At 68.1% G+C, this 57349-nt stretch carries 52 protein-coding genes and 1 pseudogene (1 of these 53 cut by a window edge); 20 read left to right on the forward strand and 33 right to left on the reverse strand.

Translation table 11 applies throughout. The annotated features are described in order from the left end of the window. Window positions 1–236: 236 nt before the first annotated feature. Together tyrS and ABQE89_RS10010 are read right to left on the reverse strand one after the other, a co-directional pair. A complete protein-coding gene (gene tyrS, locus ABQE89_RS10005) occupies window positions 237–1520 on the reverse strand; it encodes a tyrosine--tRNA ligase (protein WP_448416175.1) in 1284 nt (427 codons plus the stop codon). Between the two features lie 18 nt (window positions 1521–1538). Beyond that, entirely contained in the window at window positions 1539–2150 is a 612-nt protein-coding gene (locus ABQE89_RS10010) for a DNA-3-methyladenine glycosylase (protein WP_448416176.1), read from the reverse strand. 57 nt (window positions 2151–2207) lie between these two features. On the opposite strand from ABQE89_RS10010, the gene ABQE89_RS10015 reads away from it, so the two are divergent. From ABQE89_RS10015 to ABQE89_RS10025, 3 genes are read left to right on the forward strand one after another with little or no spacing between them, the layout of a single operon-like run. Then, the gene (locus ABQE89_RS10015; protein WP_448416177.1) at window positions 2208–2972 is read left to right on the forward strand and encodes an ABC transporter ATP-binding protein; all 765 of its coding nucleotides are present in this window, start codon (window positions 2208–2210) and stop codon (window positions 2970–2972) included. A gap of 2 nt (window positions 2973–2974) precedes the next feature. Further along, complete coding sequence (locus ABQE89_RS10020) at window positions 2975–3724, forward strand: ABC transporter permease (protein WP_448416374.1); 750 nt, start codon at window positions 2975–2977, stop codon at window positions 3722–3724. A 4-nt stretch (window positions 3725–3728) separates the two neighbouring features. Beyond that, window positions 3729–4343 (forward strand): TetR/AcrR family transcriptional regulator, encoded by a 615-nt coding sequence (locus tag ABQE89_RS10025; RefSeq protein ID WP_448416178.1) that lies wholly within the window; start codon window positions 3729–3731, stop codon window positions 4341–4343. Here ABQE89_RS10025 and ABQE89_RS10030 read toward each other — a convergent pair. The 3 genes from ABQE89_RS10030 to ABQE89_RS10040 form a co-directional block, all read right to left on the reverse strand. After that, window positions 4326–4541 (reverse strand): Trm112 family protein, encoded by a 216-nt coding sequence (locus ABQE89_RS10030; RefSeq protein ID WP_448416179.1) that lies wholly within the window; start codon window positions 4539–4541, stop codon window positions 4326–4328. The genes ABQE89_RS10025 and ABQE89_RS10030 overlap by 18 nt on opposite strands. A gap of 10 nt (window positions 4542–4551) precedes the next feature. Continuing rightward, complete coding sequence (locus ABQE89_RS10035; RefSeq protein ID WP_448416180.1) at window positions 4552–5124, reverse strand: hypothetical protein; 573 nt, start codon at window positions 5122–5124, stop codon at window positions 4552–4554. 74 nt (window positions 5125–5198) lie between these two features. Further along, a complete protein-coding gene (locus ABQE89_RS10040; RefSeq protein ID WP_448416181.1) occupies window positions 5199–8165 on the reverse strand; it encodes an acyl-CoA synthetase in 2967 nt (988 codons plus the stop codon). Window positions 8166–8263: 98 nt separating this feature from the next. Between ABQE89_RS10040 and ABQE89_RS10045 the strand changes: the two genes are divergently transcribed. Together ABQE89_RS10045 and ABQE89_RS10050 are read left to right on the forward strand one after the other, a co-directional pair. After that, on the forward strand, window positions 8264–10018 hold the full coding sequence (locus ABQE89_RS10045; RefSeq protein ID WP_448416375.1) for an ABC-F family ATP-binding cassette domain-containing protein: 1755 nt from the start codon (window positions 8264–8266) through the stop codon (window positions 10016–10018). A 21-nt stretch (window positions 10019–10039) separates the two neighbouring features. Beyond that, window positions 10040–10489, forward strand: coding sequence for a hypothetical protein (locus ABQE89_RS10050; RefSeq protein ID WP_448416182.1), 450 nt, complete (start codon window positions 10040–10042; stop codon window positions 10487–10489). 6 nt (window positions 10490–10495) lie between these two features. Here ABQE89_RS10050 and ABQE89_RS10055 read toward each other — a convergent pair whose 3' ends face one another. From ABQE89_RS10055 to ABQE89_RS10110, 12 genes are all read right to left on the reverse strand, one after another. Next, on the reverse strand, window positions 10496–11374 hold the full coding sequence (locus ABQE89_RS10055; RefSeq protein WP_448416183.1) for an alpha/beta hydrolase: 879 nt from the start codon (window positions 11372–11374) through the stop codon (window positions 10496–10498). Further along, entirely contained in the window at window positions 11371–12783 is a 1413-nt protein-coding gene (argH, locus tag ABQE89_RS10060) for an argininosuccinate lyase (protein ID WP_448416184.1), read from the reverse strand. The genes ABQE89_RS10055 and argH overlap by 4 nt, the downstream gene beginning before the upstream one ends. 88 nt (window positions 12784–12871) lie before the next feature. Next, on the reverse strand, window positions 12872–14071 hold the full coding sequence (locus ABQE89_RS10065; RefSeq protein WP_448416185.1) for an argininosuccinate synthase: 1200 nt from the start codon (window positions 14069–14071) through the stop codon (window positions 12872–12874). Continuing rightward, window positions 14071–14562 carry an arginine repressor gene (locus ABQE89_RS10070; RefSeq protein WP_448416186.1) on the reverse strand — a complete coding sequence of 164 codons (492 nt, stop codon included), beginning with the start codon at window positions 14560–14562 and terminating at the stop codon, window positions 14071–14073. The genes ABQE89_RS10065 and ABQE89_RS10070 overlap by 1 nt, the downstream gene beginning before the upstream one ends. Further along, a complete protein-coding gene (argF, locus tag ABQE89_RS10075; RefSeq protein ID WP_448416187.1) occupies window positions 14559–15497 on the reverse strand; it encodes an ornithine carbamoyltransferase in 939 nt (312 codons plus the stop codon). Before argF ends, ABQE89_RS10070 begins: the two co-directional genes overlap by 4 nt. Further along, window positions 15494–16672, reverse strand: coding sequence for an acetylornithine transaminase (locus ABQE89_RS10080; protein ID WP_448416188.1), 1179 nt, complete (start codon window positions 16670–16672; stop codon window positions 15494–15496). Before ABQE89_RS10080 ends, argF begins: the two co-directional genes overlap by 4 nt. Beyond that, window positions 16669–17541: an acetylglutamate kinase gene (gene argB / locus ABQE89_RS10085; RefSeq protein WP_448416189.1), complete on the reverse strand. Its 873-nt coding sequence runs from the start codon at window positions 17539–17541 to the stop codon at window positions 16669–16671. Before argB ends, ABQE89_RS10080 begins: the two co-directional genes overlap by 4 nt. After that, window positions 17538–18749 (reverse strand): bifunctional glutamate N-acetyltransferase/amino-acid acetyltransferase ArgJ, encoded by a 1212-nt coding sequence (gene argJ / locus ABQE89_RS10090; protein ID WP_448416190.1) that lies wholly within the window; start codon window positions 18747–18749, stop codon window positions 17538–17540. The genes argB and argJ overlap by 4 nt, the downstream gene beginning before the upstream one ends. Continuing rightward, a complete protein-coding gene (gene argC, locus ABQE89_RS10095) occupies window positions 18746–19780 on the reverse strand; it encodes an N-acetyl-gamma-glutamyl-phosphate reductase (RefSeq protein ID WP_448416191.1) in 1035 nt (344 codons plus the stop codon). The genes argJ and argC overlap by 4 nt, the downstream gene beginning before the upstream one ends. Before the next feature lie 156 nt (window positions 19781–19936). Then, the gene (gene pheT, locus ABQE89_RS10100; protein WP_448416192.1) at window positions 19937–22423 is read right to left on the reverse strand and encodes a phenylalanine--tRNA ligase subunit beta; all 2487 of its coding nucleotides are present in this window, start codon (window positions 22421–22423) and stop codon (window positions 19937–19939) included. Further along, the gene (gene pheS, locus ABQE89_RS10105) at window positions 22423–23466 is read right to left on the reverse strand and encodes a phenylalanine--tRNA ligase subunit alpha (protein WP_448416193.1); all 1044 of its coding nucleotides are present in this window, start codon (window positions 23464–23466) and stop codon (window positions 22423–22425) included. Before pheS ends, pheT begins: the two co-directional genes overlap by 1 nt. Before the next feature lie 29 nt (window positions 23467–23495). Continuing rightward, window positions 23496–24371, reverse strand: coding sequence for an adenylate/guanylate cyclase domain-containing protein (locus ABQE89_RS10110; RefSeq protein ID WP_448416194.1), 876 nt, complete (start codon window positions 24369–24371; stop codon window positions 23496–23498). A 187-nt stretch (window positions 24372–24558) separates the two neighbouring features. On the opposite strand from ABQE89_RS10110, the gene ABQE89_RS10115 reads away from it, so the two are divergent. Together ABQE89_RS10115 and ABQE89_RS10120 are read left to right on the forward strand one after the other, a co-directional pair. Beyond that, a complete protein-coding gene (locus ABQE89_RS10115; protein WP_448416195.1) occupies window positions 24559–25578 on the forward strand; it encodes an oxygenase MpaB family protein in 1020 nt (339 codons plus the stop codon). A 4-nt stretch (window positions 25579–25582) separates the two neighbouring features. Beyond that, window positions 25583–26818 carry an acyl-CoA dehydrogenase family protein gene (locus ABQE89_RS10120; RefSeq protein WP_448416196.1) on the forward strand — a complete coding sequence of 412 codons (1236 nt, stop codon included), beginning with the start codon at window positions 25583–25585 and terminating at the stop codon, window positions 26816–26818. Here ABQE89_RS10120 and ABQE89_RS10125 read toward each other — a convergent pair. The 4 genes from ABQE89_RS10125 to infC are packed head-to-tail and all read right to left on the reverse strand — an operon-like array spanning window position 26815 to window position 28883. Beyond that, complete coding sequence (locus ABQE89_RS10125) at window positions 26815–27597, reverse strand: TrmH family RNA methyltransferase (RefSeq protein ID WP_448416376.1); 783 nt, start codon at window positions 27595–27597, stop codon at window positions 26815–26817. The two genes, ABQE89_RS10120 and ABQE89_RS10125, sit on opposite strands and share 4 nt — an antisense overlap. Then, window positions 27594–27983, reverse strand: coding sequence for a 50S ribosomal protein L20 (rplT, locus tag ABQE89_RS10130; RefSeq protein WP_448416197.1), 390 nt, complete (start codon window positions 27981–27983; stop codon window positions 27594–27596). The genes ABQE89_RS10125 and rplT overlap by 4 nt, the downstream gene beginning before the upstream one ends. Before the next feature lie 45 nt (window positions 27984–28028). Further along, entirely contained in the window at window positions 28029–28223 is a 195-nt protein-coding gene (rpmI, locus tag ABQE89_RS10135) for a 50S ribosomal protein L35 (RefSeq protein ID WP_448416198.1), read from the reverse strand. A gap of 6 nt (window positions 28224–28229) precedes the next feature. After that, window positions 28230–28883, reverse strand: coding sequence for a translation initiation factor IF-3 (infC, locus tag ABQE89_RS10140; protein ID WP_448416199.1), 654 nt, complete (start codon window positions 28881–28883; stop codon window positions 28230–28232). 174 nt (window positions 28884–29057) lie between these two features. On the opposite strand from infC, the gene ABQE89_RS10145 reads away from it, so the two are divergent. From ABQE89_RS10145 to ABQE89_RS10160, 4 genes are all read left to right on the forward strand, one after another. Beyond that, window positions 29058–29420: a DUF1844 domain-containing protein gene (locus ABQE89_RS10145; protein ID WP_448416200.1), complete on the forward strand. Its 363-nt coding sequence runs from the start codon at window positions 29058–29060 to the stop codon at window positions 29418–29420. Window positions 29421–29442: 22 nt separating this feature from the next. Then, entirely contained in the window at window positions 29443–32718 is a 3276-nt protein-coding gene (gene lysX, locus ABQE89_RS10150) for a bifunctional lysylphosphatidylglycerol synthetase/lysine--tRNA ligase LysX (protein WP_448416201.1), read from the forward strand. A gap of 124 nt (window positions 32719–32842) precedes the next feature. Beyond that, the gene (locus ABQE89_RS10155; RefSeq protein ID WP_448416202.1) at window positions 32843–34042 is read left to right on the forward strand and encodes an amidohydrolase family protein; all 1200 of its coding nucleotides are present in this window, start codon (window positions 32843–32845) and stop codon (window positions 34040–34042) included. Window positions 34043–34075: 33 nt separating this feature from the next. Next, window positions 34076–36376 carry an ATP-binding protein gene (locus ABQE89_RS10160; RefSeq protein ID WP_448416203.1) on the forward strand — a complete coding sequence of 767 codons (2301 nt, stop codon included), beginning with the start codon at window positions 34076–34078 and terminating at the stop codon, window positions 36374–36376. Between the two features lie 18 nt (window positions 36377–36394). On the opposite strand, the gene ABQE89_RS10165 is transcribed toward ABQE89_RS10160, so the two are convergent. The 7 genes from ABQE89_RS10165 to ABQE89_RS10195 are packed head-to-tail and all read right to left on the reverse strand — an operon-like array spanning window position 36395 to window position 43683. Continuing rightward, entirely contained in the window at window positions 36395–37201 is an 807-nt protein-coding gene (locus tag ABQE89_RS10165; protein ID WP_448416204.1) for a sugar phosphate isomerase/epimerase family protein, read from the reverse strand. A 13-nt stretch (window positions 37202–37214) separates the two neighbouring features. Next, window positions 37215–38066, reverse strand: coding sequence for an alpha/beta fold hydrolase (locus tag ABQE89_RS10170; protein WP_448416205.1), 852 nt, complete (start codon window positions 38064–38066; stop codon window positions 37215–37217). Between the two features lie 5 nt (window positions 38067–38071). Further along, the gene (locus ABQE89_RS10175; protein WP_448416206.1) at window positions 38072–38992 is read right to left on the reverse strand and encodes an NAD-dependent epimerase/dehydratase family protein; all 921 of its coding nucleotides are present in this window, start codon (window positions 38990–38992) and stop codon (window positions 38072–38074) included. Beyond that, entirely contained in the window at window positions 38992–40146 is a 1155-nt protein-coding gene (locus ABQE89_RS10180; RefSeq protein ID WP_448416207.1) for a sulfotransferase family protein, read from the reverse strand. Before ABQE89_RS10180 ends, ABQE89_RS10175 begins: the two co-directional genes overlap by 1 nt. After that, complete coding sequence (locus ABQE89_RS10185; protein WP_448416208.1) at window positions 40143–41333, reverse strand: DUF1214 domain-containing protein; 1191 nt, start codon at window positions 41331–41333, stop codon at window positions 40143–40145. Before ABQE89_RS10185 ends, ABQE89_RS10180 begins: the two co-directional genes overlap by 4 nt. Beyond that, complete coding sequence (locus ABQE89_RS10190) at window positions 41330–42850, reverse strand: class I adenylate-forming enzyme family protein (RefSeq protein WP_448416209.1); 1521 nt, start codon at window positions 42848–42850, stop codon at window positions 41330–41332. Before ABQE89_RS10190 ends, ABQE89_RS10185 begins: the two co-directional genes overlap by 4 nt. A 2-nt stretch (window positions 42851–42852) precedes the next feature. Further along, window positions 42853–43683: an SDR family NAD(P)-dependent oxidoreductase gene (locus ABQE89_RS10195; RefSeq protein WP_448416210.1), complete on the reverse strand. Its 831-nt coding sequence runs from the start codon at window positions 43681–43683 to the stop codon at window positions 42853–42855. A 130-nt stretch (window positions 43684–43813) separates the two neighbouring features. On the opposite strand from ABQE89_RS10195, the gene ABQE89_RS10200 reads away from it, so the two are divergent. Beyond that, window positions 43814–44989, forward strand: coding sequence for a cytochrome P450 (locus ABQE89_RS10200; RefSeq protein WP_448416211.1), 1176 nt, complete (start codon window positions 43814–43816; stop codon window positions 44987–44989). 9 nt (window positions 44990–44998) lie between these two features. Here ABQE89_RS10200 and ABQE89_RS10205 read toward each other — a convergent pair whose 3' ends face one another. From ABQE89_RS10205 to ABQE89_RS10215, 3 genes are all read right to left on the reverse strand, one after another. Continuing rightward, window positions 44999–45658 (reverse strand): hypothetical protein, encoded by a 660-nt coding sequence (locus ABQE89_RS10205; protein ID WP_448416212.1) that lies wholly within the window; start codon window positions 45656–45658, stop codon window positions 44999–45001. Between the two features lie 99 nt (window positions 45659–45757). Next, window positions 45758–46555: an enoyl-CoA hydratase-related protein gene (locus ABQE89_RS10210; RefSeq protein WP_448416213.1), complete on the reverse strand. Its 798-nt coding sequence runs from the start codon at window positions 46553–46555 to the stop codon at window positions 45758–45760. Between the two features lie 17 nt (window positions 46556–46572). Continuing rightward, a complete protein-coding gene (locus ABQE89_RS10215; RefSeq protein WP_448416214.1) occupies window positions 46573–47250 on the reverse strand; it encodes a FadR/GntR family transcriptional regulator in 678 nt (225 codons plus the stop codon). 629 nt (window positions 47251–47879) lie between these two features. On the opposite strand from ABQE89_RS10215, the gene ABQE89_RS10220 reads away from it, so the two are divergent. The 5 genes from ABQE89_RS10220 to ABQE89_RS10240 are packed head-to-tail and all read left to right on the forward strand — an operon-like array spanning window position 47880 to window position 51447. Continuing rightward, window positions 47880–48191 carry an acyl-CoA synthetase gene (locus ABQE89_RS10220; protein ID WP_448416215.1) on the forward strand — a complete coding sequence of 104 codons (312 nt, stop codon included), beginning with the start codon at window positions 47880–47882 and terminating at the stop codon, window positions 48189–48191. Between the two features lie 4 nt (window positions 48192–48195). Continuing rightward, window positions 48196–49500 carry a TetR/AcrR family transcriptional regulator gene (locus ABQE89_RS10225; protein ID WP_448416216.1) on the forward strand — a complete coding sequence of 435 codons (1305 nt, stop codon included), beginning with the start codon at window positions 48196–48198 and terminating at the stop codon, window positions 49498–49500. Window positions 49501–49541: 41 nt separating this feature from the next. After that, a complete protein-coding gene (locus ABQE89_RS10230) occupies window positions 49542–49979 on the forward strand; it encodes a DUF6653 family protein (protein ID WP_448416377.1) in 438 nt (145 codons plus the stop codon). A gap of 9 nt (window positions 49980–49988) precedes the next feature. Next, entirely contained in the window at window positions 49989–50240 is a 252-nt protein-coding gene (locus ABQE89_RS10235) for a hypothetical protein (protein ID WP_448416217.1), read from the forward strand. A gap of 46 nt (window positions 50241–50286) precedes the next feature. Beyond that, window positions 50287–51447 (forward strand): winged helix DNA-binding domain-containing protein, encoded by a 1161-nt coding sequence (locus ABQE89_RS10240; RefSeq protein WP_448416218.1) that lies wholly within the window; start codon window positions 50287–50289, stop codon window positions 51445–51447. Window positions 51448–51451: 4 nt separating this feature from the next. On the opposite strand, the gene ABQE89_RS10245 is transcribed toward ABQE89_RS10240, so the two are convergent. Next, window positions 51452–52222, reverse strand: coding sequence for an SDR family oxidoreductase (locus tag ABQE89_RS10245; protein ID WP_448416219.1), 771 nt, complete (start codon window positions 52220–52222; stop codon window positions 51452–51454). A 51-nt stretch (window positions 52223–52273) separates the two neighbouring features. Next, the gene (gene uvrA, locus ABQE89_RS10250) at window positions 52274–55177 is read right to left on the reverse strand and encodes an excinuclease ABC subunit UvrA (protein ID WP_448416220.1); all 2904 of its coding nucleotides are present in this window, start codon (window positions 55175–55177) and stop codon (window positions 52274–52276) included. 76 nt (window positions 55178–55253) lie between these two features. Here uvrA and ABQE89_RS10255 point away from each other — a divergent pair, with 76 nt between their 5' ends. From ABQE89_RS10255 to lnt, 3 genes and pseudogenes are all read left to right on the forward strand, one after another. Beyond that, window positions 55254–55934 (forward strand): MBL fold metallo-hydrolase, encoded by a 681-nt coding sequence (locus ABQE89_RS10255; RefSeq protein ID WP_448416221.1) that lies wholly within the window; start codon window positions 55254–55256, stop codon window positions 55932–55934. 115 nt (window positions 55935–56049) lie between these two features. Next, complete coding sequence (locus tag ABQE89_RS10260) at window positions 56050–56934, forward strand: fructose bisphosphate aldolase (RefSeq protein ID WP_448416222.1); 885 nt, start codon at window positions 56050–56052, stop codon at window positions 56932–56934. Between the two features lie 4 nt (window positions 56935–56938). Beyond that, window positions 56939–57349 (forward strand): annotated as a pseudogene (gene lnt, locus ABQE89_RS10265) (apolipoprotein N-acyltransferase) (its annotated part continues 1050 nt past the right edge of the window); the annotation flags it as partial.

The raw sequence follows: 57349 nt of genomic DNA on the forward strand, positions 1-57349 counted from the left end.
CCAACCGCGCAACGAGTCCGCGGCACTTGGCCGCGTACCTGTCATGCGGACGGTCAGGAACCCGCCGAAGCGGGGTTTCCCTCTGGGACGCCGTCGCGCTCTGCGGTGTTATCCGCGTCGCGACGACGAATCAACAAGTTACGTGAGGGACTACCGGGAGTCAAATGGGCTGGTGGGGCGGGCGTTTCGGCTCGGCCCCCGGTGCGCACCCGTCGAGTGCGTTTTACCCCGGCGAGTCAGTCAACGCGTTCGATGCCTGCGATATTCCGCTTGCCCCGGCGCAGCACCAACCACCGCCCGTGCAGGAAGTCGGACGCCTGCGGCGCCCAGTCGTCGCTTTCGATCCGAACGTTGTTGACGTACGCCCCGCCCTCGCCGATGGTGCGGCGTGCCGCGCCCTTGCTCTGCGCGAGCCCGCTGGCCACCAACAGGTCGGCGATGGTGTCGGGGGCCCCGGGCTTCAATTCGGCCACCGAGGCCTCCCGCAACGCCGCGGCGAGCGTCGGCTCGTCGAGCTCCACCAACTCGCCGCGACCGAACAGCGCCTGGCTGGCGTGTTCGACCGATCGGGTCGCCGCCTCGCCGTGCACCAGGTCGGTGAGTTCGCGGGCCAGCCGGCGCTGCGCGGCCCGCTCATGGGGGCGTTCCTCGGTCGCCACCTGTAGCTCGGCTAGCTCATCTGCCGTCAAGAAGGTGAACCAGCGTAGGTAGCGGATCACGTCGGCGTCGGCGGTGTTGACGAAGTACTGGTACCAGGCATACGGCGTCGTCATCGCCGGGTCCAGCCACAAGCTGCCCCCGCCCGTCGACTTCCCGAACTTCTGCCCCTCGGAGTCGGTGACCAGCGGGGTGGTCAGCGCGTGCACGGTGGCGCCCGCCTTCTGACGGACCAGCCGGACCCCGGCGATGATGTTGCCCCACTGGTCAGACCCGCCGATCTGCAACGTGCAGCCGAACCGGCGGTGCAGTTCCACGTAGTCGTTGGCCTGCAGCAGCATGTAGCTGAACTCGGTGTAGGAGATGCCCTCGCCCTCCAGGCGGCGCCGCACGGTGTCGCGGTCGAGCATCACATTGACCGAGAAGTGCTTGCCGATGTCGCGGAGAAACTCGATCGCCCGCAGTTCACCGGTCCAGGTCAGGTTGTTCTCCACGATCGCACCGGTCGGCGAATCGTTGAACTCGACGAAGCGCTCGAGCTGACCGCGGATCCGGTCGGCCCACTCGGCCACGGTCGCGGCATTGTGCAGCGTGCGTTCACCGGCGTCGCGGGGATCACCGATCATGCCGGTCGCGCCGCCGGCCAGCACGATCGGGCGGTGCCCGGCCTGCTGAAACCGTCGCAGCGTCAGCAACGGGATGAGGTGGCCGGCGTGCAGGCTCGGCGCGGTCGGGTCGAAGCCCGAATAGACGGTGACAGGTCCGTCCCGCAGTTCCGCCGCCAGGGTGTCGCGGTCGGTGGACTGCGCGATCAGCCCACGCCAGTCCAACTCGTCAAGGATGGACACGCCCGTAGAAGTCACAGCGTCAATCTTCTCGTACTAGTCGCTTCCGCCGGGAGCCGGTGCGCGCGGGCTGCGCCGATACAGCGACACCTCCGGTCGCCCGGCCAACCACATCCGCCACGGCCGGTCCGCGGCCTTGCTCACGCCGACCCGCGGCCCGGTCAGCCCGGCTTTGTGCTCACCGAGTTCGAGTCGCACCGGGCTGCGCGAATCGAACAAGTCGATCCCGTTGTCGTCCATGATGATTCCCAGCGCCGAGCACAGGTTGCCGGGCCCACGCGCCAGTGCTGCGGGCCGAACCGACTCACCACGACGTATCTGCGCCACCTCCTGACCGGACTGCAGCGCCGCCGCCCGAAGCAGCACCGCGCCCGCCACCCCGTCGGTCGCGCAGACGACGTTCGCGCAGACGTGGATGCCGTGACTGCGGTAGGTGTACAACCGGCCCGCGGGCCCGAACATCACGGCGTTGCGCACCCCGGGGCCGCGATACGAGTGCGCCGCGGCGTCGGGCCACGGCCCGTCGGCGGGTCCGCCGTAGGCCTCCACCTCGACGATCATCGCGGTGACCTGCCGTCCGATCAGGGTGGCGCCCAGCAGTCGTCGCGCGGCGGTCAGCGGATCCACGGACAGCAACTCGGCGCTCACTCGAGCGATTGTGCCTGCGGTGTTGACATCGCCCGCCGCCGGGAGGATATTCAACACATGATGACTTCATCGAGTGATGAATTAGTCCGCCGGGGAGTCGGGCCCGTCGTCGACATCGACCACCTGCGCGTCGTACGTGGCAAGCGCACCGCCATCGAAGACCTGTCGGTGCGGATCGCCCCGGGCACGATCACCGGCCTGCTCGGCCCGTCCGGGTGCGGTAAGACGACGTTGATCCGCTCGATCGTGGGCAGCCAGGTCATCACCTCGGGTTCGGTCACGGTGTTCGGCCAACCCGCGGGTTCGCGGCAACTGCGCCGCCGGATCGGATACATGCCGCAGGCGCCGACCATCTACGACGACCTCCGGGTGATCGACAACGTCGGCTATTTCGCTTCGCTCTACGGTGTCGGCGCACCCGCGGCCGATGCCGCGATCGATGCCGTCGGACTGGACGATCATCGAACCGCGCTGTGCAGCAACCTATCCGGCGGCCAACGTACCCGCGCTTCGCTGGCCTGCGCCCTTGTCGCGCGTCCCGATCTGCTCGTGCTCGACGAACCCACGGTGGGCCTGGACCCCGTGCTGCGCGCTGACCTGTGGGAGCAGTTCCACGAGCTGGCCCGGCGCGGCGTGACGCTGCTGGTGTCCAGCCACGTGATGGACGAGGCCGATCGCTGCGGGGATCTGATGCTCATGCGCGACGGTCGGCTGCTCGGCCACCTCACCCCCGACGCGTTACGGAAGGAGACCGGATGTCAGTCACTGGAAGAGGCGTTTCTGTCCATCATCCGGCGCAGCACCGCGGCCCCAGCCGGCTGACACTGCGCGGGTACCCGGCGACCACGGCCCGCATCCTGCGTCAGCTGCTCGCCGATCACCGCAGCATCGCGATGATCCTCGTCGTGCCGGTGGTGGTGCTCAGCCTGATGTACTTCATGTTCGGCGACGTGCCGGCGCAGCCGGGCGCGCCGTCGGGCTTCAACACCGCCTGCCTGGTCCTTCTGGGCCTGTTCCCGATGTTCATGATGTTCGTGATCACCTCGATCACCATGCAGCGCGAACGGGCGTCGGGCACGTTGGAACGCATCCTGGCCACCCCGCTGCGGCGCATCGAACTGCTGGCGGCATACGGAACGGCGTTCTCGATCGCGGCCGCCGTCCAAGCCACCGTGGCCTGCATGACCGCGTTCTGGCTGCTCGGTTTCGACACTGCGGGCAGCCCTCTGTGGGTGGTGCTGATCGCCATCGTCAACGCGGTGCTCGGTGTCGGACTCGGCCTCGCGTGTAGCGCGTTCGCGCGCACCGAGTTTCAGGCCGTGCAGTTCATCCCGTTGGTGATGGTGCCGCAGTTGCTGCTCGCGGGGATCATCGTGCCCCGCGCCGCGATGCCGAACTGGCTGGAGTGGATCAGCAACGTCATGCCAGCCAGCTACGCACTGGAGGCGCTGCAACAGGTCGGCGCGCACCCCGGGCTCACCGACGTCGCCGTGCGCGACATCATCGTGGTGGTCGGCTGCGCGATCGCCGCCCTGTGCGTGGCCGCCACGACACTTCGACGAAGGACACCGTGAGACCTTGACCAGCCACACCGAACGCAGACGTCCCGGCCGGCCACCCGGTACCTCCGATACGCGCGAGCGAATCCTCGGCAATGCACGAGAACTGTTTGCCCGCAACGGGATCGACAAGACCTCGATCCGGGCGGTGGCCGCGGCCGCCGGCGTGGACCCGGCCCTGGTGCACCACTACTTCGGCACCAAGACGCAACTGTTCGCCGCGGCGATCCAGATCCCCGTCGACCCGATGCAGATCATCGGCCAGTTGCGGCAGGTCCCGGTCGACGAGATCGGCCACACGCTGCCATCGCTGCTGTTGCCGCTGTGGGATTCCGAGATGGGTAAGGGGTTGATCGCGACCCTGCGGTCGATACTGGCGGGCAACGAGGTCGCGCTGTTCCGCAACTTCCTGCAGGACGTCATCGTCAAGGAGGTCGGGTCACGCGTCGACGATCCGCCGGGCAGCGGGCCCGTCAGGGTGCAGTTCGTGGCCTCGCAACTGGTCGGTGTCGTGATGGCCCGCTACATCCTGGAGTTGGAACCGTTCGCATCGCTGTCGGTCGAGCAGATCGCCGACACCATCGCCCCGAACCTGCAGCGCTACCTCACCGGCGAGCTACCCGGAGTCCGCTGACGCGCGCGCGAGCAGGCGGTCATGCTCGGCGTCGTCGGTGACCGTGACGGCCTCGTCGATCAGCAACACCGGGATGCCCTCGTCGATCCGATAGGCCCGGCGAAGACGCGGGTTGTACAGGCACTCGCCATCGATCAGCAACAGTGGCCCGCGGTCCTGCGGGCAGACCAGGATGCTGCGCAGCTTGTCGTCGCGCACGCCCGTGAGGCTAACCGAGGGGGATGCTGATGCCGGCGTTCGGACCCAGGATGACGGGCACCGGACCGCCACCGCCGCCCTGCGACATCGCGGCCTGCGCCTGCTGTTTGCGCTGGTAGGCGATCGTCTCCCGGAGCGCCTGAACCAACGGAGTCTGGTGCGGTCGACGGTCGAGTGCGTCGGCGAGCGCCTCGGCGTTCTCCTGGGACGGGCGGAAACCCTGGGCGCGCAACTTCATCGCGTCGTCGATCAGTTTGGAGACCTGACCACCGCCGTCGCCCTGGCGGTACTGCTGGTAGATCTCGGCGAGCAGTTGGTCCGCTGACACCTTCTGCGGTTCGCTCTCCGCCTGCTGCTGGCCGGCCACGGGCTTCGAGCAGTCGTCACCGGTGCAGTTCTGCCCGGGTGCCCGGGTACCTGCCGGAACGCTGGGCGACTCGGTCTCGGTCGGCTGTGCCGGTTGTGCGAGCGCCGTCGAGGCGCCGAATCCGGTGGCGAGCATGGCCGCGACGGCCCCCGCGGCCAGACCACCGCCGACGGCGCGACGCCAGTCGAAGCGTTGTTCACCGGTCTGCGTTGCCATGCATTCCTCCAGCGTCGGCTGTTGTAGCACCCTGAACCTAACAGCGTGGCGACCTCGCGGCACGGTTGCGCCGGTCAGCCGCCGGCGATCTCCGCGCGGACCGCGACGGTCAACCGCTTGTACCGATTCGTATCGGGATCCAGGTACCAGGCGTTACGCGAGGGTTTGGGGATGCCCGCGTCGCGCAGCGGGGTGATCAGTGGTCGGCAGGAGGCGCTGAGCGCCATCTTCGGCACCACGTGCACGATGTCGGGCGGATTGCCGACCGGCAGGTCGGACAGCGCCTCGGACAGATCGGCCGACGGAATACTGCCTCCGGGGCGCAACTCCAGCGCGGTGATCGCGAGCTGACGATCCCCCGCCTTGACGCCGTAGGTGGCAGCCAGATCGACCGACCCCAGCCGACCGACGGCATCGTTGACTGTGGAGGCGAACACCGCCCCTCGCGCCGTGTCGATCACCTGGCCGCGGTTGTCGACCAGCCAGAAGTCCCCGTCTTCGTCGCGGCGGAAAAGGAACTCGGTGGACACCCACGTGTCGGCCGGGGCGAAAACCCCGCGTTGGACCGAGGCCCGCGGGTCGATCGGGCCGCGCGGGCGCGCCAGCAGGACCCCGACCTCGTTGGTCTCGGCCCTGCGCACAAATCCGCGGTCGTCTTCCAAGATCAGATCGTCGTCCGCGTCGTAGGCGGCCAACTCGACGTCGCCGCCGCCGGGCAACGGCCTGCCCTTGCTGCCGATCTTGGCGCCCGACACGTTCGCCAACACCGCCTGCCCGTCGGTGGTCGCGAAGAATTCGACCACGTGGGCCGGTTCGAACACGTCGAGCAGGCGCTGCCACAGCCCGGTGGGCATGCCGGAGCCGATGAACAGCCGCACCGGGTGGCTGCCGGTCAACGAGAACGCCGGATCGTCGATGACCTCCCGCAGCATCGCCCAGGTGTAGGTCACCACGGTCACGCCGTACTGGCGGATCTCCTGCACGAACCGGTCGGGCCGCAACCCACGCGACAGCGCGATGCGCGACCCGCCCACCGTCGCGCCGCCGAGCGCGACCAGCAGTCCGGACTGGTGATGCAGGGGGGTCAGGCAGTACACGGTGTCGCCGCGGCCGAGATTGGCCGCCGAGGCGGTGCCGAACGCCGACAGCGCCCATCGGTAGTTGGTGATCTGGCGCGGAACGAGCTCCCCGCCGATCGAGCTGAACGCGATGAACGCCAGGTCGCGGGCCAGCCCGGGGTTGGGCCGATACCAGCCCGGCAGGTCCACCACGTCGGGATCGATCTTCTCCATGTCCACGACGTCGTCGGTGTCGCTGGGCAGGTTGAGGTCACGCGCCTCACCGCCACCGAGCACCAGCACTCTGGTGTTCAGGCGCCGCGCCGCGTCCAGGTTGCTCGGGTCGGCGATGATCTCCGACACCGCGCCCAGCCGGGCGGCCGCCACGATGTCGGCGTCGGGCGGAATGAGGACGGCCACCGCCCCCAGCCGCGACAGCGCGGCGATCGCGACGAACGCACTCGGCCGGGTCTCCATCAGCACGCCGACGCGCGACCCCTGCCGCACGCCGACCTCGATCAGCCCGCGCACCACATTGTTGATCCGGCGGTCCACCGCCTCGAAGGTGTGCACACGACCGTCGAAGAGCAGCGCCTCGCCGTTGGGGGCGTCACGAGCCTGCTCGGACATGATGCGGCCGAACGAGATTCGGGTGTGGTCGTTGATCTGTCCGAGACGGGCCAACCGGGGCAGGGTGCGCACGGTCTCCACCGCCAGCGCCCTGGCCGACTTGTTGGCCGCGACAAGCGTGTCGGCGGCCGAGCGGGCGAAGTTGAACGCCATCTCGGTGGCGGCCGCGGTGCCGTGCGCCACCCGAGAACTGAGCGAGACGCCGCTTTCGCTGGGCAGTTCGGGCTGCAGCGGCATCGGGGTGATCCCGTCGGGCATCTCCGGCGCACCGTCGATCCACCTGACCCACTGGGCGACGGTCGGCCACGTCTGAGACGACGCCTTCGAGCCGACGACCAACCCGAAATGACCTGCGCGAATCATGTATTCATAGACGTCAGCCTTGGGCGCGGCACGCTTGATGCCGCGGACGGAGGCGGGCTGGCCGATGTCGTCGACCTCGCCGACGACGGCGAGGACCGGGCAGTCGATGTCGGAGAGCGTGACCAACTCGCCGTGGATCGAGAACCCACCGGTGATCATCCGGTTGTGGGCGATGAACTGCTTGAGCAGTTCGGAGATCGCCGGGCCCGACCACGCGATCCAGCCCTCCGAGGCCAGGAAGCGCCGCTGTTGTTCTCGCGGCAGCAGCGCTTCGCGGTCGTGCAGTTGCCGCAGGAAGTCCAGCCGCGACTGTGCGGTCTTGAGCGGGTCGAGCATCTGGAATCCGGTGCGCGCCAACCATCCCGGGATGTCGATGCGGCTGAACACGTGGTCGGCCATGAAGTCGGCGGCCGCGGGCGCGAGGCTGGCGGGCAGGTTCATCGGAAGCCCCGCCAGGGTGTCGACCGGTGCGCCGAACGCGATGATGCTGGCCAGATCCTTGGACCGTCGGTAGGCCGCGGCCTGGTAGGCGAACATGCCACCCTGGGAGTAACCGGCCAGGTGCACGTCGGCGCCGGTGACCTCCTTGACGGTGTCGATGGCCTCGCTCAGCGCGACAACGTGATCGGCCAAGTTGCGGTTCATGCCCCCCTCGACCTTGTCGGGGGAACCGAAGTCGATGACCCAGGGGTCGATACCCGCCTTGTGCAGGATGCCCACCGCGCCGTCCTCGCGGGTGACGTCCCACATGTCCGCCGACATCATCATCGGATGGACCATCAGCACCGGTGGCCCCGGCGGCGTCGAACCGGGTCGGGCGTCGGGCGGGAAGTACCGTCGCAGCCGGTACATCGGCACGCTCTGGATGATCTGGAACGGTGACGGCACGGCACCGGTCTCCAGGCCGCCGTAGCGCAGCACCTCCAGCCCGTTTTGCGCCGTGGCCACCAGCCGCTCGACCGGCCTGGTAATCGCCGACAGATCCACCACGCGCACTCCCGTTCAAGGCGAGGTCCACTCCCCCGATTGCAGTCGCCATCATGGCACAGAGACCGCTGATCGAACGGCTACATATCATCGCTGGCGAGATGGCGAATCTGATCAATGTCGAGCGCGCGAGCGTCAGTTACGGCACCCGCACCCTGCTCGACGCGGTCAGCCTGGGCGTCGACGAGGGCGACTCGATCGGCGTCGTCGGCCGAAACGGTGACGGCAAGACCACGCTGTTGCAGGTGCTGACGAAGACTCGCGAGCCCGATTCGGGCCGTGTCACCCACACGTCGGGCCTGTCGGTGGGCTTTCTGCGCCAAGGCGACGCCTTCGCGGCTGGCGCCACCGTGCGCGGCGTGATCGTCGGCGGCAGACCCGACCACATATGGGCCGCCGAACCCGACACCCGCGCCGTCGTCTCGCACCTCCTTGCCGACGTGGACCTGGACGCAGACGTGGCGCAACTGTCCGGCGGGGAGCGGCGCCGGGTCGCCCTGGCCCAGGTGCTGCTGGCCGGCCACGATGTGCTGGTGCTCGACGAGCCGACCAACCATCTCGACGTCGAGGTGATCGGCTGGCTGGCGGGCCACCTGAGGGCGCGCCCCGCCCGGGCGCTGGTGGTGGTCAGCCACGACCGCTGGTTTCTCGACGCGGTCTGCACCCGCACGTGGGAGGTGCACGACGGGGCCGTCGACGGCTACGACGGCGGCTATGCCGCCTACGTGCTGGCGCGCACCGAGCGGGCCCGGTTGGCCGCGGGCGCCGAAGCACGTCGGCAGAACCTGATGCGCAAGGAGTTGGCGTGGCTGCGGCGCGGCCCGCCCGCGCGCACGTCGAAGCCGAAGTTCCGCATCCAGGCCGCCAACGAACTGATCGCCAACGAACCTCCGCCGCGGGATTCTCTTGTGCTGCAGCGGTTTGCGACAACCCGGTTGGGCAAGGACGTGTTCGACCTGCACCGGGTGCGGTTGGAGGTCGGTCCGCACGTCATCCTCGACGGTCTGGACTGGTCGATCGGCCCGGGCGCACGGATCGGGTTGGTCGGCGTGAACGGCACCGGCAAGACGTCGGTGCTGCGGCTGCTGGCTGGAGAGCTGCAGCCGTCGGCCGGCACGATCAAGCGCGGCGCGACGCTCAAGATCGGCTACCTGAGCCAGGCGTTGACCGAGGTGGACGGCGCCGAACGGGTCATCGACGCGGTCGAGAACCGCCGCCGGGTCACCGAACTGGCCGGTGGCCGCGACATCTCGGCCGACACGCTGCTGAGGGACTTCGGGTTCAGCGGCGACAAGCTGACCGCACGGATCGCCGAGCTGTCCGGTGGGGAACGGCGTCGGCTGCAGTTTCTGAGGTTGCTTCTCGACGAGCCCAACGTGCTGCTTCTCGACGAGCCGACCAACGACCTGGACATCGACACCTTGACGGTCATCGAGGACTACCTCGACGGCTGGCCCGGCACGTTGCTCGTCGTCACCCACGACCGGTACTTTTTGGAGCGGGTCTGTGACGTCACCTACGCCCTGCCCGGCGGCGGGCGCTGTGACCTGCTGCCCGGTGGCATCGAGCAGTACCTCGCCGATCGGGAGGCGGCCGCGGCGGCCGAGGCACCGTCTCGACCTGAACCCGTGCGCGGCGAGTCCGCGGCCGCACGCGAACGCCGGGCCGGCAAGGAGATGGCCCGCATCGAGGGCCAGCTGGACAAGCTCGAGTCGCGGATCGCCTCGCTGCACGAGGCCATGGCCGAGGCCGCCGCCGACCACGTGCGCCTCGGCGAGCTCAACGCCGAGTTGCAGGAGCTGACCGCCCGCAGGGAATCGTTGGAGGAAGCCTGGCTGGCCGCCGCCGACGGCTGACGCCGCACGTAGGGTGGGTTGATGAGGCGCAGACCGATCGCGGCCACCGCCCTCGTGGGGGCCGCGCTGCTCCTTGCCGGGTGTGGGTCGTCCGACGAACCCCAGCCGACGGTGACCGTCACCGAACCGGCCCCGACCACCACCGGCCACGCGCCATCGGCGCCGACACCGGCACCCCGGGCCGGCGTCGCCGAGCCCGCCCGGCCGGGACTGGATCAGTGTGTCCGCCTGGCTCCCACGGCCGACGGGCGTTATCAGATCTACGACGCGGGCACGGCGGTGGTCGTCTTCGCCGACGGCCGCCTGACGCTGGAATCGGTGACCCCGGCCGACGGCTGGACCCATCGCGTCGACGACCAGCGCCCCGACGAGGTGGAGATCGAATTCCGCAGGGGTGCTGAGGAACTCGACCTCGAAGTGGAGATCGACGACGGCCGTCTCGAGGTCACCGTCTGCAACGACAAGGACTGACGCGGCTTAGCCGGCCAGAACTTCGCGCAGGAACCGCACCTGGTCTGAAATCACCCGCTTGCGGACGTCATCGCGGTAGAAGTCGAAGTGCGCGACGTCGTAAGCACGTAACTCACCGAGGGGCGCGCGACGGGCGAGCTGCGGCGCGTCGGGAGCCTGAGTCTCCTTGTCCTGTATGCCGATACACACCAAAAGCGGTGCGCTCACGAACGCAGCGTGATCGCCGGGCCGGTAACGCCACATGTCCAGCAGCGAACGTGGGGTCACCTCGTTTCGCCAGGTGGCGCTCGTCATCGCATCGATGGTTCGCTGCGCTTCCGAACTGGCCATCACGGCCAGTTCATTAGGACCTCCGACCTGCTTGATGTAGGCGGGAGACAGGCGCAGCGCACCACGCACAGCGTCGGCGATCATGGCGCCGAGCAATCGCAGGGTCGCCGTCGTCGAGCGCCCCTCGACCTTCTTGGGGAAGCCGTTGAAGGGGATCTGGGCGATCACCGCCGCGATGCGCGGGTCGCGAGCCGCGGCGGTGACGACATGACCGCCGCCCAGCGATGTCCCCCACAGCACAATTCGATCCGGGTCGATCCCGGGGTCGCGCCGCGCGTAGGCCACTGCGGCGGCGATGTCGTCGAGCTGACCGTCGATGTCGACCAGTTGGCGTGGCAGACCGGAACTCTCGCCGAGGTGGCGGTAGTCGAACGTCAGCGCGCGATAACCGGCCGAGGCGAAGTCACGCGCATTCGCGGTGAACGCCGGGGTGTCCTGGGTTCCGCCGAAGCCCTGGCACATGACCACGCAGGGCCCAGGTGTGGCGGCGGGGTCACCGTAGAGGCGACCGGCGCAGGTCTCTCCGCCGGATTCGAACGTGATCCGTGCAGTCATCCCCGCAACCGTCGGCGCAGCCGATCGGCGCGCTCACGCACCACGTCCAGCTGCGCCGTGACCCGGCTGGGCGCCGTGCCCCCGCGGGCGTTGCGGGCGCTGACCGAGCCCTCGATCGTGAGCACCTCACGGACCTGCGGCGTCAGGTCGGGGTGGATCGCCGCGAGTTCGCCGTCGGCGAGGTCCTCGAGACCGACGCCGCGGGACTCCGCCACGCGTACCGCGGCGCCCGCGGCTTCGTGGGCCACCCGGAACGGCACGCCGCGCCGCACCAGCCACTCGGCGACGTCGGTGGCCAAGGTATAGCCCAGCGGCGCCAACTCGGCCATCCGGTCGACATCGAACCGCAGTGTGCCCACCAGCCCCGCCATCGCGGGCAGCAACAGTTCGAGCTGGGCCACCGAATCCAGCACCGGCTCCTTGTCTTCCTGCAGATCACGGTTGTAGGCCAGCGGCTGGGCCTTCAACGTGGCCAGCAGACCGGTGAGGTTTCCGATCAATCGCCCGGACTTGCCCCGGGCCAACTCGGCGATGTCGGGATTCTTCTTCTGCGGCATGATCGAGCTGCCGGTCGACCACGAGTCATGCAGTGCGACGTATCCGAATTCGGTTGTGCTCCAGAGGATGATGTCCTCTGCCAGCCGGGACAGGTCGACACCGATCATCGAGAACACGAACGCCGCCTCGGCGGCGAAGTCGCGCGCGGCGGTGGCGTCCACGGAATTGTCGGCGGCCGTGTCGAACCCCAACTCGTCGGCGATCGCGTCGGGATCGAGGTTCAGCGACGAGCCCGCCAGTGCGCCCGAGCCGTAGGGCGACTCCGCGGCGCGGTTGTCGAAGTCGGCAAGCCGGTCGACGTCGCGCAGCAGTGGATGGGCGTGCGCCAACAGGTGGTGGGCGAGCAAGATCGGTTGCGCGGACTGCAGATGTGTCTTCCCGGGCATGATCGCGTCCGGATGCGCCTCGGCCTGGGCGACCAGCGCCGCGACCACCTCGAGCACCCCGTCGGCGACGCGCCGTACCGCGTCGCGCAGCCACATCCGCAACAGCGTGGCCACCTGGTCATTTCGCGAGCGGCCGGCCCGCAGGCGGCCGCCCAGCTCCTCCCCGACGCGGTCGATCAGGCCCCGCTCGAGCGCACCGTGCACGTCTTCGTCGCGCGCCGACGGCCGGAAACTGCCGTCGGCCACATCGGCGGCCAGCGCGTCGAGGCCGGCGAGCAACCCGTCGCGCTGCTCCTCGGTCAGCAGGCCGGCCCGAAACAGCACCCGCGCATGGGCTTTGGAGGCGGTGATGTCGTAGGGCGCGAGCACCCAGTCGAAATGCGTGGACTTGGACAGCGCCGCCAGCGCATCGGACGGCCCGTCGGCGAACCGGCCGCCCCACAGCGAGCCCTCGTTGGTGCTCATCGGCGCCCCCCACACACCCCTTCAGCGCGAGCAGACGCAAAGTCCGCGCGACACGCCGCGAAATGGCGCATTTCGCGTCTGTTCGCGCTCATTGGGAGAGGTCCCGCTGCGCGGAGATCTTTGACGACAGGCCGTGGATGTGCACGAAGCCCTTCGCCGCCGACTGGTCGAAGGTGTCCCCCTCGTCGTAGGTGGCCAGGTTGAAGTCGTAGAGCGACGTCGGACTGCGCCTGCCGTTGACCGCGATGTGCCCGCCGTGCAACACCATCCGGATCTCGCCGGTGACGTGCTCCTGGGTCTTGGCCACGAACGACTCCAGCGCGGTCTTCAACGGCGAGAACCACAGGCCGTCGTAGACCAGTTCGCTCCACTTGCGGTCGGTGGTGCGCTTGAACCGTCCCAGTTCGCGCTCGAGCGTCACGTGTTCGAGTTCTGCGTGGGCGGTGATCAGCACCATCGCACCAGGGGCCTCGTAGATCTCGCGGCTCTTGATGCCCACCAGCCGGTCCTCGACGACGTCGAGCCTGCCGACGCCCTGTTCACCGCCGCGGCGGTTGAGCTCCTCGATGGCCTGCAGCACCGTGACGGGCCTGCCGTCGATCGACACGGGCACCCCACGCTCGAACCCGACGATCACCTCGTCCGGTGTGCTCCAGTTGACGGTGGGGTCCTCGGTGTACTCGTAGACATCCTTGGTCGGTGCGTTCCACAGGTGTTCGAGGAACCCGGTCTCCACCGCCCGCCCCCACACGTTCTGGTCGATGGAGAACGGCGAGCGTTTGGTGACGTTGATCGGGATCTCGTTCTCCTCGGCGAACGCGATGGCCTTCTCCCGAGTCCACGCGTAGTCGCGAACCGGCGCGAGCACCTCCAGATTTGGTGCCAGCGAGGCGAATCCGACCTCGAAGCGCACCTGGTCGTTGCCCTTGCCCGTGCAACCGTGCGCGACGATGCCGCCGCCGTGTTCACGAGCCGCGGCCACCAGGTGCTTGACGATCAGCGGCCGGCTCAGCGCCGACACCAGCGGATAGCGGTCCATGTAGAGCGCATTGGACTGGATCGCGGGCACGCAGTACTCGTCGGCGAACTCGTCGCGGGCGTCGACGACGACGGCCTCCACCGCACCGCAGTCGATGGCTCGCTGGCGGACGACCTCCATGTCTTCACCGCCCTGGCCGAGGTCGATGGCCACGGCGACGACCTCGCGGCCGGTCTCCTTGCCGATCCAGCTGATCGCCACCGAGGTGTCCAGGCCGCCGGAATACGCCAGGATGACGCGTTCGGACATCAACCCTTCTCCTTTTGTTGAATGCTTTCGAATCTGGTGGCCAGTTCGGCGCCGGTCATCGGCTCACGCGCGACCACCAGGATGGTGTCGTCGCCGGCGACGGTGCCGACGACGTAGGGCAGGGCGGCGCGATCGATCGCGCTCGCCAAGTAGTGTGCCGCACCCGGCGGCGTACGCAGAACCGCCAGGTTGGCACTGCAATCTGTGGACACCAGCAACTCAGCCAGCAGCCTCGACATGCGTTCGGTGCCGCCGGAGACCCCGCGGACCGGGCTGCCGTCCTCGGGAACGACGTACACGCCGACGCCGCCCGCGCCGCGCAGCTTGATCGCGCCCAGTTCCTCGAGATCGCGGGACAGCGTGGCCTGCGTGACCTCGATGCCCTCGTCGGCCAGCATCGCGGCGAGTTCGGTCTGGCTGTGCACCGACTGCGCCGACAGTATCGAGACGATGCGCGCCTGCCGGCCCGCGCGGGTGGCGGCCGAGGTCATCTCGACCCCATCCCGCGCTGTTCCAGCAGCCACACCAGCAGCGCCTTCTGCGCGTGCAGGCGGTTCTCGGCCTCGTCCCACACCGCGCTGTGCGGGCCGTCCATCACGTCGTCGGTGATCTCGTACCCGCGGTGCGCGGGAAGACAGTGCAGCACAACGGCATCGGGATCAGCGGCTGCGAGCAGGTCGGCGTTGACCTGGAAGGGCTGAAACGGGCCCACGCGATCCAGCCCGTCGTTCTCCTGCCCCATCGACGTCCAGGTGTCGGTGACCAGCACGTCGGCGCCGTCGGCGGCGGCCTGCGGCTGCGCGGTCAGCGTCACGCTCGCCCCGGTCTGCGAGGCGCGCTTCTCGGCGGCCGCGACGAAGTCCGGGTGCGGCTCGAAGCCGGCCGGCGCCGCGATGGTCACGTCGATGCCGGCCGTCACCCCGCCCAGCATCAGCGAATGCGCCATGTTGTTGGCGCCGTCGCCGAAGTAGGCCAGCCGCAACCCGGCCAACGTGCCCTTGCGCTCGGCCAGCGTCTGCAGGTCGGCGAGCACCTGGCAGGGGTGGAACTCGTCGGACAACGCGTTGACGATCGGCACCCGGGCGCCCGAGGCCATCGCGGTCAACCGGTCCTGGGCGAACGTCCGCCACACGATCGCCTCAACGTAGCGCGACAGCACCCGGCCGGTGTCCTCCAGCGTCTCGTCTCGGCCCAGTTGCGTGCTGCGCCCGTCGACGACGACGGCGTGCCCACCCAGCTGGGCGATGCCCATCTCGAACGAGAACCGCGTACGGGTGGAGTTCTTGTCGAAGATCACCGCGACACCGCGCGGGCCTTCGAGGGGGCGCCTGCTGTACGGGGCCCTCTTGAGTTCGGCGGCCAGTGCGAGCACCTCGGCCTGCTCCTCGGGCGACAGGTCGTCGTCGCGCAGAAAGTGCCGCGTCATCGCGACAGCTCCGTCGCTGAGTCCAAGACGCCCGGCAGGGCACCGAGGAAGTCGTCGAGTTGGGCCTCGGTGATGATCAACGGCGGGGCCAGCCGGATCACGTCCGGCGCGGCGGCGTTGACCAGGAACCCGGCATCGCGCGCGGCGGCTTCGGCGGCCTTGGCGGACTCGCCGCGCAGCACGATGCCGCACAGCAACCCCCGGCTGCGGACGTGGTCCACCAGGGGATGCCGCGTCGACTCGATACCGTCGCGCAGCGTCTTGCCCAGCACGTCGGCGCGGCCGATCAGATCGTCGTCGGCGAGCACCCGAAGCACCGCGAGCGCGGCCGCGGCGCACACCGGGTTGCCGCCGAACGTGCTGCCGTGCAGGCCCGGTGTGAGCAGGTCGGCGGTCGCGCCGGTAGCGATGCACGCGCCGATGGGCAACCCGCCGCCCAGCCCCTTGGCCAACGTGACGATGTCGGGGGTGATTCCGTCGTGCTGATGGGCGAAGAAGGCTCCGGTGCGGCCCATTCCGGTCTGCACCTCGTCGAGCACCAGCAGCGCGCCGTGCTTCGCGGTGATCTCGCGGGCCGCCGCCAGGTAGCCGGCGGGCGGAACCACCACTCCACCCTCCCCCATGATCGGCTCGAGGAACACCGCGGCGGTCTCACCGGTCACGGCCGCTGCCAGTGCTTCGAGGTCCCCGTAGGGCACGTGGGTGACGTCACCGGGCAGTGGCGCGAACGGCTCCTGCTTGGACGGCTGACCGGTCAACGCGAGCGACCCCATCGTGCGGCCATGGAAAGCACCTTGTGCGGCAACGAGTTTCGTTCGTCCGGTCAATCTGGTGATCTTGAAGGCGACCTCGTTGGCCTCGGTACCCGAGTTGCAGAAGAACACCCGCGAACCCTCGACGCCCAGCTGCCCGACAAGTGCCTCGGCCAGCGCCACCGCGGGCTCGGTGGCGTACAGGTTCGAGGTGTGGCCCAGCGTGTCCATCTGCCGGGTGACGGCCTCGACCACCGCGGGATGACGGTGCCCCAGGATGTTGACCGCGATGCCGCCGAGCAGGTCCAGATAGGACTTGCCGTCCTCGTCGGTCACCACGGCGCCCTGGCCGCCGGTCAGTGCCAGAGGTGGGGTGCCGTAGTTGTTCATCATCACGGCGTCCCAACGCTTCTGCAGAGTCATGCGTTCACCACTTTCGTACCGGTGCCCTCGTCGGTAAACAGTTCGACCAACACGCAATGGGCGACCCTGCCGTCGATGATGTGTGCGCTGGGCACCCCGCCCGACACGGCACGCATGCACGACTCCACCTTGGGCACCATGCCCTCCTGCAGGGTGGGCAGCAGCGTGGCCAGGGCGGCGGTGTCGATCTCGCTGATCAACGAGTTCCGGTCGGGCCAGCGGGTGTAGAGCCCCTCGACGTCGGTGAGCATGACCAGTTTTTCCGCGCCGAGCGCCTCGGCCAGTGCCGCGGCCGCGGTGTCCGCGTTGATGTTGTACACCACACCGTCGACGTCGGGTGCGATGCTGGAGACCACCGGAATGCGCCCGCCCGCAATCAGATCGCGCACCGAGTCCGGGTTGACCCGCTCGACGTCACCCACCAGGCCGATGTCGGTGGCCACTCCGTCGACCGTCACGTTGCGCCGCACGGCGGTGAACAGGTGCGCGTCCTCGCCGGTCACGCCGACGGCGTAGGGACCGTGCGCGTTGATCAGGTTGACCAGTTCGCGGCCCACCTGACCGAACAGCACCATGCGCACCACGTCGAGCACCTCGGGGGTGGTAACGCGGAACCCGCCCTTGAAATCGCCTGCGATGCCGAGTCGGTTGAGCATGGCGCTGATCTGCGGTCCACCGCCGTGCACGACGACGGGTTTGATGCCGCAGTTGCGCAGGAATACCATGTCGGCGGCGAACGCGGCCTTGAGGACGTCGTCGGTCATCGCGTTGCCGCCGTATTTGACCACGACGATTTTGCCGTGCATCTGCTTGAGCCAGGGCAGCGCCGCCGCCAGCACCTGCGCCTTGACCGGCGTTGCGACACTCATGAGCTGTAGGCCGAGTTCTCTTCGACGTACCCGTACGACAGGTCGGTGGTGCGGATGCTGGCTCGCTGCGCGCCGGCGGCGAGGTCGACGGTGACGTCGATGTCGGCACCCGACAGGTCGATCTCCCGCGCGCCCGGCACCGCGGCGCCGTCCTGCCATACCGGGGACCCGTTGAACGACACCGTGATCCGGTCCGGGTCGACGGTGAACGGCACCATCCCGACGGCGGCGAGCACCCTGCCCCAGTTGGGATCCGACCCGAACAGGGCGGTCTTGACCAGGCTGTCGCGGGCCACGAGTCGCGCCGCGGTCAGCGCGTCGGCCTCGGAGGCCGCACCCTCGACGGTCACGGTGATCCGTTTGGTCACGCCTTCGGCGTCGGCCTGCAACTGCGCGCACAGGTCGTCGCACACCCGCAGCACCGCGTCGTCGAGATCGCTTTGACTGGGCGCGACTTCGCTTGCCCCCGACGCCAGCAGCAGCACGGTGTCGTTGGTCGAGCAGGAACCGTCGACGTCGAGGCGGTCGAACGTCAGCGCCGTCGCCTTGCGCAGCGCCTGGTCCAGGGCCGCGGCGTCGGCGACCGCGTCGGTGGTGAGCACGCACAGCATGGTGGCCAGCGACGGCGCGATCATGCCTGCGCCCTTGGCCATCCCGCCCACGGTCCAGTTGTCCGGATGGTGCAGCGCGGCCTGTTTGGGCACCAGGTCGGTGGTCATGATCGCGCGCGCGGCCTCCTCGCCGCCGGTGAGCCCGCCGGCCAGTTCGTGCACGATCGCGGTCACCCCGGGCAGCACCTTGTCCATCGGCAATCGGTCGCCGATCAGCCCGGTAGAACAGACCGCCACCTCGACCGCTCCGGTCTCGGTGCCCCAGTCGCTCAGTGCCTGTGCCACCGCCTCGGCGGTGGCGTGGGCGTCCTGGAAGCCCTGTGGGCCGGTGCAGGCGTTGGCGCCGCCGGAGTTGAGGATGACCGCGCGCAGTCGCCCGGTGGTGAGTACCTGCCGGGTCCACAGCACCGGCGCGGCCTTGACCTGGTTGCGGGTTACCACGCCCGCGGCCGCGTAGTCGGGACCCTCGTTGAACACCAGCGCCAGGTCCAGCGCGCCGGACGCCTTGATACCGGCCGCGATCCCCGTCGCCCGGAAGCCCGCTGGCGCGGTGACGCCCTGAGTGCGCAGCAGCCGCGCCGAAGAGGTCGCGGTCACGGCGCCACCCCCACGATCGAAAGTCCCTCGGCCTCCGGCCAACCCAGCGCCAGGTTCATCGACTGCACCGCGGCCCCACTGGTGCCCTTGACCAGGTTGTCGATGGCCGCGATCGCGACCAGTGTCTTCGCCTCCTCGTCCACCGCGACCGCGATCTGCGCGGCGTTGCTACCGATGACCGCGCCGGTCTTGGGCAGCTGGCCGTCAGGGAGCACATGAACGAAAGGTTCCGCGTCGTAGGCCTTCTCGTAGGCGGTCCTGATCTCGTCGATCGAGGCCTCGGTGCGCGCGGTGCAGGTCGCGAGGATACCGCGCGAGGTCGGGATCAACACCGGGGTGAACGACACGGTGACCTTCTTGCCTGCGACGTCACCGAGCCCCTGGGCGATCTCGGGGGTGTGCCGGTGCTTGCCGCCGACGTTGTAGGCCCGCGCGGACCCGATGACCTCCGCGCCGAGCAGGTCGGTCTTGGCGGCGCGGCCCGCTCCCGAGGTTCCGCTCACCGCGACGACCGTCACCGCCAGCTCGACAAGGCCCGCGGCCAGGGCGGGCCACAGCGCCAGCAGCGCGGCGGTCGGATAGCAGCCCGGCACCGCGATCCGGTTGGCGCCGTGTAGCCGCTCGCGCGCGCCGGGCAGTTCGGGCAGCCCGTAGGGCCAGCTCCCCGCGTGCTCGGAACCGTAGAACCGCTGCCAGACGTCCGGATCGGTGAGCCGGAAGTCCGCCCCGCAGTCGATGACCACGGTCTGCGGTCCGAGTCGGTCGGCCAGCTGCGCGGAATGGCCGTGCGGCAACGCCAGGAACACCACGTCGTGGCCGGCCAGCACGTCGACGTCGGTGGGCTCCAACACCCGTGCGGCCAGCGGCAGCAGATGCGGGTGGTGTTCGGCGAGCGCCGTGCCCGCGCTCGCGGCCGCGGTCAGGGCACCGATGGTGAGCCGCCCGTCGGCGTAGCCAGGATGGCCCAGAAGCAGGCGCAGTATCTCTCCGCCGGCATAACCGCTGGCGCCGGCCACCGCCACAGAAGTCATGCCACGAGTCTGCATGGTTATGCATAACTATGCAAATTCATTTGATCCACCCTGCGCGACGGGTGGGTCACCACCCCGGCGAGCAGACGCAAACTCCGCACTTTTGCCCGATTTCCGCTGCTTTTGCGTCTGCTCGCGGGGAGAAAGGCGGGGAGATCAGCCGCGTAGCACTGCGCCGACGCGCTCTGCCGCGGTCCGGACCGCCGCCTCCCGCGCGGCACTGGCCTCGTCCTCGGTGAGCGTGCGGTCGGGGGCGCGGAAGCGCATCGCCAGGGCCAGCGATTTGCGGCCCTCGCCGACCTGCGGTCCGGTGTACACGTCGAACAACCGCACGTCCTCGAGCAGCGCGCCGGCGCCCTCGCGGACCGCGTCGATCACGCTCTGCGCGGCGACGTTCTCGTCGACGACCAGCGCGACGTCCTGAAAAACCGCCGGATAGTGCGACACCGCGGGCGCGGGCAATACCTCCGTCAGCGGGACGGCGTCGAGTTCGAGTTCGACCGCGCAGGTGCGCTTCGGCAGGCCCGAGCGCTCGACGACCGCGGGATGCAGTTCGCCGGCATGGCCGACCACCGTGTCACCGACCAACACCTCCGCGCAGCGGCCGGGGTGCCAGGGCAGGTGCTGCGCGGCCCGCAGGGTCAGCTCGACACCGGCGGCGCGGCCGATGATCCGCACCGCCTCGAAGGCGTCGGCGGGCTCGACCGGGCGGCCCGGCCCCCAGGGTCCGGCCAGTTCACGCAGACCGGTCAGCACCGCACCGACGTGCTGGGGTTGGCGCGGCAACGACGCGTCCAGCGCCGCGATCTCGTCGTCGGTGGGACGCCGGTCGATCGGGATGCGCGCGAGCGCTCGGGTGTCCGGAGTCGGCAGCACCACCTGCGCGATGGCGAACAGTGCGATGTCGACCGCGCCGCGGGAGGCGTTGCGCACCAGGGCTTCCAGCAGACCGGGCAGCAGTGTGGTGGCCAGCTGCGGGCGGTCGGCTTCCAGCGGGTTGAGCACGCTGGTGGTGTTGCGCCGTGGGTCGTCGGCGGGTAGCCCCCACTGGTCGAACACCCCGGCGGGCAGAAACGGTGTCGGCAGAATCTCGACATATCCGTTGAGCGCCAACGACTTTCCGATAGCCCGCCGGCGTCTCTGGGTGGCGGTCAGGCCCCTGCCGGCCGGCGCCTGGGGGCGCACCGACGGGATGATCTCGAGGCCCTCCAGCCGCAGCACCTCTTCGACGAGGTCGGCGGGCTGCCGAAGATCCGGGCGCCAACTGGGCGGGGTGGCGGTGACGCGACCGTCGTCGGTGACCACGGTCGCGCCGATCTGGGTCAACCGCTTCTCGGTGGTGCCCGCGGCATAGGTGACGCCCGCGGTGCGGTCAGGCAGATCCTCGTCCATGGTGACCGGCGGCGGTGACCAGTCCTGCCGCGGCGGATCCCCGCGCCAGTCGGTCAGCGTGGGTTCGACGGTGCCGCCGGCGATCTCGGCCAGCAGCGCCGCGCAGCGGTCCAATGCGGCCACCGAGATGGCCGGGTCGACGCTGCGCTCGTAGCGACGTCCCGCCTCACTGTGCAGGTGCAGGCGGCGCTGGGTACGTGAGACCGCCGCGGGGTCCCACACCGCGGCCTCCAGCAGCACCTCGGTGGTGCTGTCGCGAACTTCGGTGGTGCCCGCTCCCATCACGCCGCCGATGGCCGCGGTGGCGACGTCGTCGACGATCAGCACGTCGGCCGGGTCGAGGCGACGCTCGACATCGTCGAGAGTGACTACCGTCTCCCCCGGTTCGGCGAAGCGCACCGTGAAGGCGCCGGTGATCAGGCCGCGGTCGTGTGCGTGCATGGGGTGGCCGAACTCGAGCATCACGTAGTTGGTGACGTCGACGGCCGGTGAGATCGCGCGGATTCCGGACAGCAGCAGGCGGCGCTGCATCCACCACGGCGACACCGCGGCGGGGTCGATGCCGGTGACCGGCCGCAGCCCGAAGCGCAGCACACCCGTGCCGGGCTGAACCGTCACCGGCAGCGCCTCACCCTCGGCCGGCAGCGCCGGCACGTCGGCGGGGTCGACGTAGTCGAGGTCGTAGGCGTTGGCGATCTCGCGCGCCATCCCCCGCACCGACAGGCAATAGCCGCGGTCGGGGGTGATCGCCAGATGGAACACGACGTCGTCGAGGCCCAGCAGGTCGGCGGCAGGCGCACCCGGTTCCGCGGTGCCCGCGGGCAGCACCAGGATGCCGGAATGGTCGGTGCCCAGGTTCAGTTCGGCCGTCGAGCAGATCATGCCGTCGCTGGTGCGCCCGTAGGTCTTGCGGGTGGCGATGGTGAAGTCCCCGGGCAGCACCGTGCCGGGCAGCGCCACAACGACCAGATCCCCCACGGCGAAATTCGTCGCTCCGCAGACGATGTCGCGCGGCGCCGACTCGCCGACGTCGACCTTGACCGCGCGGATCGGCTTCTTGAACTCGGTGAGTTCCTCGATCTCGCTGACCCGGCCGATCGTCAGCGGACCGCTGACCGGGCCCGCGGGGATGACCTCTTCGACTTCGTGGCCGATGCGGATGAACGTCTGCTCGAGTTCCTCGGGCGACACGTCCCAGCCGGGGGCGCCGGCCTGCACGGTTTCGCGTAGCCAGCTGTACGGCAGCCGCATCAGGCTCCCACCCCGAACGGCAGCGAGAACCTGATGTCGCCCTCGACCATGTCGCGCATGTCGGGGATTCCGTTGCGGAACTGCAGGGTTCGCTCGAGCCCCATGCCGAACGCGAAGCCGGAATACTCCTGCGGGTCGATGCCGCAGCCACGCAACACATTCGGGTTGACCATGCCGCAGCCGCCCCACTCCACCCAGCCGGGGCCGCCCTTCTTGTTGTCGAACCAGACGTCGACCTCGCCCGACGGCTCGGTGAACGGGAAGAAGTGCGGGCGGAACCTGATCCGGCCGTGCGGACCGAACAGCGCCCGCGCGAACGCGTCCAGCGTGCCCCGCAGATGCGCCATCGTCAGGTTCTTGTCCACCGCCAGCCCCTCCACCTGGTGGAAGACGGGGGTGTGGGTCGCGTCGAGTTCGTCGGTGCGGAAGGTGCGTCCGATCGAGATGATGTACACCGGCAGGTCACGTTCGAGCAGCGTGCGGATCTGCACCGGCGAGGTGTGGGTGCGCAGCACCTGCCGGGAGCCCTCCGGAGCGATGTGGAAGGTGTCCTGCTCGCTGCGGGCCGGGTGGTCGAGGGGGAAGTTCAGCGCATCGAAGTTGTACTGCTCGGTCTCGACCTCGGGTCCTTCGGCCAGCTCCCAGCCCATCGCCACGAAGGTGTCGGCGATGTGCTCGCCGAGGATCGTGATCGGGTGGCGCGCGCCCAGCGGTTGGCGCGTCGACGGCAATGTCACGTCGATGCGCTCGGCCACCAGCACCGCCGCATCACGCTCGGCGCGCAGCACGGCGAGACGGTCGTCGTAAGCGCGCTGCGCCTCGGTCCTGGCCACGTTGACCCGCTTGCCCGCGTCGGAGCGCTCCGACTTGGGCAGCGAGCCCAGCGACTGGCGGGCCAGCGCGATGGGCGAGCGGTCGCCGAGATGCTCGGTCTTGGCGCGCGCGAGCGCCTCGAGGTCGGCCGCCGCGTCGAAGGCGTGCCGGGCCGCGCTGACGGCCTTGGTCAACGCTTCGTCGGAGAGGTCTACGGGCTGATCAGCCACCCGGCGATCATAAGGTGTGGCCGCCGGGCCTACACCTCCGGGTGAAGCGCGTCGTCACGGGAACTCGGCGGCGTTCGCAGGGTTTTCAACCGATGCACGACCAGGTCCGCGGGTACGCCGTCCTGCTTCGGGGTGAACAGCGGCCTGCGAAGCCGTCTGGCCTCCACGCCGAGCGTCTCGAAGTCCTCGGCCGAAATGCCGTCGAGGGTCGCCTGCGACACCACCAGTTCGCCCCGGGTCGCGCGGGCCATCACCCGCGCGGCGATGTTGACGTCGACGCCCAGCCAGTCCGCCCCGATCCGCTGGGGCCTGCCGGTGTGAATACCGACGCGCATCTTCGGCGTGTAGCCGTCCACGTCGACGGATTTCAACGCCGCGCGGGCCGTGATCGCCGCCCGCACCGCGGTGACCGGCCGCGGGAACACCGCCATGATCCCGTCCCCCATCCGCTTGACGATGTGACCGCCGGCCTCCAACAACGGCGGCTCGACGACCTGCGACACCCGGCGCAGCAGCCGCAGGGTGGCCTCGTCGCCGACGTCCAGCGACCAGGACGAGAAGCCGACCAGATCGGTGAAGACCAGTGTCGCCTCGCGATTGGCGGGCCTGCCCGACACCCGCTCGGTCAGCGCCTGCCACACCTGCAGTGCGCCGAGGCTGACTTCGCGCGAGGCCGCATCGCGCTCCAGGATCCGGTCGGCCGCCCGCGCCGCGGCGCTCGGACCGCCCACCCCGCTGGCCGACAACGGATCTCCGAACTCCGGGTCGCCTGGCAACGATCTCCGGGCGCGGCGCAGAAAGGCGATGACAGCGGGGTGGTGATTGGTGTTCTTCAGCCAGCTCAGCGGGCCGAGCGACCGTTCGCCGATGCTGCCGGATCGTTCGTCGAACGACTCGACATCCACGGTCCGAGCCTAAGGAACAGTTTCCACTGGCGCCAAACGAGCCGGAAACCGCTGGTTACGGGCCTGTGGAGGCTGGGTGGAGGGTCGATAACTCTGCGCCGCCACGCCCGCCGAAGTCGTAGACAACGTGTGTTGTCAACATTATCGTGAGGTGCACCGGTGAGCGCGAGACCCTAGCGAGGAGCCGATGACCGAACAGCAGCCGCACCCCCTCGGGCCCGATTCCCTCACGTGGAAGTACTTCGGCGACCTGCGCACCGGAATGCTGGGCGTGTGGATCGGCGCGATCCAGAACATGTACCCCGAACTCGGCGCCGGGGTCGAGGACCATTCGATCCTGCTGCGCGAGCCACTTCAGCGGGTCGCGCGGTCGGTGTATCCGATCATGGGTGTGGTCTACGACGGCGACCGTGCCCGGCAGACGGGCGCGCAGATCAAGAACTACCACGCGACGATCAAGGGCGTCGACGTCGAAGGGCGCCGCTACCACGCGCTGAACCCCGAGACGTTCTACTGGGCGCACGCCACGTTTTTCATGCTGATCATCAAAACCGCCGAGTACTTCTGCGGCGGCCTGACGGAGGCCGAGAAGCGGCAGCTGTTCGACGAGCATGTGCAGTGGTATGCGATGTACGGGATGAGCATGCGGCCGGTGCCCGAGTCGTGGGAGGACTTCTGCGAGTACTGGGACGAGAAGTGCCGCGAAGAGCTGGAGATCAACCGTGCGACGCTGGACATCTTCTCGATCCGCATCCCCAAGCCCTGGTTCGTGTTGATGCCCACGCCGATCTGGGATCAGATCTTCAAACCATTGGTCGGCGCGCAACGGTGGATCGCCGCGGGGCTGTTCGACCCGGCGGTGCGGGAGAAGGCGGGCATGCGCTGGACGCCGGGCGACGAGGTGCTGTTGCGCATCTTCGGCAAGCTCGTCGAATTGGCGTTCGTCGCGGTGCCCGACGAGATCCGGCTGCACCCGCGGGCGCTGTCGGCGTATCGCAGGGCCGAGGGCAAGCTACCCGAGGACGCGCCGCTGGTGGAGGCGCCCGCGTTCATGGCGCCGCCGCGGGACCGGCGGGGGCTGCCGATGCATTACGTGCCGCCCCGCAAGACGCTGCTGGACCGGGCCGGTTCGCTGGTGCACACCACGTTCTCCCTGGCGGCGTTGGGGAGGCCGCGTGGCCGCCAGAATCCGGGTAAGGCAGCCTGAAGGCATGCTGGAATGGTCTGACACCGATCTCGCGGTGCGCGATGCCGTGCACGAGTTCGTCGACAAGGAAATTCGTCCCCACGTCGACGATCTCGAGAGCGGCGACATGGAGCCCTACCCCATCGTCCGCAAGCTGTTCGCCACCTTCGGCATCGCCGATATGGCGCGTGAATCGCTGAACAAGCGGCTGGCCAGGCTGCGTGAGGGTGGTGAGTCCGCCGGGAAGTCGTCGGGCGGCGGCATGTTCGGCGAGGGCTCCGGCGGCATGGGCTTTGTCGTGGTCAGCGAGCTGTGCCGGGTCTCGATGGGCATCGTCACCGGAATGGGCGTCAGCCTCGGGTTGACCGTGCCGACCATCATGAGCCGCGGCACCCTGGCCCAGCAGGAGCGCTGGCTGCCGGACCTGGTCACCTACGACAAGGTCGGCGCGTGGGCGATCACCGAACCCGACTCGGGCTCCGACGCGTTCGGCGGCATGAAGTCCTATGTGGTGCGTGACGGCGAGGACTACATCCTCAACGGGCAGAAGACGTTCATCACCAACGGCCCCGACGCCGACGTCGTGGTGGTGTACGCCAAGCTCGACGAGCCCGGGGTGGACAAACGCGACCGCAAGGTGCTGACGTTCGTCCTGGACCGCGGGATGGACGGTTTCGTCCAGTCAAAGCCGTTCCGCAAGATGGGGATTCACAGTTCCCGCACCGGTGAGCTGTTCTTCAACAATGTCCGGCTGGGCCGCGACCGGCTGCTGGGCGAGACCGAGGACAACAAAGCCGGCGACGGACGCGCCAGCGCGCGTTCGAGCTTCTCCGCCGAGCGCATCGGGGTGGCGGCGATGGCGCTCGGGGTCATCGAGGAATGTCTGCGGCTGTGCGTGGACTACGCCAAGAACCGCAGGCTGTGGGGCCAGGAGATCGGGCAGTTCCAGCTCATCCAGCTCAAGCTGGCCAACATGGAAGTCGCCCGGATGAACGTGCGCAACATCCTGTTTCGGGTGATCGAATCGGCCGAGAAGGGCCAGGCGATCTCGCTGCCGGAGGCCTCGGCGATCAAGTGGTACTGCTCGCAGGCCGCCACCGACGTCGCCATGGAGGCCGTGCAGTTGTTTGGCGGCAACGGCTACATGACCGAGTACCGCGTCGAGCAGCTGGCCCGCGACGCCAAGTCGTTGATGATCTACGCGGGCAGCAACGAGGTGCAGATCACCCACGTGGCCCGGGGATTGCTCAGCGACGCCTAGCGTGACGAGCGCCGGCGCATCGCCTTGGCGCTCTGGTAGAGGCAGATCGCGGCGGCCGCCGCGACGTTGAGGCTTTCCGCGCTGCCCTCGATGGGGATCCGCACGCGGTGGGTGGCCATGCCGGCGAGGTCGGCGGCCAGACCGTGGGCCTCCGCCCCGAACAGCCACGCGGTCGGGCCATCCAGCTCCACGTCATCGAGACTGACTTCCCCGTCGACGGTGGTGGCCAGCACCTGCAGGCCGGCGGCCCCGAGTTCTGCGACCGCCGCGCCGGCGTCGGGTGCGCCGACGACCGGGACGGAGAAGATGCTGCCCGCCGAGGCGCGCATGCACTTGCCGTTGTAGGGATCCACGCTGTGGCCGGCGAGCACGACGGCGTCGGCACCCATCGCGTCGGCGGTCCGGATCAACGTACCGGCGTTGCCGGGTTCGGAGAGCGCCACCGCGACCGCCAGCAGCCGCGGCCGCTCAGCGAGCACATCGCTCAACGTGGTCTCGGGCACCGTGCAGACGGCCACCAGCCCGACTGGGGTCACCGTGTCCGACAACGCCTTCGCGGCACGCTCGGTGACCGGGTGCACCGGGACATCGGTGAGCATCGGACCGAACCGGTCCAGTGCGGCTTCGGTGGCGAAGACCTCGGACACCAGACCGCGCCGCAGCGCGGCCTCGACGAGGTGGGGCCCCTCCGCCAGGAAGCGGCCTTCGCGACGCCTGACCACCTGGCGGTGCAGCTTGATCGCCGCCGCTACCCGGGCCGAGCGTTCGGTGAGCGTCAGGCAGCCTCGCCCGACGGCGCGTTGACATCGGTGGGCAGTGCCGCCCTGGCGACTTCCACCAGTGCCGCGAACGCATCCGGGTCGCTGATGGCGATCTCGGCGAGGTTCTTGCGGTCCACCTCGACACCGGCGGCCTTCAGGCCCTGGATGAGCCGGTTGTAGGTGATGTCGTTGGCGCGGGCCGCGGCGTTGATCCGGGAGATCCACAGCTTGCGGAACTCGCCCTTACGGGCCCTGCGGTCGCGGTAGGCGTAGGTCAGCGAATGGAGCTGCTGCTCTTTGGCTTTGCGGTACAGCCGCGAACGCTGTCCGCGATACCCCTTGGAAGCCTTGAGAATCGTGCGCCGCTTTTTGTGGGCGTTGACTGCGCGCTTGACGCGTGCCATGGGAAACTTCCTATTCGTTCAGGTCGTACACGGGCATACGGCTGACTAGCCGTCGAGCATCTTCTTCACGCGGGCCGCGTCGTTGGCCGACACGACCGTGCGGCCTTTCAGGCGCCGGGTCCTGGTGCTGGGCTTGTGCTCGAGCAGGTGTCGACGGTTGGCCTTCTGGCGCATGATCTTTCCGGTCCCGGTACGCCGGAACCGCTTCGAAGCGCCGCTGTGGGTCTTCGCCTTGGGCATGTGTCCTCAGTTCTGTGGTTGTTCGGTCGAAGCTTCGCCGCTCTGAGCGCCTGCGCGCTGCGCAGCGGGCGCGTCTGCATCGTGCGCCGCCTTGGCGCGAGTCTTCGCGCCACGGTGCGGTGCCAGCACCATCGTCATGTTGCGACCGTCCTGCTTGGCGGCGGTCTCGACGTAGCCGTAGTCGGCCACGTCCGCGCCCAACCGCTGCAGCAGTCGGTACCCCAGTTCGGGGCGGGACTGCTCGCGGCCGCGGAACATGATCGTCACCTTGACCTTCGATCCCGCCTCCAAAAAGCGGATCACGTGACCCTTCTTGGTCTCGTAGTCGTGGGGGTCGATCTTGGGCCGGAGCTTCTGTTCCTTGACGACGGTCTGCTGCTGGTTCTTGCGAGACTCGCGCGCCTTCTGTGCCGTCTCGTACTTGAACTTGCCGTAGTCCATGATCTTGCAGACCGGTGGCCTGGCGTTCGGGGCGACTTCGACAAGGTCGAGATCGGCATCCGCGGCGACGCGGAGTGCGTCTTCGATGCGCACGATTCCTACTTGCTCACCTCCCGGTCCGATCAAACGGACTTCGGGTACGCGAATGCGCTCGTTGACGCGGGTCTCAGTGCTGATGGGCCCTCCTATGTTGTCCTCTTGTTGAGGAGCCCACAGCATCAGCCCTGTTCGCCAGAACAGAAAGCCCTGCATATAGCAGGGCCCATTGCCGACCAGAACAGGCGCCGTTGAGCGCCTGACCGGACCGCTGTACCGGATGGCCAGCGGTGGGAGTGGGACTCCACTTGCTGTCCCGGCTATACCGGGACGGTCGCGCATGCCAGTCTAACAGGCATGACCGAGGATTCCGCATCCACCGAAACGACGGCTTCGGCGCCGATACGCGAACTGGCCGACATCCCCGCGGTGGAGGTGATCACCCGGTCGGCCGTGATGTTGATGAGCGCCGCGGCCGAGAAACTCGGTCTGGCCGACGATGCTCCCGACGATAGCCCGCATCGTGACCTCGACGAGGCTCGGCGCCTGATCACGGCACTGGCCGGGCTGGTGAAGGCGTCGGCCGAATACCTCGGCCCGCACGCCGGCCCGGTGCGCGACGGCCTGAAGACCCTGCAGCTGGCGTTCCGCGAAGCCAGCGCCGTACCGGACGAACCCGGCCACGGTCCCGGTGAGAGATTCACCGGCCTGGTGTGGTGATCCGCGCATATCCTCGCGGCCTATGACGGCAACCAGCGTGGCCCGCCGGGCCCGCACCTCGTCCCCGTACACGTGGGTGCCGGCCGCGGCGGGCTGGACCATCGGCGTCATCGCCGCGCTGTCGCTGCTGGCGAGCATCTCCCCGCTGGTGCGGTCGGTGATCAGGGTGCCGAGGGAGTTCGTCGACGACTATCTGTTCAACTTCCCCGACACCAGCTTCACGTGGGCGTTCGTGCTGGCGCTGCTGGCCGCGGCGCTGACGGCGCGCAAACGCATCGCGTGGTGGATTCTGGTGCTGTACATGGTCGCGGCGACCGGCTGGAACATCGTCGCGCTGAGCACCGGCGGCCAGACCGTGAAGGCGGAGATCGGCGAGGTCGTCGGCCTGGCCTTCCACGTCGCGGCGATCGCGTTCCTGGTGCTGGCTCGGCGCGAGTTCTGGGCGCGGGTGCGGCGCGGCGCGCTGGTCAAGGCGGCGGTGACGCTGGTGGCCGGGTTGGCCGTCGGCACCTTGATCGGCTGGGGCCTGCTGGAGTTGTTCCCGGGTTCGCTCGCCCGCGGGGACCGGTTCTTCTACGCGCTCAACAGGGTCGGGGCGTTCGCCGGCGCCAGTGCCGACGCGTTCACGGGTCAGCCGCACGGGTTGATCAACGCGCTGCTCGGCCTTTTCGGCGCGGTGGCCCTGATGGTCGCGGCGGTCGTGTTGTTCCAGTCGCAACGCGCCGAGAACGCGCTCACCGCGCAGGACGAGTCCGCGATCCGCGGCTTGCTCGAGTTCTACGGCAAGAACGACTCGCTGGGCTACTTCGCCACCCGGCGCGACAAGGCGGTGGTGTTCGCACCGAACGGCCGCGCGGCCATCACCTACCGCGTCGAGGTCGGGGTATGCCTGGCCAGCGGCGACCCGGTCGGCGATCCGAAGGCCTGGCCGCAGGCCGTCGACGCGTGGCTGTCGCTGTGCGAACGCTACGGCTGGGCCCCGGGGGTGATGGGCGCGAGTTCGGCCGGCGCCGAGACCTACCGGGCGGCCGGTCTCAACGCGCTGCAACTCGGCGACGAGGCGATCCTGCACCCCGACACCTACCGACTGTCCGGACCCGACATGCGCGCGGTGCGGCAGGCCGTCACCCGCGCCCGCCGGGCCGGGGTGACCGTGCGGATCCGGCGCCACCGCGGCCTGGAGGACGAGGAGATGGCCGAGGTGATCGCCAGGGCCGACGCCTGGCGCGACACCGACGACGAGCGCGGTTTCTCCATGGCGCTGGGCCGGCTGGGCGATCCGGCCGACGGCGACTGCCTGCTCGTCGAGGCCGTGCAACACGCCGACCCCGACCGTGTGGTCGCGATGTTGTCGCTGGTGCCGTGGGGCAGCAACGGGGCGTCACTCGACCTGATGCGGCGCTCGCCCGACTCGCCGAATGGCACCGTCGAGTTGATGGTCAGCGAGCTGTGCATGCAGGCCGAAGAAGTCGGGATCAGCCGCATCTCGCTGAACTTCGCGATGTTCCGGTCGGCGTTCGAACAGGGCGCGCAATTGGGCGCCGGTCCGGTGGCGAGGTGTTGGCGCGCGCTTCTGGTGTTCTTCTCGCGCTGGTGGCAGTTGGAGACCCTCTACCGGTCGAACATGAAATACCAACCCATCTGGGTCCCCCGCTACGCCTGCTACGACGACGCCCGGCTGGTACCCCGCGTCGGCGTGGCATCGGTGATCGCCGAGGGCTTTCTGGTGCTGCCGTTCTCGCGTCGACACGACCAGCCGCACACCGGTCACCACACCTCCGCGCCACCGGGCCTGGTGGCCACCGAACTGCCCGTCGGCGACGACGACGATCAGGCGCGGCTGCCCGAACAGGTGCGGGTCCGGATGGCCAAGCTGAAAGCGCTGCAGGACAGCGGTGTCGACGCGTATCCGGTGGGCCGACCGCCCAGCCACACCGTCGCGGAGACGACCGACGCCGACGACGCCGAGCCGGTGACGGTGGCCGGCCGGCTACTGCGCGTGCGGGATTACGGTGGCGTGCTGTTCGCCCAGCTCCGCGACTGGTCGGCAGACCTTCAACTGCTGCTGGACAATTCCCGTCTGCAGAGCGGTACCACCGCGGACTTCACCCACGCTCTCGACCTCGGTGACCTCATCGAGGTGACCGGCACGATGGGCTACAGCAAGCGAGGCACCCGCTCGCTTCTGGTTCAAGACTGGCGGCTGATCGGCAAGTGCCTGCGACCGCTGCCCGACAAGTGGAAGGGGCTGACCGACCAGGAGGCGCGGGTGCGCGCCCGCTACGTCGACCTCGCGATCAACACCGATGCCCGCGATCTGATCCGGGCGCGCAGCGGCGTTCTGCAAGCGATCCGTGAAACGTTGGTGGGCAAGGGCTTTCTGGAAGTCGAGACCCCGATCCTGCAACAGATCCACGGCGGCGCCAACGCACGGCCGTTCCTCACCCATATCAACGCCTACGATCTCGACCTGTATCTGCGCATCGCCCCGGAGTTGTATCTGAAGCGGCTGTGCGTCGGCGGTGTCGAGCGGGTCTTCGAACTGGGGCGGGCTTTTCGCAACGAGGGCGTGGACTTCAGCCACAATCCGGAGTTCACACTGTTGGAGGCCTATCGGGCGCACGCGGACTACAACGTGTGGATCGACGGCTGTCGTGAGCTCATTCAGAACACCGCCCAAGTCGCCAATGGCGCCCAGGTGTTCCTGCGGCCGCGTGAGGACGGTCGGCTCGAACCCGTCGACATCTCCGGGCAGTGGGCGGTCAAGACCGTGCACGGCGCGGTGTCGGAAGCGCTCGGCGAACCCGTCGGCCCCGATACCGACCTGGCGACACTACGGAGGCTGTGCGACGCCGCGGGTGTCCCCTACCTGAACCACTGGGACACCGGTGCCGTGGTGCTCGAACTGTACGAGCGCCTGGTCGAGGAGCGCACCGAGGAGCCGACGTTCTACAAGGACTTTCCCGCCTCGGTATCCCCGCTGACCCGTCCGCACCGCAGCATCGCGGGCCTCGCCGAACGCTGGGACCTGGTGGCCTGGGGCGTCGAATTGGGTACCGCCTACAGCGAACTCACCGATCCGGTCGAGCAGCGCCGTCGACTGCAGGAGCAGTCGCTGCTGGCCGCCGGCGGCGATCCCGAGGCGATGGAACTCGACGAGGACTTCCTGCAGGCCATGGAGTACGCGATGCCGCCGACCGGTGGGCTCGGGATGGGGGTGGACCGTGTCGTCATGCTCATCACTGGCCGCAGCATCCGTGAGACGCTGCCCTTCCCGTTGGCCAAACCGCGTTGGTGAATTGCCGCATCCCGCCCGGCATCGATTTTGCGCAATTCGTTCCCGGCGGCCGCGCCCGGCGCTACGATTCTGAGACATATAGTCAGAAACTTAGACGACGTGTCAGAAACGATCGGAGTCTCTCATGCCCCTGCAGGACCAACACCAGATCGTCTCCGTCGACGACCACCTCATCGAACATCCGCGCGTATGGCAGGACCGGTTGCCCGAGAAGTACCGCGAAAGCGGCCCGCGCATCGTCGAGATGGGCGACAACCACGTCTGGACCTACGACGGCGAAGTGTTCCCGACCGTTGGGCTCAATGCCGTGGCCGGTAAGCCACGCGACCAGTGGGGCCTGGATCCGGTTCGATACGAGGACATGATTCCCGGCTGCTACGACCCCGCCGCGCGGGTCGCGGATATGGACCTCGACGGTGTCACGGCCGCGCTGTGCTTCCCCTCGTTCCCGGGTTTCGCGGGCAGCACGTTCGCCGAGGCCAAAGATAAAGAGTTGGCGCGGCTGTGCATACAGGCCTGGAACGACTTCTGCATCGACGAATGGTGCGCCACCGCACCAGACCGGTTGATCCCGCTGGCGATCCTGCCGATCTGGGACATCGACGCCACCATCGCAGAGGCCAAACGCGTCGCGGCGAAAGGCGCACGCACGGTGTCGTTTCCGGATACCCCCAAGGGTCTGGGGCTTCCGTCGTTCCACACCGACCACTGGGACGAACTGTGGCGCGTCTGCTCGGAGGCGAACATGCCGGTGTCCCTGCACTTCGGTTCGGGCTCCTACGTTCCCGGTTTCTCGTTCAGCGGAAACAAGCCGGTCGCCGGCCAGATCGAGGCGCCCGATGCGCCGTTCGCGGTCGCGATCGCCCTGTTCTCCTCGAACCTCATGTGGACCACCGTCGACCTGTTGTTCTCCGGGAAGCTGCAACAGTTCCCCGACCTCCAGTTCTCCCTGGCCGAAGGTGGAATCGGCTGGATCCCCTACATTCTGGAGCGCTCGGACTTCGTGTGGGAGCGGCACCGCTACTACCAGTCGATCGACTTCGACACGCGGCCCTCGGATCTGTTCCGCCAGCATTTCTGGGGCTGTTTCATCGACGACGAGCACGGGTTGACCAACAGGCATGTGATCGGCGTCGACCGGATCACGCTCGAAATCGACTACCCGCACTCGGATTCGAACTGGCCGAACTCCCGCAAGCGCGCCGCTGAGGTGCTGGCCGACGTTCCTGACGAAGAATGCGCGCTGATCGTCGAGGAGAACGCGCGCCGGCTGCTGAACTTCCCCAGAGTCACGGCCGACCAGCCGATGCCGGCGGGAGCCTGAATCGCAAGGCCCACTTGGCTGACGGTCGCATCGATGCCGGAATCGGACAAGCCACGGCTGTCGCTTCGAGGCGGTGGCGCGGAGTTGACCCGCTTCGTCGGTAGGCGCTCCGAGCGGGCCGAGGTGCGTCGGCTGCTGTCGGTGTCGCGGCTGGTGACGATCACCGGCATCGGCGGCGTGGGAAAGACGCGGCTGGCGCTGCGGTGCGGAACCGATGTGAGCCGGGCCTTTCGTGACGGGGTGTGGTTCGTGGACCTGTCCACCCTCTCCGACGAGACGTTATTGGCGGACACGGTGGCGACGGCCCTGGGACTCGGCACCACCTCGTCGGGACGTACGCTTGCCGCGCTCATCGACCACCTCGTCGATTCATCCGCACTGGTGATCATGGACAACTGCGAACACGTCCTGGATGGATGCGCGGAGCTGGTCACCCGACTGCTGCACAGTTGTCCCGACCTGCACGTGCTGGCCACCAGCCGACAACCGCTGGGCCTTCTCGGCGAGGCCGTGCTCGCCGTCGCCCCGCTGCCGGTACCCGCCTTCGGCGCCGACACCACCTGCGACAGCGTGGCCCTGTTTGTCGACCGTGCCGCAATGGCTTGTCCGGGCGTGCAACTGGACGGCGACGCCAACGTGGCGGCGATCGCAGAGATCTGCCGCCGGCTGGAAGGCATTCCACTGGCCCTTGAACTGGCCGCGGTACGGCTGCGTGCGTTGGGGCCGACGCAACTGCTCGACCAGATATCGCGGCGATTCCGCCTGCTCAACACCGGCAACCGCGGTGCCCCCGAACGCCAACGCACACTTCATAACTGCATCGACTGGAGCTACGAGCTCTGCAGCCCGCAGGAGAAAGCACTGTGGGCCAAGGCGTCGGTTTTCAGCGGTTCACTGGACATCGAGGCGGTCACCGCGGTCTGCGGCCAGGGGCAGTCCGAGACGGACATCCTGGAAGTGCTTCTCTCGCTGGTAAACAAGTCCGTGCTGACCTGTGAGCCGTCGGCCGGGCAGATGTGCTACAGGATGCTGGAAACCATCCGTGAGTACGGCAGGGCGAAGCTACGGGAATCCGGTGAACTGACCGAGACGTGTCGTCGTCACAGCCGCTACTTCCTGGATATGGCGACTCGGTCCGAATCGCAGTGGGCGACCTCCGACCAGAGCGGATGGATTACCAGGTTGAGCCGCAACTGGGCGAATCTCTCAGCCGCCCTGCAGTTCTGCGCCGACCACCCGGATCATGCCGAGGCCGGGCTGCGCGCGGCGGTGGCGCTCAGTGAGCAGTGGCTGACCATGGGTGCGGTCGGCGAAGGCCGGCATTGGCTCGACACCCTGATGGCGTCGGCGGACAACGCCAAGGAACACGTCCTGTGCCAGGCGCTGTGCACCGTGGCCAGACTCGCTATGACACAAGGAGATTTGGCGACCGGCAGCGCCTACATCGAGCGGGGACGCGGCCTGTCGGTACATCTGGACGCCGAAAGCCAGGCGTACCTGGACCAGGCCGCGGCGATGTGGGCGATGTATCGCGGCCAATGGAGCGACGCATTGGATTTCAGCGCTCGGGCGATGAGGCAGTTCCAGTGCACAGATGCGGTCGCCGATCAACTCACCTGCATGATGATCGCGCAGATGGCGCACGGCGAGGCGGGCGAGCGCGAGCAGGCGTTGGCCGTGCATCACGAATGCCTACGACTCAGCCAATGCGCGGGCGAAACGTGGTTCCGGTCGATGTCGGTGTGGAACGCGGGGGTCGGAGCCTGGACGACGGGCGATACCGACACCGCACTACGGATGATTCGGCAGGCATTGCGGATGAAGAACGGCTTTGTCGACGTGATCGGCGTGGCGGCCTGCCTGGAGAGCATGGCGTGGGTGCTCAGTGGTCATGAGGCGAAGCGCGCGATCGTCTTGCTGGGGGCGGCGAGCGTGCACTGGGAGAGAAGCGGCGCTGTCCCCGCCCATCTTGCGATGATCTCAGCGCACCACGACCGCTGCGTCGAACAACTGACGGCGGCCTGCGACGCGCGACGTTACGCCTCGCTGTACGGGGAGGGCCGCAGGCTCTCCCGCGAGGACGCGATCGCACTGGCACTCGACGAAAAGACGAGGACGGCGGCTCCGAAACCCGGCGCGGACAGCCTGTTGACTCGGCGCGAACGCGAAGTCGCTCAACTGGTCGCCCGGGGCCTTTCCAACAAGGACATCGCGCAGTCGCTCGTCATCGCCCCGCGCACGGCCGAAACTCACGTCGGCAACATCCTGGTCAAGTGCGGCTTCAGCTCGCGCACGGAACTCGCGGCGTGGATGTTGACGCAACAGCAGCCCTGATCCGCAATCTGCCGCCGATCACACGCCCCACGCGCTCAACCGTTCGGACAGCCATTCGACGCTGCGCGCGATCGCGGACGGATATCCCTCGTCTTCGATCCTCGGACCAAGCACCTCGACGTCGAAGAAGCCCTGGTAACCCGCGTCCAGAACGCGTTCGAGCAGCCATTCCAAAGGCATCGAGCCGTCACCGGGGACCGCCCGGTTGAATCGCAGCGACTCGCCGACGCAGAAATCACTGACCTGCACGATGATGAACCGGTCGATATGGGCGCGGAACAGCCGATCGAGATGGCTTTCGGTCCAACAGTTCTGCAGGTCCAGGCAGATGCCCAGACCGGTGTCGTTGGACAGCGCCACGCAGTCGGCGACGGTGTGGATGAAACCGTTGTCGCGGGTGGCGATGCTGTTGTTCTCGATGCCGAGCCGGATGCCGCGCTGCGCGCCGTAATCGCAGACGGGTCCCAGCTCGCGCACCAACACGGCGTAGGCGTCGTCGGTCGTCATCCGTTCGGGCGTCGCGCCCGAGGTGAAGTAGCACGGTGGTCCGCCCAGCGCAGCGGCGGCGTCGATCGCCGGCCGCAGGAGGCTCAGCGCCCCGTGTGGATTTCCGATCAGCGGGGTGCCGACGCCACCGCCCGCCACCACACAGGAACACCGAATTCCGCTGCCCCGGAACGCGGCGAGGGCCGCGTCGACGTCGGACCCGAGCTTCGAGAACAGCACACTCGCCGCGGTGGCGCCCGCGGTTCGGTACAGCTGCAGGTCCTGCTCTACGGTCCAGTTGATGGTCGAGATCGCACTGATCGAGATCCTGGGATGCATTCTCAAAGTCCTGTTACGGTTGGCGCAGCGGCATTTCCAGCAGCTCACGAAGCGCGCGGTTGAAGTGCTCAGCGCCCTCGTACATCGACCAGTGCCCGGCTCTCGGAATCGTGCGCAGCTGCGCGCCGGGTTGCAGGTCGCGCAGCACGGCGACGTTGACCTCCGGGTCGGGATGGGGTCGGTCGTACTCCCCCCAGATCGCGTCGAACTGCACCGGCACCTTGTGCAGAACCTCGACGAGCCGGTCCGGAATCACCTGGTGGTGCACATGAGTTCGCGGTGTGGGGCTGCACTCGTCGATCCACAGTGCTTGGTCGTCGACCGCCGCCGGGTCGTGGATCATCATCGTGAGCAGGTTGTGGCGGCGGGCCGCGACTGCTTCGTCGCCGTGCAGGCCCCGCAGCGACCGCAGGTTCAGGTGCGCCATCGGCATCGGGGTGCCCAGACCTCCGGCGTCGACGATGACAAGCCGCTGCACCAGGTCGGCGTCGAACACCGCGAGGTGCGCGCCGATCAGCGCGCCCAGGGAGAACCCCACCACATCGACCGGGCTATCGTCATTCCGCAGCCAGCGCAACCCCTTCGACAGCGGCTGGGCATGGCTGGGCGGGCTGTCGAGATCAGGGGGCGGCGCCGACTCGCCATAGCCCGGCATGTCGGGCACCCACACCTCGCGGGCCTGCGCCATGGCGCAGATGTTGCGCACCCAATGCGTCCAACAACCGTGCGACCCGTGCAACAACAGCAGGGGCGGTCCGACACCCCACACCCGCCACACCAGTGACCCGTCGCCGCAGGGCGTCTCATGCCGGCGGCAGCTTCTGTCCAGATCCCTGATCTCGGCGGGTGCGTTCGTATAGTCCATGACCGTCAACCGGTGGTGACCCGATCCGGACACCGTGCGGTCACCAGCTGCCGGATGCCGTCTCGCCAGTTCACCGTGCACGGCCCGGTGATCGCCCGGCGGCGGGTGGGATCGGCCGCGGCGCCCCGCGAGGCTCCGGTCATCGGCACCGTGTCGATGCGAGCGTCGATGCCGAGGATTTCCGCCATGTATGGCACCCACTCCTGGACGCTGACCGCTTCGTCTCCGCACCAGTTCACTATCGTCGCCGGAGTGCTGGCCGCGTCCAACAGCGCTTCCAGCTGGTCGATGATGTCAGTGCTGTGGATGATGCTGTAGGGCAGTGGATCCCACCGCGCTATCACGGATTCGCCGGCCAACATCCGGTCCAGGTGGATCGCGGGAAGTCCGCCGCGCTCGTTGTAGGCAGCGTTCATCCGGGCGATGACGACGGGAATGTCCATCGCTCTGGCACAGTAGCGGGCAACGATTTCGCTGCCGATCTTGCTCACCGGATAGCACGGCGGGTCATGGGCCAGCATGTCCCCAAGGGGGTCGTCTTCACGGAACCGGTGCCACGGGTCGGGGTGCGGTTTGTACACCGACACGGTCGACATCACCAGCGCGGCTTTGACATTACGGCAATGCTCGAGCAGGAAACCCGTGGCCTCGGCGTTCATCGTGATGGCCCGGTCATAAGTGGTGTTCTCGAAGTTGGCGGCGATGTGGAGCAAATACGTGAAATCGCGCGGCAGATGGCCGAACTCACATGTCATCAGGTCGGCGGCGCGTGTCGTGACGCCGAGGGCCTCGACCTCGTCACGCTGGGCCGGGTCGCTGAAGCGGGCGATGCCCCACACGTCGTTGTCGCGGGTGAGGGCGGCGGTGACGGCATAGGCGATGCGCCCGGCAGGGCCCGTCACGAGGATCTTCTCTCCGGACAGCATCAGTCCTCCAACTCGACGTCGAAATGGCGGATGTAGAAGTCGTAGTCGGAGCGAATCGCATCAGCTGACAATCCGTACTGCTCCGGCGAGTAGCGGTGTACGCCATGCGCTGACGGCCGGTTCTGCGCCTGCCAGCGATCCATCCGCTCCTGAAGGGACGGGGTCAACTCCATGCCGAGGAACTCGTACACCCGCTGCATCGTGGCATGTCTGTCCCGGATCAACTCTCGGTGATGCACATCGAGGAACCGGTTCTCGCCGATGCGGGCCCGCGCCGCCATGGCCTGCTCCATTCCGAGGCGTAGATGTTCGGCGATATGTCTGCCCAGGCGCGCACAGTCGTTGGTGGCCGGCCAGTTCCCGGGGAAGACGGTCGCCACCAGGCTGGCGTAGGACGGTACGATTTTGGCTGGATCACGATGCGCCATGACGAATTTCGCGTCGGGATAGGCCGCGAGGAAATCTTCGAGGTGGAACTTCTGATGCGGGCATTTGAACAGCCAGCGGTTCGGTGGGCGCCGCGATTGCAGAAGCACCGCCACGCGGCGATGGTAGGCGTAGGTGTCGCGCATGTCGGTGTCCCGCCACCAGTTGTGGTAGCCGAACACCGGCAGCGTCATCTGCTGCGCACGGAAACCCAGGCCGAGCACCTCGGTGTCCTCGGTCGAGGCATCGGTGTCGAAGATGTGCATGGCCTTCAGGTCATCGCTGACGATCTGGTGGCCTTCAATCGCCGCGACCCGACGCGGATCGCATCGCTCGTCGGGCAGCGTCGGCGGCGGACACGGCTGTTCCTGTTCCCAGTTACGCAACGGGCGAAACCGCTCGTCCAGCGACATCATGTTGCCCAGTGCGGTTGTCCCGGTACGCGGTAGACCGATCACCGATACCGGACCGTCCACCGACAGCTCGTCGAGTTCGGGATGCGTGCGATACCATTCCTCGATTTCGAGTCGGTTCACCAGACGCCGGCACACCATGTCGACGGCGGCGCCCGCGTCTTGGGGCGCAAGCCGTGCGTCGGCCGCCAGGCTGTCGAGCAGCACCTCGAGACCCTCCCGAAAATCGCCGGTCCCGAAGTCGTCGAGGCCGCGTTTTTCCCGCGCTCGGTCCATCAATTCGTCTGCGGCGGGATAGCGAATGCGGTCGGTCACCACAACCTCCGAAACTGCGCGGCTTCGCGACGACGGCGAAGTTGTTCTGTGCGTTGGGCCAAAGTCACCACCGGGGTCTCGGGAGGCAGGTGGTCTCGTACGTCGGCGAGGGCGACCTTGGTGACGGTCGGGTCGGGCGCGTTACTCGGCTTGTTCCAGCGCATCTGCAGCATCCCCCACTTGTTGTCGGCCTTGTCGAGCCAATTCGGTACCCCGGGATCGCGTGCGCAGATCACGGCGCGGAAGCGACCGTCGTCGTCGAGGACGGCCTGCACGTCGTTGAGGCTGGACTGGCGGTTGACCCAGTCGACGGTGCTGAACCGGTCGTCGGCGACAAGGATCTGCCAATAGCGACACTGCCGTGGCAACTCCGTTTCGACGATGAGCGCCTCGTCGTCGTCGATCTCGTAGATCCCGTCGTAGTAGACCTGGTTGGGCAGGCTGCCCATGCCGTCGCTGACGCCGGATCGCTTGATGCCGTTGGTCGGATGGTGCTTGCGGTAGTACTGCACAAGCTCCATGTCCAGGCTGATCATCCCCTCGATCCACTGGGGAAGTTCGCCGAACCTCTGAGTCGTCTCCGCGGTGGTGGACGCCGGAAGATCGTCGAGCCTCTCGATCGCCATCCGGGCGTCCTGCTCGCCGGCCCAGTCACACGCACACATGCGCATCAGCAGCCGCTTCGTCCCGGGATGCAGTTGCCACCAGTCGCCGGTGTATCCGCGCGGACGCTCGGGGCTGAGTAGCACGCTGAAGTAGCCGTCGTCGGCGATGGTCAAGTCGTCGAGATCGTGGGTGGCGGGCGCCGGCTTCATGTCGGCGATCGTGGTGAGGAACAGCCAGCTCTGCTGGGTGATCTCGACGAATCGGCTGGTCCCTCGATAGCCCGAGATGCGGTAGCTGCCCTGGTCGTCGATCGTCGTTGTCTTGTAGACGAAGTCGGGGTCCGGGCCGCCCTGGTTGAACGCGATGTTCCACAGCGGGGCCCACACCGGTCGGTGTGGATCCATGTAGACGTGACACAGGTATCCGGCCGAGAGCATCGACAGCACCAGCCGGTACATGTCCTGGCGTTCGGCCTCGGTGACGTTCGGCCTGCCCCATTTGGCGATCAGTCGGTCGGCGACCGGCTCCAAGGCCCGCATCTGATCTGCCCACCCGGGCAGCGTCGTGTTTGGTGTTGTCATTTCGCGTCTTCTCCGGCTCGCCCCTGTCGGTAGAGCGCTTCTACATCACGCAGCTTCACCTTCATCGCATGATTTCGCGGCAGTTCGTCCACGATGACGACCGCGACCGGAACATGGTGGCGCGGAAGCGAATCGCGCACCAGTTGCTTGAGCTGCTCCTCGATCGGGCCGGCCGCACCCGCGACGGTTTCGACGGCAGCGAACGGCACGTGGCCGAGCCGGGCGTCGGGCACGCCGACCACACACGCGTCACGTACAGCGGGATGGGTGAGCAGTGCCCGCCGAACGGTTTCGGGCAGGATCTTGAAGCCACCCCGGTTGATGGCACCGTCGCCTCGCCCGTGCAACGTGACGAAGCCGTCTTCGTCGACGGAGGCGATGTCGGTGGTGGGAATCCAATCCGGCCCGATGAGTGGGATGAGCGCCTGCAGATACCCCCGCGCGTCCGGCGGCAGTTCGGCCCCGGTGTCCGGATCGACGACACGCACGGACGTGCCGGGCAGCGGCTTGCCGACGCTGTCCCGCTTGGCCCGGCCGTACTTCCGGTACATCTCTGGCGTCCAGCCGCAGACCGAGCCAGCGAATTCCGTTGCGCCGTATGCCCACAGCACCGGTATACCGAAGCGTTTCTCGAAGGCTTCCCGGGCGTCGGCCTCAAGCGGCCCGCTTCCGCCGAAGAGGTACTCCAGCGAGGCCAGATCCTCCTTGGCGGTGTCGGACTCGAGCAGCATCCGGATCACCGGGGGCTGCACGGCGGTGATCTTGACGGCGTAGGTCTTCACCGCGCGCACCCACTCGTCGACGCTGAACTTCTCCAGCAGCACCATTCGCCGGCCCGAGTAGGCCGCAGCGATCAACTGGCACACCCCGATGCTGGCGAACGGCCAGTACACCACGTCGGGCGGGTCGTCAGGCCCCGCCGGGGTGGCGTTCGCGCTCAGTACGGCCCGCTGCAGGACTGGCAGCGGAATCGGCATCCGCTTGGGCGGACCGGTCGTACCACTGGTGAGGATGTGCATGCTGGGCGAGTTCTCGGTGGCCACCGTCGCGCTGCCGCTCACCTGGCGGCGGGCGACGATCACGTGGGCATGGGGGGCAGACGCCTCCAGCGCCACACCGACGCTGCCGCAGCGCTTTGCGGCCTCGAGCACCGCCGGACTCCAGTCGGTTCGCTCAGCAATGACCGCGGCGGGCTTGAGCTTTTCGATGTCGCGAGCAACCGATTCCGGCGACTGAAAAGAGTAGATCATCGCCATCGACCGCCGGGCCGCGACCAGACCGACGATGGCCGCTGCGTGAGGCAACCGGTTGCGTGCGACCAGACCGATCAATCCGTCAGCGGGGACGTCGGCGTGATCGAGTTCGGCGATCAATTCATTGATCAGCGTGGCGACTTCGTCTCCGCTGTACCACCGACGTTCGAACTCCATACACGGCCGGGGGCCGTAGCTGGCGATACCGGCCCCCAGTTCGTCGGTGAACGCGCCGTCGCCGGGCGCGATTGAACTGACTGCCACCATCACAGCGCCTCGTCGTCGAGGGCGGCGGGTATGCGTGGTCCCCCGTCGATGGACAGCGTCTGGCCGCTGATCCACGCGCTCATCGGGCTGACGAAGAACAGCACTCCGTATGCGATGTCGTCGGGCCAGCCCACGCGACGCAGCGGTATCTCGCGTGCCATCGACTCGGGTGTCGCGCCAAACCGTGCCCATGAGCGCAGCGCACCCTCGCTGGCCACGCTGCCGACCGCGATCGCGTTGCACCGCACACCTTTCGGGCCCCACTCGGCGGCGGTGACGCGGGTCAGCATCTGCAGACCCGCCTTGGCCGCGGCATATGCTGCGCCGCCTTTGACCCCGAGCACCCCGGCCGCCGACGAGATGTTGACGATCGCTCCCCGCGCCGCGGCCAGGTACGGCAGCGCGGCACGCATGCAGAGATAGGCCGAGTCCAGATTCAGCTCAACGGCATTACGCCAGCGGTCGGGCGGGGTGTCCTTGAGCGCATGCATATAAGCGCCGCCGGCGTTGTTCACCAGGATGTGCAGCGCGTTGAACTTCGTCGCCGTCGCGTCCAGCAGCGCCTCCACACTGGCTGGATCGCGGACGTCGGTCGGCACCACGAGGGCGTCGCGGCCGGTGAGCCGGCGGATCTCGTCGGCGTTGCGGGCGAGGGTTTCCCGGGTCCGGCCGGCCAGCACGACGTCGGCGCCGCGGGAGGCGAGCAGTTGCGCTGTGCGCGCGCCGATGCCCGTGCCACCGCCGGTGACCACCGCGACCCGGCCGGTCAGGTCGAGCAGCGGGTCGGGATCGGTCCCCGCCGCGGCCTCGCTACCGCTCGTGGCGGCCATTCGTTCTCCTCAATCAAGAGTCGAAATACGTTATTTATTTAAATAATAATGCTGTTATGATCAGAGCGCAACCATGTGCGGCGAAGAAGACACGCGCCCAACGGGTTCGACGATGGGACAGGAGGTTCCGATGGCCACGAACACTGGTTCCGGCGGTGGCCAGGTGCCACGGATCCGGCTCAGCGAGGTGCCAATGGTGGCCAGTCGGGCGGACGGCTGGAAGGCGATCCGCGACGCCGGTCGGGTGGTGTACGCCGAGGAGGTTTCCTACTACTACATCACCCGGAGAGACGACGTCCTCGCGGCGCTGCGCGATCCGGAGTTGTTCTCCTCGGAGAAGGCGACCGCGATGCTGGGCAGCCCGCTGCCGCTGGTGCCGCTGGCCTTCGACCCGCCAAAGCACACCCGCTATCGCCATATCCTGCAGCCGTTCTTCAGCCCCAGTGCCCTCAAGGGGCTTCTGCCGTCGCTGCAGGAACAGATCAGCGACATCGTCGCCGACATCGCGACCAAGGGCGAGTGCGATGTGGTCGCCGAGGTGGCCATCCCCTATCCTTCGCAGGTCTTCCTCGCACTGTTCGGTCTACCGCTGGCCGAACGCGACCGGTTGGTCGCGTGGAAGGACGCCGTCATCGCACTGTCCGAGAAACCGGCCGAGGACGCCGACATCACGCCGGCCCTGGAGCTGTTCGCCTTCCTCACCGAAGCGGTCAACGAGCGCAAGCGCAATCCCGGAAACGACGTGCTGTCACAGGTTCTGACTGGAGAACAACCGCTGTCGGACCAGGAGGCAATCGGTCTCAGCTTCCTGTTCGTGCTCGCCGGACTCGACACCGTGACCTCAGCCATCGGCTTCGCGATGTATGAGCTGGCCCGCGACCCCGGGCTGCGTCGGGACCTGCGCCAGAACGACGGCGCGATCGACCGGTTCATCGAGGAGATCGTCCGACTGGAGGGGCCGGTCCCGGCGGTGCCCAGGATGACCACGGCCCCTGCGACCATCGGCGATGTCACCATTCCCGCCGACACCCAGGTCCGGCTGTGCCTGGGCGCGATCAGCCGGGAAGACGGCGGCGACGACATGCGCCTCGACGGGTCGATTCGCCGGCACTGGGGCTACGGCGGCGGCCCGCACAGGTGTCTGGGCATGCACCTGGCCAGGATGGAGCTGCGCCTGGTGGTCAACGAATGGTTGGCGCGCATACCCGAATTCGAACTCGCACCCCACAGCGATTCCAAGATCGACTTTCCGGCGGGCACCCACACCCTCAATGAGTTGTGGGTGCGGTTTCCCGTCCCAAGCTAGCCGGACGGGCTATCCGACCCGCTCGTCGAACGGCGTCAACAGCCGCTCGATCACGGTTGTGGAGGTTTTGGCGCCCAGGTCGGCGAAATCGAAGATGTCGACGGCGTGGGCCTTCAGATCGGCGATGCGCAGCAGACCCAGGTGTTGCTCGTCGGCCAGCAGCGTGTCGTAGAGGCGGTCGAAGTCGTAGTCGTAGTCGGAGACGGGCAGGCCCACGTTGAACGCATCGCCCACGCCGCACGCCAGTTCGGTGCCGTAGGCGATCATCAGATGTAGACAGAGCTGTTCGAGCAGGCAGCCGGGGACGGGTCTGCGCCCGTGTCTGAACGCATCGGTGAGCGCCTCGAACGCACGCACGATCTGGTCCATGAACACCGGTTGCCGGCTGCGCAGCATCTGCTCCCCCGCGTGGGCGCCAAGCGTGACGCCGGCGATCACCAACATATTGGCCGTCCTGGGCGTCAGGTCGGGGACCTCGCAGTGTGGGCAGCCACGGTCTTTGCACAGTGCACAGGTGACGCAGTCGTCGTAGCAGTCCCGACAATTCGGGCAGCACCCGTCGGTCGAGACACACGCTGTCGTCGGAAAGCTCAGGATGCCGTCATCGGCGCCGTGTTGTTCGGCGAAAAGCCGACGTGTCTCGGACTGACTGGCGATTTCGATCCTCATGGCTCCTCCGCTCCTTGATGGTCACGATGTTCAACCATCGTCGGCGCCCGTTACCCATAGGGCATCGACAGAGCCACGTAGGTACTACGTAATTCTGGCTCAGCGCCGGCGGGCGGCCAGGTGGGCGCGCGCGGCCCGCACCTGGGCCGGTGTGCCGATGTTGTTCGCCATCACCGACAGCTCCTCTTCCATGCCGACCTCGAGGGGAACCGCTGCGGCCAGCCGCACCAGCCGCTTGGTTTCGGTGATGGCGTGCCTGTTGCGTCCGGCGATCGCTCGTGCGAGCTGAAGAGCCTCGGCGAGTGGGTCGTCGCACACCCGACTGGCCAGGCCCCAGGCGCGCGCCTCGTCGCCGTTGATCCGCCTGGCCGTCACGAGAAGCTCCAGCGTTCGGTCCGCGCCGATCAGCGGTGGCAGCAACTGGCTGGCGCCCATGTCGACGGTCATACCGAATGCGATTTCCAGACAACCCATCTGGATGTCGGCGGTGACGAGGCGGATATCGGCGCCGAGCGCGAGCTGAAAACCGCCGCCGAGCGCGTGCCCGTGCATCGCCGCGATGACCGGCACCGGAGTGTCCCGAAGTGCGCGCACGATGCGTTGACCGCGGCCCGGCCGGCGTCCTGTCGACGTGGGGTCGCGCGGATCGGCGAACGGGCGCTGACCCGACGCGCCCTCGCCCGCGAAGTCCCGGTGCAGGGAGAGGTCCAGCCCGGCGCAGAACGACCGCCCTCGGCCCGAAAGCACGACCGCTGCCAGATCGTCGTTGGCCCGAGCCGCTTCGGTCGCCGCGACCAGGTCGTCGAACATCTCATCGTTTAGGGCGTTTCGCTTGTCCGGCCGATCCAGCTGGATGTGCAGCACGCCATCGGTGACGTCCGCGGTGACCGTGCTCATGTGGACCCCATTCTTCGTCACGCGCTCACGACGTCGACAACCGCTTCGCGGGAGTCACCGAGCATGTACCCCTGGACCGCGTCCAGGTGCCGACGCCAGTACCGCCTGGCCTCCTCCATCTCCCCCGCGGACAGCAGCCTGGCCAGCTTGGCATGTGCCCGTTGCCCTGTTTTGATCGCGGGCACGTCGTAGCCGTCCGGAAGGGCGGCCACGTGTGCCCGGTTGTGGGCACTGATGATGTGTAACAGCATGTCGGCCAGCACCTTCAGGGTCGCGTTACCCGCCAGGTCCACCACCGCCCGGTGGAAGGCGACGTCGTGCTCGGCGTAGGCCTGGGGATCCTCGACCAGCCCGGCGCCCTCGGCGACCAATCGGTCCAGCGTCGCCAGGGGCCCGGCCAGCCGCCGCGGTGAGGCCGTCGCGATTGCGGACTCCTCCAGACTGGCGCGGGCCCGATACACGTCGAGCAGTGTGGTGCCCATCGACTGCAGCAGCACGCCGGTGGCTACGGCCGCCACCGCGGGATCCGGCTTCAATGCCCGAGCCCCACCGCGGGCGCCGCGCAGCACTTCGATCAGCTGCTCGGACTCCAGGATCCGGAACGCCTCCCGCAGGGTCGCGCGCGACACGCCGAAGTGCGCGGCCAGGACCGCTTCGCTGGGCAGTGGCTCGCCGGCTGACAGTTCGCCGGTCACGATCCTGCGCCGGAGGTGTCCCGCGACGAGCTCGGCGGTCTTCGGAACCCTGACCCGAGAATTGTTTTGCGGCACTCGTATCACCGTCCTGCCGACTCGCGACCCAGCGCGCCGAGTCCGCCTTGCTGTACCATAAATATTTATTTAATTATACTATATTGTCCGTGAGGATCGATGCCGAGCTGTAGCGGCCCGATGGCCGCTGTGGAAGCTTCCGATCATCACCGGAACTGTGGAGTGCCGAATCCGCTCACGACTCCCTTCTGCTCTTGGCATGTGCCGTACAGAACACCACGACCCTCGGACTCGGCAGCGCCGTCGCAGTGGCGTTCGCCCGCACGCCGTGACGGATTCTGCTCGGCGGGAGGAGAACGTAATCGACACCGGCACAACGTTTTACGACGGGTAGGTGCGCCGATGGCAAGTTCCTGGCCAACGGCGCGCTGGAGAAGCCTTTCCAGGCCCGCCCGCAGCGGTTGGGGCCGCGTTTGGATGGTTTGCTACATCACGACTCGGCCGCCGAGTGCGCAAGAGCAAGCAACGCCCCCGCCGCCACCACAGCGCGGCACGATTACGCACGGCGTGTTGCATGATTGGGGCGTAGCGGATCTGGCGGGGACGGTGAGGCAATGAACGGTGACACAGTCGGTAACGCTATGAAGCGCGAGGCCGACCGCGAGAACGACCATGACGTGCTGACGTTCGGCGAGGCCGGTGAACGCCTCAGCCGTGAGATCGCATCCACCACGGCTCGGCTCGCCGAATTGGAATCGGCGGGCGACTCCGCCGAGTTGCAGAAGGTCCGAGCGCAGTTGGACGCCCTGCGGGCCGCCGCCGCGCGGAACTCCGCGCATCCGATCAACGACGCCAACTTCGAGAGATTCTTCGGCTACCCGGGCAGGCCCAAACGCACTGGCGACGGAACACCGGGTGAACAATGACGCTGTGACCCCATCCGAGAGTATGCGGCGACCCGGTTACGCACCGGCCAACGCCGCGGTTGGGCGTCGCGGGCTGCACACCCGGCAGCGCGTCCTCACCCGCGCAGGCCAGCTCTTCGTGGCGCACGGTTTCCACGGCACCTCCATGGATGCGATCGCGAAAGCGGTGGGAGGTTCGCGGGCGACGATCTACCAGTACTTCGAAGACAAAGAGGAGATCTTCCGCGAACTATCCCGCCAGTGCGAACCGGCGGTCCTCGAGCACGGCCGCCGGCTCGGTGAGCTTGGCCCCCACCCGGAAGGCATGGCCAACCTGCACGGGTGGCTGGTCGAGTGGGCGGAGCTTTACGACAAGTACGCCGTGGTGTTCCTGGAATTTCCCGGCATCGGCACGATCGCCGGTGTGACAGGCGCCGCCGCGGTGTCCGACAAATATGCCGACACGGTCACGGCCAAACTGCGCGATGCGGGGGTACGTGGGATCGACCCCGAAGACGCCGCCGCCGCCTTGCTGCGGATCGCGCACATGGTCAACCTCTATCGATTCCGCGGGCAGCTGGGGCTGAACTCACGCTCGAACACGTCGGCGGCGCTGTCGATCGCTATCCAGCTGCTGTTGTTTCCCGACACGCCCGCCGAGGTGACCGCTGCCGTCGCCACGGATTCGGCCTCGGTCACAACGGTTTTCCCGACGGCCTTCCCTCTCGATACCGCGACCGACGACGACCGCGACGCGGAGGGGCCACCGGTGCAGCGCGACGTGCTCACGGCGGCCTCCGCGCTGTTTGCCCACCACGGCTACTACTCGGTGTCGATGGAGGACATCGCCGCTGCGGCGGAAGTCAGCCGGGCCACGCTGTATCGCCACTTCAGCAGCAAGGTCAAGGTTCTGGCGGGACTCACCGACTGGGCCGTCGCGGAGAGCCGGCACATCGCCGCCCGGCTCCACACGTTGGCGCAGGGCGAACCCACCGCCGAGGACCTTCGCGCCTGGTTGACCCAGTTCGTGGCGTTCCAACGCACCTACGGCGGTGTCACCCGCGCCTGGCACGACGGCACCCTCGCCCAGCAGTTGCCGGTAGACGTGCTCACCGAGGGCACCGGCGCGATCCACGGAGCGGTGATGGCCCTGCTCGACCACGTGGATCTGCCCGCAGGCCTCGACCCGCTGGTCGCCGTTGCCATATTCCTCGCAGTGCTCGGCCGGCTCAGCGAGCTGTCGGCCTCACGCCATCCCGAGCGAAGCGATGAGGACACGGCGGCACTGATGCTGGATGTGCTGCAGCGCTGCCACATTGCCCGGCCGTGAACCCGTCCGTAGGCTCGCCTCACATGCTCAGCAAAGATCGCATGCCACGGCTTGCGGGCATGCGTCGCGCCGTCTTCGCTCGGCACTGTAATCCGTGGAGTGCCTGGAGCCGGTGGGCCACCGCCCCGTTGGTGCTGGTTCCAGCCTGGACCCGCAGCTGGCGCCACGCGGCATGGATCGCGGTCTGGTTCGCCGTGAACCCGGTGATCTTCCCTCCGCCCGCCGACGAAAGCGCCTGGGCGACCCGCGCCATCCTCGGTGAGGAACTTTGGATCGTCGAACGGCCACGCGACACCGGCATGGTGGTCAATGCCGCTGGCACACTGGCCGGCGCGATCGCGCTGGTAGCCGCCGGGTGTCGCCGCGCGGGGCCGGCCGCGGTCTGGATCGGCGCCCAAATGGCACTTACGCTTGTTTACTGGCAGCTGATGGCGAAGTACTTCGACCGGCATCGGCAACAAACGCCGCGGCGCGGGTAGGTTGGCGTCATGCCCGAGGAGAAGCCGCACGGGGCAGCGGAGCCGGACGAGGAGGGCTACACGCCGAGCGGCGTGCCCACCTTCGAGTCGGTGCGCGAGAAGATCGAGACCCGGCACGGCACCGCGATCGGCGCGTCGGAGCTGGCCGCCGAGACGCCCGAGGGCCGTGCGGTCGAAGAACAGTACGAAGACAGGAAGAAGGCCGCCGCCGAGCGTCTGGCCCAGATCCGCGAGTCGATGAAGAAGGACGAACCCAGCTAGCCTCGGACGGGCCACGTGTCGGGGCCGGCGGGTAGGTTCCCCGACGATGCGCTCCTTCACCGTCGCCGAACGCCGCGCCCGGCTGGCCCGGCGTCATCTGCTCACCGAACCCGCCGCTTCGCCCGTCGACGCCGCCGCGGACCTGGTCGGGCTGCACGCCACCGACCCGGCCACCCCGTACCTGTCGCTGTGGGCGAGGTGCCCCGGCTTCACCGTCGCCGACCTCGACGGGGAGCTCTACACGCACCGGCGGTTGGTCAAACACCTCGCGATGCGACGCACCTTGTGGGTGGTATGCGGTCAGGATCTGTCGACGGTGCAGGCCGCGGCCAGCGACCGGGTGGCCGCCAACGAGCGCCGCCGGCTGTGCGCCGATGCCGCGACGGCCGGGGTCACCGACGACGGCCAGGGGTGGCTGGCGGCCGCGCGTGAGGCGGTCCTTGCCCACCTCACCGCACACGGGCCGACCAGCGCCCGGGAGCTACGCGCCGCACTGCCGCAGCTCGCGGGCACCTATGATCCAGCCCCGGGAAAGCGATGGGGCGGTGAGACACCGTTGGCACCAAGGATTTTGACGGTGCTCTCGGTGCAGGGCGACATCATGCGCGGTCCGAACGACGGCAACTGGACGGCCTCGCGACCGCTGTGGGCGTCGATGGCCGACTGGTCGCCGCACATCCGCGACGCGGTGGCGCCGGAGGCGGCGCGCAATGAGCTGGTGCGCAGATGGCTGCGCACGTTCGGACCCGCCACCGTCACCGATATCAAGTGGTGGTTCGGCAACACGCTGACGTGGGCACGGCAGGCGCTGCGCGATCTCGACGCCGTCGAGGTGGACCTGCACGGCACGCCGGGCTTCGCACTGCCCGACGATCTGGAGACCGAACCCGAGGTCGAGCCGTGGTGTGCGCTGCTACCCGGCCTGGACGTCACCACGATGGGGTGGTTCGACCGGGACTGGTATCTGGGCGGGCACCGCGAACAGGTGTTCGACAGAAACGGCAACGGTGGGCCGACCGCGTGGTGCGACGGCCGCATCGTGGGTGCCTGGGCTCAGGACGCCGACGGTCGCGTCGAGCTGCGGCTGGTCGAGGACGTCGGCCGCGCGGCCCACCGCGCGCTGGCCCGGCGTGCCGACCAGCTGACCCAATGGCTCGACGGCGTGCGCATCAGTGCGCGCTTTCCGTCCCCGCTGTCGAAGAGTTGAGGGCTCAGACGTCCAGCACACCGGCCGGTGTCGAGGACGCACCTCTGGCGATGACCGTCGGCATCGACGTGGCCGCATCGGTGCGCAGGATCGTGTGAACCACCTCGACGAGATCCTCGACCGGCATCAGCTTGCCGGGCATGTAGCCCCGCTCGACCCAGATCGGATATGCCTTCATCGCGAGTTCCGCATCCCACCCGGCGTTCATGCCCGTCGCCGCATCGCCTTCTCCGCCTGCGCATTCCCCGACGACCAGGCAGGTGAAGCCGATCTCGGGGTGTTCGCCGCGCCAGGCGTCGACCAGGCTCACCAACGCCGCCTTGCTGACCCCGTAGGCGCCCAGCCCAGGCCAGGGCGGGGTGAGACTGCCCGCATCCGAGGACAGATAGACCGCCTTGCCCGCGGATGCGCGCAGATGCGGTACGGCGGCGGCGGTCACCAGCGCGGCCCCGGTGACGTTGGTCTCGAACACCCGCCGCCAGGTGTCGGCGTCGGTGTCGACCAGACGCACCAGTGGCCCGATGGCGGGCGTGTAGACCAGATTGTCGATACCGTCGAGCACCTCGGCGGCCTCCGCGATGGCCGACCGGCACGAGGCCTCGTCGGTGACGTCGCATTCGACGGCGACCGCTTTGCCGCCGGCTTCCTTCGCCGCTGTCTCGATGCGCTCACGGCGCCGCGCCAACAGCGCCACATGGTCGCCACGCTGGGCCAGACCGACACCGATGCACCGGCCGAGCCCACTGGACGCGCCGATCACAACCGTTTTGGACATACTCTCCTCGCTAACCGCGGTAACGGCATTCTCAGATGAGGAGAACATACCTCACGCGCTGACTTTGCGGCCCTTTCGGCGCTTCTTCGACGGCCGTGGCACGTCGAGGCACTCGGCGAGGAAGTGGCCCGTGTAGCTGTCCGGGTTCGCGGCGACGTCCTCGGGTGTCCCCGTGGCGACGACCGTGCCGCCGCCCGCGCCGCCCTCGGGTCCCATGTCAACGATCCAGTCGGACGTCTTGATCACGTCGAGGTTGTGCTCGATGACGATGACCGTGTTGCCCTTGTCGACGAGGCCGTTGATGACGCCGAGCAGCTTGCGGATGTCCTCGAAGTGCAGGCCGGTGGTCGGTTCGTCGAGGATGTACACGGTGCGGCCGGTGGAGCGCTTCTGCAGTTCGGAGGCCAGCTTGACGCGCTGCGCCTCACCGCCGGACAGGGTCGGCGCCGGCTGACCGAGCCGCACATAGCCCAGGCCGACGTCGACCAGTGTCTGCAGATACCGGTGAATCGAGGTGATCGGCTTGAAGAATTCCGCCGCGTCCTCGATCGACATGTCGAGAACCTCGGCGATGGTCTTGCCCTTGTAGTGCACCTCCAGCGTCTCGCGGTTGTACCGCGCGCCATGGCACACCTCGCAGGGCACGTACACGTCGGGCAGGAAGTTCATCTCGATCTTGAGTGTGCCGTCGCCCGAACACGCCTCGCAGCGGCCACCTTTGACGTTGAACGAGAACCGTCCCGGCTGATACCCGCGCACCTTGGCCTCGGTGGTGGCCGCGAACAGCGTGCGGATCTTGTCGAACACCCCGGTGTAGGTGGCCGGGTTGGATCGCGGTGTGCGACCGATCGGCGACTGGTCGACGCGCACCAGCTTGTCCACCTTGTCCAGCCCGGTGACCCTGGTGTGTCGGCCCGGCACCTGGCGGGCGCCGTTGAGCTTGTTGGCCAGCACCGACGCCAGGATGTCGTTGACGAGGGTGGATTTGCCCGAGCCGGACACCCCGGTGACCGACGTCAGCACCCCGAGCGGAAACGTCACGTCGATCTCACGCAGGTTGTGCTCGCGGGCACCGACGACCGTGAGCTGACGCTTCTTGTCGACCGGCCGCCGGATCGCCGGGATATCGATCTGTTCCTTGCCCGAAAGATACGCGCCGGTCAGCGATTCCGGATTCTTCATCAACTCGTCGTACGGGCCGCTGTGCACGATCTGGCCGCCGTGCTCGCCCGCGGCGGGGCCGATGTCGACGACCCAGTCGGCGTGGGCGATGGTGTCGAGGTCGTGCTCGACGACGATCAGCGTGTTACCCAGATCCCTGAGCCTGATCAGCGTGTCGATGAGCCGACGGTTGTCGCGCTGGTGCAATCCGATCGACGGCTCGTCGAGCACATAGAGCACCCCGACCAGTCCGGACCCGATCTGGGTGGCGAGCCGGATCCGTTGCGCCTCACCGCCGGACAGCGTGGCCGCGGCCCGCGACAGCGACAGGTAGTCCAACCCCACGTCGAGCAGGAAGCCGAGCCGCGACTGGATCTCCTTGAGCACCTGGCCGGCGATGGCCTGCTCGCGCGAGCCGAGGGTCAACGCGTTGAGGAACTCGGCGCACTCCGCGATCGAGAGTTCGGAAACCTCGGCGATCGACTTCTCGCCGAACTCCCCCGCCGTCATCGTGACCGCGAGAATCTCGGGTTTGAGCCGGGTGCCCTGGCATTCCGGGCACGGCACGTCGCGCATGAAGCCCTCGTAGCGCTCCTTCATCAACTCCGAGTCGGTCTGCTCCATGCGGCGCTGCAGAAACGCCATCACGCCCTCGAAATCGGCGTAGTACGAACGGGTTCGGCCGTAGCGGTTCTTGTACCGCACGTGCACCTGTTCGTCGCAACCCTCGAGGATCGCCTTGCGCGCCTTGGCGGGCAGCTTCTTCCACGGCGTATCGACATCGAACCCGAGCGAATCGCCGAGCCCGGCCAGCATCCGGGTGAAGTACTCGGCGGTCTGGCCCATCGACCACGGGGCGATGGCCCCCTCCGCCAGCGTCAGGTCGGGATCGGGAACGACGAGCTCCGGGTCGACCTCCTTGCGAATTCCGAGCCCGACGCACTCCGGGCAGGCGCCGTAGGGCGAGTTGAACGAGAAGGACCGCGGTTCGAGGTCGTCGACGGCCAGCGGGTGCCCGTTTGGGCAGGCCAGCTTCTCGGAGAAGCGCTGTTCGCGGTGCGGATCGTCGTCGTCGCGGTCGACGAAATCGAGCACCACGATGCCGTCGGCGAGGTTCAACGCCGTCTCCACCGAGTCCGTCAGCCGCTGCTTGGCGGTGGCCTTGACGGTGAGACGGTCGACCACCACCTCGATGTCGTGCTTCTCCTGCTTCTTCAGCGTCGGCGGTTCGGTCAGCGGATACACCACGCCGTCGACGCGGACCCGGCTGTACCCCTGCGAGTTCAGCTTGTCGAACAGGTCGACGAACTCGCCCTTGCGGGTGCGCACCACCGGTGCGAGCACCTGGAACCGCAGGCCCTCCTCCATGGCGAGGACCTGGTCGACGATCTGCTGCGGGGTCTGGCGGGCGATGCGCTCCCCGCACACCGGGCAGTGCGGGGTGCCGGCGCGCGCGTAGAGCAGACGCAGGTAGTCGTAGACCTCGGTGATGGTGCCGACCGTCGACCGCGGGTTGCGGTTGGTCGACTTCTGGTCGATCGACACCGCCGGGGACAGACCTTCGATGAAATCGACATCGGGTTTGTCCATCTGACCCAGGAACTGGCGTGCATAGGCCGACAGCGACTCGACATAGCGCCGCTGCCCCTCGGCGAAGATGGTGTCGAACGCCAGCGACGACTTGCCCGATCCGGACAACCCGGTGAAGACGATCAGCGCGTCACGCGGTAAATCAAGATCAACGCTTCGCAGGTTGTGCTCACGCGCGCCCTTGACGATCAGGCGGTCTGCCACCCGGTTTGTCCTCCCGCCGATAGAGTTCACGCCCACTCTATGTGCCGCCACCGACAAGCCCGATACCGTGAGCACCATGACCGTCGTCGACGATAACTACACCGGCCATGTGGACCCCGGGACCGCCGCCCGCCGCAACCTCGCGGGCGCCTCGATCGTCAAGGCCTCGGTGGGCCCGATGGACAACAACGCCTACCTGGTGACCTGTTCCCGAACGGGTGAGACGCTGCTCATCGACGCCGCCAACGACGCCGAGATCCTGCTCGACCTGATCGACAAGCACGCACCGAAGCTGTCGCTGATCCTGACCAGCCACCAGCACTTCGACCACTGGCAGGCGCTCGAACAGGTGACCAAGGCCACAGGCGCCCCGACCGCCGCGCATGAACTCGACGCCGAACCACTGCCCGTCAAACCCGACCGGATCCTGCAACACGGCGACACGATCCACATCGGCGACCTGTCCTTCGACGTCATCCACCTGCAGGGACACACGCCCGGCTCGGTCGCGCTAGCGCTGGACGGCGCCGACCCGCAGACCGGTGCGACGCACCTGTTCACCGGCGACTGCCTCTTTCCCGGCGGCGTCGGCAAGACCTGGGAGGAAGGCGCGTTCGAGCAGTTGCTCAACGACGTCACCACCCGGGTGTTCGACGTCTACGGCGACTCGACCGTGGTGTACCCGGGGCACGGTGACGACACCACGCTGGGTGCCGAGCGCCCGCACCTCGGGGAATGGCGCGAGCGCGGCTGGTGACCTGCGGTGGCTTCCCGTGGGCCGAGACCATGCGATGACGGCTTTGGCCTAGGCTGATGCGACACGACCTATCCAAATTCGCGATGGCGACGTTGGAGTTTGCGAGGAGATACGGATGAACAACGCTCAGTTGGAAAAGGCACGTAGTGGTGCCGGATTCATCGCCGCACTGGACCAGAGCGGCGGCAGCACGCCCAGGGCGCTGAAGCTCTACGGCATCGCGGAGGATGCGTACTCCGGCGACGACCAGATGTTCGACCTGGTGCACGAGATGCGCACCCGCATCATCACCAGCCCCGCCTTCGACGGCGAGCGGATCATGGGCGCGATCCTGTTCGAGATGACGATGGACCGCGACATCGAGGGCCGGCCCACCGCCGACTATCTGTGGAACGTCAAGAACATCGTGCCGTTCCTCAAGATCGACAAGGGCCTGGCCGACGAGAAGGACGGCGCCCAGGTGATGAAGCCGATGCCGGGACTGGACGACCTGCTGGATCGCGCCGTGGCCAAGGGCATCTTCGGCACCAAGGAGCGCTCGGTCATCAAACTGCCGGGTGCGGGCCTGGACGCGGTGGTGGACCAGCAGTTCGAGGTCGCCCAGCAGGTCCTGGCCAAGGGCCTGGTGCCCATCATCGAGCCCGAGGTCGACATCAAGAGCCCGAAGAAGGCCGAGGCCGAAGAACAGCTCAACACCCGCCTGCTCGAGGGCGTCAACAAGCTCGGTTCGGACCAGAAGGTGATGCTCAAGCTGACGCTGCCCGAGACCGACAACCTGTTCAAGGAACTGGTGGAGCACCCCAATGTGCTTCGGGTGGTGGCGCTTTCGGGCGGATACAGCCGCGCCGAGGCGTGCGAGCGGCTGGCCCGCAACACCGGCGTCATCGCGAGCTTCTCGCGCGCGCTGACCGAGGGGCTCACCGCGCAGCAGAGCGACGAGGAATTCAACGCCACGCTGGATCAGGCGATCGCGGACATCGCCAAGGCGTCGGCTACCTGACCCGCTGCGGGGCCTCGCGCCGGCGTTAGCCGCCGGGGCGCTGCCCGCCCTCGCCTTCCCCGCCCCGGCCTGGTGGTGGCTGGCGTGGGTGGGACTGACCCCGCTGCTGCTCCTGATCCGGGCCGCGCCGACGCCGGCGCGGGGGGCGGCGCGGGCCTGGATCGGCCTGGCGGGCTTCGTCACGGTCACCCAGTTCTGGCTGCTGCCCAGCGCGGGTCCGCTGCTGTTCGGTTACGCGCTGGGGCTCGGGGCCCTGTGGCTGCCCTGGGGGTGGGCCGCGCACCGCTTGCTGTCCGGCCAGGTCACGACGCGGCAGTTGCTCGCGGCGGTGGCGCTCCTGCCCTGCCTGTGGGTGCTCGCCGAAGCCGCCCGATCCTGGCACGTGATCGGTGGCCCGTGGACGCCGCTGGGGGCC

The sequence above is a fragment of the Mycolicibacterium sp. XJ1819 genome, from assembly GCF_053483675.1.

Excerpts from the sequence above, each read along its gene's own strand:
- ABQE89_RS10050 (WP_448416182.1), top strand. The coding sequence starts at position 10,040 with ATGAGGCGCAGACCGATCGCGGCCACCGCCCTCGTGGGGGCCGCGCTG.
- ABQE89_RS10205 (WP_448416212.1), bottom strand. The coding sequence starts at position 45,658 with ATGAGGATCGAAATCGCCAGTCAGTCCGAGACACGTCGGCTTTTCGCC.
- ABQE89_RS10155 (WP_448416202.1), top strand. The coding sequence starts at position 32,843 with ATGCCCCTGCAGGACCAACACCAGATCGTCTCCGTCGACGACCACCTC.
- ABQE89_RS10175 (WP_448416206.1), bottom strand. The coding sequence starts at position 38,992 with ATGCTGTCCGGAGAGAAGATCCTCGTGACGGGCCCTGCCGGGCGCATC.
- ABQE89_RS10255 (WP_448416221.1), top strand. The coding sequence starts at position 55,254 with ATGACCGTCGTCGACGATAACTACACCGGCCATGTGGACCCCGGGACC.
- ABQE89_RS10165 (WP_448416204.1), bottom strand. The coding sequence starts at position 37,201 with ATGCATCCCAGGATCTCGATCAGTGCGATCTCGACCATCAACTGGACC.
- ABQE89_RS10220 (WP_448416215.1), top strand. The coding sequence starts at position 47,880 with ATGAACGGTGACACAGTCGGTAACGCTATGAAGCGCGAGGCCGACCGC.
- ABQE89_RS10115 (WP_448416195.1), top strand. The coding sequence starts at position 24,559 with ATGACCGAACAGCAGCCGCACCCCCTCGGGCCCGATTCCCTCACGTGG.
- ABQE89_RS10055 (WP_448416183.1), bottom strand. The coding sequence starts at position 11,374 with ATGACTGCACGGATCACGTTCGAATCCGGCGGAGAGACCTGCGCCGGT.
- ABQE89_RS10260 (WP_448416222.1), top strand. The coding sequence starts at position 56,050 with ATGAACAACGCTCAGTTGGAAAAGGCACGTAGTGGTGCCGGATTCATC.
- ABQE89_RS10170 (WP_448416205.1), bottom strand. The coding sequence starts at position 38,066 with ATGGACTATACGAACGCACCCGCCGAGATCAGGGATCTGGACAGAAGC.
- argF (WP_448416187.1), bottom strand. The coding sequence starts at position 15,497 with ATGACGCGGCACTTTCTGCGCGACGACGACCTGTCGCCCGAGGAGCAG.
- ABQE89_RS10230 (WP_448416377.1), top strand. The coding sequence starts at position 49,542 with ATGCCACGGCTTGCGGGCATGCGTCGCGCCGTCTTCGCTCGGCACTGT.
- pheT (WP_448416192.1), bottom strand. The coding sequence starts at position 22,423 with ATGCGGCTGCCGTACAGCTGGCTACGCGAAACCGTGCAGGCCGGCGCC.
- infC (WP_448416199.1), bottom strand. The coding sequence starts at position 28,883 with ATGCTGTGGGCTCCTCAACAAGAGGACAACATAGGAGGGCCCATCAGC.
- ABQE89_RS10185 (WP_448416208.1), bottom strand. The coding sequence starts at position 41,333 with ATGACAACACCAAACACGACGCTGCCCGGGTGGGCAGATCAGATGCGG.
- ABQE89_RS10070 (WP_448416186.1), bottom strand. The coding sequence starts at position 14,562 with ATGACCTCGGCCGCCACCCGCGCGGGCCGGCAGGCGCGCATCGTCTCG.
- ABQE89_RS10120 (WP_448416196.1), top strand. The coding sequence starts at position 25,583 with ATGCTGGAATGGTCTGACACCGATCTCGCGGTGCGCGATGCCGTGCAC.
- ABQE89_RS10210 (WP_448416213.1), bottom strand. The coding sequence starts at position 46,555 with ATGAGCACGGTCACCGCGGACGTCACCGATGGCGTGCTGCACATCCAG.
- ABQE89_RS10045 (WP_448416375.1), top strand. The coding sequence starts at position 8,264 with ATGGCGAATCTGATCAATGTCGAGCGCGCGAGCGTCAGTTACGGCACC.
- rpmI (WP_448416198.1), bottom strand. The coding sequence starts at position 28,223 with ATGCCCAAGGCGAAGACCCACAGCGGCGCTTCGAAGCGGTTCCGGCGT.
- ABQE89_RS10015 (WP_448416177.1), top strand. The coding sequence starts at position 2,208 with ATGATGACTTCATCGAGTGATGAATTAGTCCGCCGGGGAGTCGGGCCC.
- argB (WP_448416189.1), bottom strand. The coding sequence starts at position 17,541 with ATGAGTGTCGCAACGCCGGTCAAGGCGCAGGTGCTGGCGGCGGCGCTG.
- argC (WP_448416191.1), bottom strand. The coding sequence starts at position 19,780 with ATGACTTCTGTGGCGGTGGCCGGCGCCAGCGGTTATGCCGGCGGAGAG.
- ABQE89_RS10065 (WP_448416185.1), bottom strand. The coding sequence starts at position 14,071 with ATGTCCGAACGCGTCATCCTGGCGTATTCCGGCGGCCTGGACACCTCG.
- ABQE89_RS10035 (WP_448416180.1), bottom strand. The coding sequence starts at position 5,124 with ATGGCAACGCAGACCGGTGAACAACGCTTCGACTGGCGTCGCGCCGTC.
- lysX (WP_448416201.1), top strand. The coding sequence starts at position 29,443 with ATGACGGCAACCAGCGTGGCCCGCCGGGCCCGCACCTCGTCCCCGTAC.
- rplT (WP_448416197.1), bottom strand. The coding sequence starts at position 27,983 with ATGGCACGCGTCAAGCGCGCAGTCAACGCCCACAAAAAGCGGCGCACG.
- ABQE89_RS10195 (WP_448416210.1), bottom strand. The coding sequence starts at position 43,683 with ATGGCCGCCACGAGCGGTAGCGAGGCCGCGGCGGGGACCGATCCCGAC.
- ABQE89_RS10245 (WP_448416219.1), bottom strand. The coding sequence starts at position 52,222 with ATGTCCAAAACGGTTGTGATCGGCGCGTCCAGTGGGCTCGGCCGGTGC.
- ABQE89_RS10240 (WP_448416218.1), top strand. The coding sequence starts at position 50,287 with ATGCGCTCCTTCACCGTCGCCGAACGCCGCGCCCGGCTGGCCCGGCGT.
- ABQE89_RS10200 (WP_448416211.1), top strand. The coding sequence starts at position 43,814 with ATGGCCACGAACACTGGTTCCGGCGGTGGCCAGGTGCCACGGATCCGG.
- ABQE89_RS10160 (WP_448416203.1), top strand. The coding sequence starts at position 34,076 with ATGCCGGAATCGGACAAGCCACGGCTGTCGCTTCGAGGCGGTGGCGCG.
- argH (WP_448416184.1), bottom strand. The coding sequence starts at position 12,783 with ATGAGCACCAACGAGGGCTCGCTGTGGGGCGGCCGGTTCGCCGACGGG.
- ABQE89_RS10235 (WP_448416217.1), top strand. The coding sequence starts at position 49,989 with ATGCCCGAGGAGAAGCCGCACGGGGCAGCGGAGCCGGACGAGGAGGGC.
- ABQE89_RS10080 (WP_448416188.1), bottom strand. The coding sequence starts at position 16,672 with ATGACTCTGCAGAAGCGTTGGGACGCCGTGATGATGAACAACTACGGC.
- ABQE89_RS10145 (WP_448416200.1), top strand. The coding sequence starts at position 29,058 with ATGACCGAGGATTCCGCATCCACCGAAACGACGGCTTCGGCGCCGATA.